Origin of the sequence: Mesorhizobium sp. BR1-1-4 (genome assembly GCF_020165375.1) — a bacterium.
GTDB classification, from domain to species: Bacteria; Pseudomonadota; Alphaproteobacteria; order Rhizobiales; family Rhizobiaceae; genus Mesorhizobium; species Mesorhizobium australicum.
On record NZ_JAIUIB010000015.1, the window covers coordinates 114,398 to 157,825 of the forward strand.

General features: G+C 63.5%; 38 protein-coding genes and 2 pseudogenes (1 of these 40 running past the window's edge). 20 read left to right on the plus strand and 20 right to left on the minus strand.

Annotated features, from left to right (window positions below; all coding sequences use genetic code 11):
- Nucleotides 1-332, minus strand: partial view of an aldehyde dehydrogenase family protein gene (locus LB571_RS27075; RefSeq protein ID WP_224599405.1) — the 5' portion only. The gene continues 1,180 nt to the left of window position 1, outside the view; 332 of the gene's 1,512 nt are visible here — the first part of the coding sequence; it begins with the start codon at nt 330-332; the stop codon falls past the left edge of the window.
- Between the two features lie 87 nt (nt 333-419).
- On the opposite strand from LB571_RS27075, the gene LB571_RS27080 reads away from it, so the two are divergent.
- From LB571_RS27080 to LB571_RS27095, 5 genes are all read left to right on the plus strand, one after another.
- Nucleotides 420-1,418 carry a 4-hydroxythreonine-4-phosphate dehydrogenase PdxA gene (locus LB571_RS27080; RefSeq protein WP_224599407.1) on the plus strand — a complete coding sequence of 333 codons (999 nt, stop codon included), beginning with the start codon at nt 420-422 and terminating at the stop codon, nt 1,416-1,418.
- Between the two features lie 36 nt (nt 1,419-1,454).
- Nucleotides 1,455-2,456 (plus strand): LacI family DNA-binding transcriptional regulator, encoded by a 1,002-nt coding sequence (locus tag LB571_RS27085; RefSeq protein ID WP_224599417.1) that lies wholly within the window; start codon nt 1,455-1,457, stop codon nt 2,454-2,456.
- Between the two features lie 76 nt (nt 2,457-2,532).
- Nucleotides 2,533-3,300: an SDR family NAD(P)-dependent oxidoreductase gene (locus LB571_RS27090; protein WP_224599419.1), complete on the plus strand. Its 768-nt coding sequence runs from the start codon at nt 2,533-2,535 to the stop codon at nt 3,298-3,300.
- Nucleotides 3,301-3,487: 187 nt separating this feature from the next.
- A complete protein-coding gene (locus LB571_RS28845) occupies nt 3,488-3,682 on the plus strand; it encodes an SDR family NAD(P)-dependent oxidoreductase (RefSeq protein WP_263484802.1) in 195 nt (64 codons plus the stop codon).
- A gap of 22 nt (nt 3,683-3,704) precedes the next feature.
- On the plus strand, nt 3,705-4,196 hold the full coding sequence (locus LB571_RS27095; protein WP_263484800.1) for an SDR family NAD(P)-dependent oxidoreductase: 492 nt from the start codon (nt 3,705-3,707) through the stop codon (nt 4,194-4,196).
- A gap of 102 nt (nt 4,197-4,298) precedes the next feature.
- Here LB571_RS27095 and LB571_RS27100 read toward each other — a convergent pair whose 3' ends face one another.
- Genes LB571_RS27100 through LB571_RS27125 form a run of 6 tightly spaced genes read right to left on the minus strand, consistent with a single transcriptional unit; the run spans nt 4,299 to nt 10,526 of the window.
- Nucleotides 4,299-5,072, minus strand: coding sequence for an SDR family NAD(P)-dependent oxidoreductase (locus LB571_RS27100; RefSeq protein ID WP_224599420.1), 774 nt, complete (start codon nt 5,070-5,072; stop codon nt 4,299-4,301).
- A gap of 5 nt (nt 5,073-5,077) precedes the next feature.
- On the minus strand, nt 5,078-6,412 hold the full coding sequence (locus LB571_RS27105) for a dihydroorotase (protein WP_224599421.1): 1,335 nt from the start codon (nt 6,410-6,412) through the stop codon (nt 5,078-5,080).
- A 21-nt stretch (nt 6,413-6,433) separates the two neighbouring features.
- Nucleotides 6,434-7,369, minus strand: coding sequence for a polysaccharide deacetylase family protein (locus LB571_RS27110; RefSeq protein WP_224599422.1), 936 nt, complete (start codon nt 7,367-7,369; stop codon nt 6,434-6,436).
- Between the two features lie 12 nt (nt 7,370-7,381).
- Nucleotides 7,382-8,407: an NAD-dependent epimerase/dehydratase family protein gene (locus LB571_RS27115; protein ID WP_224599423.1), complete on the minus strand. Its 1,026-nt coding sequence runs from the start codon at nt 8,405-8,407 to the stop codon at nt 7,382-7,384.
- A gap of 30 nt (nt 8,408-8,437) precedes the next feature.
- Nucleotides 8,438-9,187, minus strand: a complete 750-nt coding sequence (locus LB571_RS27120) for an SDR family NAD(P)-dependent oxidoreductase (protein ID WP_224599424.1) — start codon at nt 9,185-9,187, stop codon at nt 8,438-8,440.
- A gap of 10 nt (nt 9,188-9,197) precedes the next feature.
- Nucleotides 9,198-10,526 carry an MFS transporter gene (locus tag LB571_RS27125; protein WP_318011586.1) on the minus strand — a complete coding sequence of 443 codons (1,329 nt, stop codon included), beginning with the start codon at nt 10,524-10,526 and terminating at the stop codon, nt 9,198-9,200.
- Nucleotides 10,527-10,756: 230 nt separating this feature from the next.
- Between LB571_RS27125 and LB571_RS27130 the strand changes: the two genes are divergently transcribed.
- Genes LB571_RS27130 through LB571_RS27160 form a run of 7 tightly spaced genes read left to right on the plus strand, consistent with a single transcriptional unit; the run spans nt 10,757 to nt 17,898 of the window.
- Nucleotides 10,757-11,107, plus strand: coding sequence for a RidA family protein (locus LB571_RS27130; protein WP_107652398.1), 351 nt, complete (start codon nt 10,757-10,759; stop codon nt 11,105-11,107).
- Between the two features lie 24 nt (nt 11,108-11,131).
- Nucleotides 11,132-12,562, plus strand: a complete 1,431-nt coding sequence (gene hydA, locus LB571_RS27135; RefSeq protein WP_224599425.1) for a dihydropyrimidinase — start codon at nt 11,132-11,134, stop codon at nt 12,560-12,562.
- Entirely contained in the window at nt 12,547-13,461 is a 915-nt protein-coding gene (locus LB571_RS27140; RefSeq protein WP_224599426.1) for a nitrilase-related carbon-nitrogen hydrolase, read from the plus strand. The genes hydA and LB571_RS27140 overlap by 16 nt, the downstream gene beginning before the upstream one ends.
- 1 nt (nt 13,462) lies before the next feature.
- Nucleotides 13,463-14,776 carry a Coenzyme F420 hydrogenase/dehydrogenase, beta subunit C-terminal domain gene (locus LB571_RS27145; RefSeq protein ID WP_224599428.1) on the plus strand — a complete coding sequence of 438 codons (1,314 nt, stop codon included), beginning with the start codon at nt 13,463-13,465 and terminating at the stop codon, nt 14,774-14,776.
- A gap of 13 nt (nt 14,777-14,789) precedes the next feature.
- A complete protein-coding gene (locus LB571_RS27150) occupies nt 14,790-15,956 on the plus strand; it encodes an NAD(P)/FAD-dependent oxidoreductase (RefSeq protein WP_224599430.1) in 1,167 nt (388 codons plus the stop codon).
- On the plus strand, nt 15,953-17,236 hold the full coding sequence (locus tag LB571_RS27155; protein WP_224599433.1) for a Zn-dependent hydrolase: 1,284 nt from the start codon (nt 15,953-15,955) through the stop codon (nt 17,234-17,236). The genes LB571_RS27150 and LB571_RS27155 overlap by 4 nt, the downstream gene beginning before the upstream one ends.
- Complete coding sequence (locus tag LB571_RS27160; RefSeq protein WP_224599435.1) at nt 17,233-17,898, plus strand: cysteine hydrolase family protein; 666 nt, start codon at nt 17,233-17,235, stop codon at nt 17,896-17,898. The genes LB571_RS27155 and LB571_RS27160 overlap by 4 nt, the downstream gene beginning before the upstream one ends.
- Here LB571_RS27160 and LB571_RS27165 read toward each other — a convergent pair.
- Genes LB571_RS27165 through LB571_RS27205 form a run of 9 tightly spaced genes read right to left on the minus strand, consistent with a single transcriptional unit; the run spans nt 17,883 to nt 29,209 of the window.
- Nucleotides 17,883-19,373: an N-acyl-D-amino-acid deacylase family protein gene (locus LB571_RS27165; RefSeq protein WP_224599437.1), complete on the minus strand. Its 1,491-nt coding sequence runs from the start codon at nt 19,371-19,373 to the stop codon at nt 17,883-17,885. The two genes, LB571_RS27160 and LB571_RS27165, sit on opposite strands and share 16 nt — an antisense overlap.
- A gap of 8 nt (nt 19,374-19,381) precedes the next feature.
- Nucleotides 19,382-20,923, minus strand: a complete 1,542-nt coding sequence (locus LB571_RS27170; RefSeq protein WP_224599439.1) for a trimethylamine methyltransferase family protein — start codon at nt 20,921-20,923, stop codon at nt 19,382-19,384.
- 19 nt (nt 20,924-20,942) lie between these two features.
- Nucleotides 20,943-21,914, minus strand: coding sequence for a D-2-hydroxyacid dehydrogenase (locus LB571_RS27175; protein ID WP_224599441.1), 972 nt, complete (start codon nt 21,912-21,914; stop codon nt 20,943-20,945).
- An 8-nt stretch (nt 21,915-21,922) separates the two neighbouring features.
- The gene (locus LB571_RS27180) at nt 21,923-22,831 is read right to left on the minus strand and encodes a dihydrodipicolinate synthase family protein (RefSeq protein ID WP_224599442.1); all 909 of its coding nucleotides are present in this window, start codon (nt 22,829-22,831) and stop codon (nt 21,923-21,925) included.
- Nucleotides 22,828-23,415, minus strand: coding sequence for a hypothetical protein (locus tag LB571_RS27185; protein ID WP_224599444.1), 588 nt, complete (start codon nt 23,413-23,415; stop codon nt 22,828-22,830). Before LB571_RS27185 ends, LB571_RS27180 begins: the two co-directional genes overlap by 4 nt.
- A gap of 3 nt (nt 23,416-23,418) precedes the next feature.
- Nucleotides 23,419-26,277, minus strand: coding sequence for a 2Fe-2S iron-sulfur cluster-binding protein (locus LB571_RS27190; protein WP_224599456.1), 2,859 nt, complete (start codon nt 26,275-26,277; stop codon nt 23,419-23,421).
- Complete coding sequence (locus LB571_RS27195) at nt 26,274-26,540, minus strand: sarcosine oxidase subunit delta (RefSeq protein WP_224599457.1); 267 nt, start codon at nt 26,538-26,540, stop codon at nt 26,274-26,276. The genes LB571_RS27190 and LB571_RS27195 overlap by 4 nt, the downstream gene beginning before the upstream one ends.
- 2 nt (nt 26,541-26,542) lie before the next feature.
- Nucleotides 26,543-27,784 (minus strand): FAD-dependent oxidoreductase, encoded by a 1,242-nt coding sequence (locus LB571_RS27200; protein WP_224599460.1) that lies wholly within the window; start codon nt 27,782-27,784, stop codon nt 26,543-26,545.
- Between the two features lie 6 nt (nt 27,785-27,790).
- Complete coding sequence (locus LB571_RS27205) at nt 27,791-29,209, minus strand: MmgE/PrpD family protein (protein ID WP_224599462.1); 1,419 nt, start codon at nt 29,207-29,209, stop codon at nt 27,791-27,793.
- A gap of 168 nt (nt 29,210-29,377) precedes the next feature.
- On the opposite strand from LB571_RS27205, the gene LB571_RS27210 reads away from it, so the two are divergent.
- The 4 genes from LB571_RS27210 (at nt 29,378) to LB571_RS27225 (ending at nt 35,674) form a co-directional block, all read left to right on the plus strand.
- Nucleotides 29,378-30,265, plus strand: a complete 888-nt coding sequence (locus tag LB571_RS27210; RefSeq protein ID WP_224599463.1) for a LysR substrate-binding domain-containing protein — start codon at nt 29,378-29,380, stop codon at nt 30,263-30,265.
- Between the two features lie 194 nt (nt 30,266-30,459).
- Nucleotides 30,460-32,115: an ABC transporter substrate-binding protein gene (locus LB571_RS27215; protein ID WP_224599464.1), complete on the plus strand. Its 1,656-nt coding sequence runs from the start codon at nt 30,460-30,462 to the stop codon at nt 32,113-32,115.
- Between the two features lie 124 nt (nt 32,116-32,239).
- On the plus strand, nt 32,240-34,660 hold the full coding sequence (locus LB571_RS27220) for an FAD-dependent oxidoreductase (RefSeq protein ID WP_224599465.1): 2,421 nt from the start codon (nt 32,240-32,242) through the stop codon (nt 34,658-34,660).
- 111 nt (nt 34,661-34,771) lie between these two features.
- Nucleotides 34,772-35,674, plus strand: a complete 903-nt coding sequence (locus tag LB571_RS27225; RefSeq protein WP_224599466.1) for an SMP-30/gluconolactonase/LRE family protein — start codon at nt 34,772-34,774, stop codon at nt 35,672-35,674.
- A 54-nt stretch (nt 35,675-35,728) separates the two neighbouring features.
- Here the strand turns inward: LB571_RS27225 and LB571_RS27230 are convergent, their stop codons facing one another.
- From LB571_RS27230 to LB571_RS27240, 3 genes are all read right to left on the minus strand, one after another.
- The gene (locus tag LB571_RS27230) at nt 35,729-36,634 is read right to left on the minus strand and encodes an allantoinase PuuE (RefSeq protein ID WP_224599467.1); all 906 of its coding nucleotides are present in this window, start codon (nt 36,632-36,634) and stop codon (nt 35,729-35,731) included.
- 47 nt (nt 36,635-36,681) lie between these two features.
- Nucleotides 36,682-37,716, minus strand: a complete 1,035-nt coding sequence (locus LB571_RS27235) for a pyridoxal phosphate-dependent aminotransferase (RefSeq protein WP_224599468.1) — start codon at nt 37,714-37,716, stop codon at nt 36,682-36,684.
- A gap of 418 nt (nt 37,717-38,134) precedes the next feature.
- A complete protein-coding gene (locus LB571_RS27240; RefSeq protein ID WP_224599469.1) occupies nt 38,135-38,491 on the minus strand; it encodes a cytochrome c3 family protein in 357 nt (118 codons plus the stop codon).
- Between the two features lie 1,007 nt (nt 38,492-39,498).
- Here LB571_RS27240 and LB571_RS27245 point away from each other — a divergent pair.
- The 4 genes and pseudogenes from LB571_RS27245 (at nt 39,499) to LB571_RS27260 (ending at nt 42,381) form a co-directional block, all read left to right on the plus strand.
- Nucleotides 39,499-39,660 carry a hypothetical protein gene (locus tag LB571_RS27245; protein ID WP_224599470.1) on the plus strand — a complete coding sequence of 54 codons (162 nt, stop codon included), beginning with the start codon at nt 39,499-39,501 and terminating at the stop codon, nt 39,658-39,660.
- A 464-nt stretch (nt 39,661-40,124) separates the two neighbouring features.
- Nucleotides 40,125-40,373: a DUF982 domain-containing protein gene (locus LB571_RS27250; protein ID WP_224599472.1), complete on the plus strand. Its 249-nt coding sequence runs from the start codon at nt 40,125-40,127 to the stop codon at nt 40,371-40,373.
- 282 nt (nt 40,374-40,655) lie between these two features.
- Nucleotides 40,656-41,231 (plus strand): annotated as a pseudogene (locus LB571_RS27255) (amino acid ABC transporter substrate-binding protein); the annotation flags it as partial.
- A gap of 280 nt (nt 41,232-41,511) precedes the next feature.
- Entirely contained in the window at nt 41,512-42,381 is an 870-nt protein-coding gene (locus tag LB571_RS27260; protein WP_224599474.1) for a glucose 1-dehydrogenase, read from the plus strand.
- 726 nt (nt 42,382-43,107) lie between these two features.
- Here the strand turns inward: LB571_RS27260 and LB571_RS27265 are convergent.
- A pseudogene (locus tag LB571_RS27265) lies at nt 43,108-43,428 on the minus strand (hypothetical protein); the annotation flags it as partial.

Here is a 43,428-nt window from a genome sequence, read left to right on the forward strand (position 1 = left end):
TCCAGGGACGACAGCCGTGCGATGTCTTCGCGGAAACCGTCGAGATGGTCGGCAGCCCGAATGAGCAGGGCGCCGCGCTCTCTCGCCGGCAGGGCCGACCACGACCGGAATGCCAAAGAGGCCGCATTGACTGCGGCATCGACATCCTCGGTACCGCAGCGGGGCGCGTACCCAATGACCTCTTCGGTCGCCGGGTTCTCGACATCGAACTGCGCATGCGTGAGCGCCTTCCTCAATCGACCGCCATAAACGATCTGGCCCGAAAGGCGGCTCGCTTCGGCCGATTGTGCGGCGATGCGCGTTTCAAGTGAGTCTGTTGCCGAGGCGTTCATGCGAAGTGGCTTCTGTCGGTTTTGGATTGAGCATACGTATGCACTCTGTTAGACATTTGAAACGAGTTTGTCAAACAGGAGTGAGAAATGACCGTGACAACAATCGGCCTCGTCGCTGGCGACCCATCCGGTGTCGGTCCCGAGCTTTGTGCCAAACTGGTCGATGCAAAGGGGCGTCTGAGTGACCTTCGCGTTGCCGTCTTTTGTGGGGAAGGGAGCTTTCGCGACGGAATGCGCATCGCCGGTCTCGATGCTGAAATCCCAGTCGTCGATAGCGTTTCATCGATTCCTGAGCATGGCGGCGTGGCGCTGATTTCAGGTCTGGATCGAGGCGGCTACAAACCCGGCGTGGCGAGCGCGGAGGGCGGCGCTGCCACGCTCGCTGCGCTGGAGAATGCAGCAGACGCGGCCGGGGCAGGGCAGCTAGATGCGATTGTCTATGGTCCGCTCAACAAGCAGGCGATGTGGCTGGCCGGTCATAAGGCGATCGACGAACTGCATTTTTTCTCGAGCCGCCTCGGTGTTACCGGCTTCTGCTGTGAAATGAATAACCAGGGGGCTCTTTGGACCGCCCGCGTAACCTCGCATATCCCGCTCCGCGCAGTGGCCGACAACATCTCCGTGGAGTCAATCATTGCGGCCACGGTGGCCGGCGCCAAGGCTGTCGAATCATCAAGCGGCAAACGTGCGAGAATAGCCGTTGCCGGCCTTAACCCGCATCTGGGAGAAGGCGGCGCAATGGGCACTGAGGAGATCGAGATTATCCTCCCCGCTATCGAAAGGCTAAAGGAGCTTGGATACGATGTCGCCGGCCTTTATCCGGCCGATACCGTCTTTCTACGCGTGGGGCCGGAAAAGCTCGACCTGATCGTCACCATGTTCCACGATCAGGGCCAGATCGCGCTGAAGACGCTCGGTTTCGCCAACACCTCGACCGTTCTTGGCGGATTGCCGCTGCCAATCGTTACCGCCTCACAAGGAACAGCCTACGACATTGTCGGCCAAAATCGCGCCGACCCCGCCGGCCTGACAGCAGCGTTTGATCTCGCGCATCGTCTTGCTATTGCTGCGCGCAAGGCAGCATAACAGGCGCAAAAGCTGATTTGCGCAAGGATCCAATGCATGAGACGGTCAACTTCGGTGGATGTCGCACGGGAGGCTGGCGTATCGCAATCGACTGTTTCTCGCGCGCTGGCCGGTGATGGGAGAATCTCGGAGGAGACGAAGAAGAAAATCCGCAAGACCGCAGAGCGCTTAGGCTACACGCCAAATGGGATCGCGCGCAGCCTGCAGACGAAGAAGACAAATATGGTTGGCCTGATCATGGCCGACATCCTCAATCCGTTCTACCCGGCCGTCCTGGAAATCTACACCCAGAAGCTCAACGCCATGGGCAAGCAGCTCCTGCTGCTTTCCGTGCCCAAGGGTTTTGAAGTCGATGACGTGCTGCCATCGATGCTCCAATACGAGATCGACGGTTTGATCGTGACGTCGGCTGTGTTGTCGTCGCGAATGCGCGACATTCTGCACAACAGGAACACCCGGGTGGTTTTATTCAATCGCTCCGTCGACGACTTTTCGATCAATTCGGTGTGTTGTGAGAACAGGTCGGCTTCCATGGAAGTTGCCGCCCTTCTTGTTGCTGCGGGCCATAGACGCATAGCCCTTATTGGGGGCCGCCCTGATACGTCGACTCATCGCGAACGTTGTGCTGGCTTTCAGGATGAATTGCGCCGCCATGGACTCGAAATCATCGGCGAGAAATTCGGCGAGAACACCTATGACGGGGGCTACCGGGCCGCAATCGACCTTCTTTCCGGTCCGACGCCGCCGGACGCCATCTTCTGCATCGCCGATGTGATGGCGCTTGGCGCGCTGGACGCCGCGCGCTTCGGTCTTGGGCTCAAAGTTCCGCGCGATGTGTCCATCGTTGGCTTCGATGACATTCCCTCGGCCGCCTGGCCGGCATACGACCTCACCACCTTCCGCCAGCCGATCGAGGCGATGGTGGGGCGGTCGCTCTCCCTGCTGTTTGATCCGGCAGACTTTCCACCAGCGGCTATTCGCATACCCGGCGAACTGATCATTCGCGGCTCTACCAACATCGGTGCGGCAACCGCCTGAACTATCAACGCCACATACTAAATTAGCAAAGGCGTGCGCATACGTATTCCCAATTCAAAGAAATGGAGAGAGATTTATGGAGGAAAATCAGGTTGCGCCAAGTTTCAGGCTGGACGGAAAACGAGCGCTCATTACGGGAGCCGGACGGGGTTTGGGACTGGCTGCCGCACACGCGCTCGCCCACTATGGGGCCGAGGTGTTTCTGGCCGCTCGCACATTGAGCGAGGTGGAGGCTGCCGCAGCCAATATCATTCGCTCGGGCGGACGAGCCGAAGCCATCGCGCTCGATATCCGGGACGTTGAGGCAGTGAGTGAAGCTGTCTCACACAGGTCAGCTTTTCATGTGCTGGTCAACAATGCCGGGATGAACCGCACCAACCCGTTTCTCGATGTAACGCAGGTCGATTTTGACGATATTATCGGCCTCAATCTGCGTGCTTCCTTCTTTGTCGCGCAGATCGTCGCGCGACGCATGGTGGAGCAGGGCGTGAGTGGCAGCATCATAAACATGTCGTCGCAGATGGGCCATGTCGGTGCCGCGACGCGCAGCGTCTACTGCGCCTCGAAATGGGCGATGGAGGGCATGACCAAGGCCGTGGCAATCGACCTTGCGCCACACAAGATCCGTGTCAACAGCGTCTGCCCGACGTTTGTCGAAACGCCGCTCGCTCAGAATTTTCTCAAGAATGAGGCCTTCAGGGCGGAGGTGCTGCACAAAATAAAGCTTGGCCGCATCGGTCATGTCGACGACATAACCGGCGCGGTTGTCTTCCTTGCGTCCGACGCATCCTCGCTCATGACGGGATCGTCCATGGTCATCGACGGCGGTTGGACCGCGGACTAAGAACGTGCTGGAGGGTCGCATGATATAGACGGGACAAGCGCACTAAGGAATGAAAGCACGATTTCACGAACGGCGCTCGAAAGCGTCATTCAGCTGTTTTGCATGCTTGTCAGGAATGATCCTTGCGGCTGGCGAACAGCGCCAGGATTGATAGGATCGGGGCCGTATCTGTCGGGAAGGAATGCATATGGACCTCGGGCTTGAAGGCAAGATTGTATTGGTGTCGGGAGGGTCCAAAGGCATAGGGCTCGCTTGCGCCAAGTTGCTCGCGGTGGAAGGTGCAAGGATCGTCATCTGCTCACGGTCGCGTTCCAACATCGATGCCGCTCTTTCCGTTCTTCCCGGTGCGGTGGGCGCCGTGGATTTAAGATCGGGGCGATGACGCGACAGAGGCTGTGGAGAGGATGTGGCGGGAGGTCGGTCCCTTCGACATCCTCGTTTACAGCGCCGGCGCCGCAAAGCGCACGCCGGTGCAGGACCTCAGCCCGCAAGCCTGGCGGGCCGCGATGGATGACAAGTATTTCCCCTACATCAACGTCATCGATCCGGTGGTCAAGAAGATGGCTGACCGCGGCTCGGGCGTGATCGTCAACATCATCGGAAACGGCGGCAAAGTCGCCTCGCCGACCCATCTGGCTGGCGGCGCCGCTAACGCGGCGCTGATGCTGGCGACGGTCGGCTTCGCGAACGCCTATGCCGGTCGCGGCGTGCGCATCGTTGGGCTCAATCCCGGTCTCACGCAAACGGGCCGGGTGAGTGAAGGAATGAAAGCGGTGGCGGCAAGCCAGGGTATCAGTGATCAGGAAGCGCTGAGGCTTAAGATCATCGACCGCATCAACACCGGGACCGGTCGGAACCTCGATAGGCTGATCATCCTTCACGGTTCGCAACGTTAAAGCGGCTTAGCGCTGTGGTTGAATGGGCGCTGTGGCGGAAGTTCCCTTATCGTGCTTCGATGCCAACCGCTCTGTGGCGCGGTCGGGCTTAAGCCTCCTTGGTCAGCCCGCCATCCAGCCGCCGTCCACCATCAGGTTGATGCCGGTGACGTAGCTTGCCATGTCGCTGGCAAGGAAGAGTGCGGCTCCTGCCACGTCATTCGGGTGCCCAAGCCGCGGCCAAGGCGTGCGCCGGTGTGAATAGTCGAGCGCATGAGGGTCGTTGGCCACACCCGGCTTGCCGGTGATGATCTTGCCGGGCGCTATGGCGTTGCAGACGATCAGATCGTCGGCGTGGTCGACGGCAATCTGCCGCGTCATCTGCACGATGCCGCCCTTGCTCACCGAGTAGGGGAAGTCGCCGGGGCAGGCGACCATGCCGTGCTGCGAGGAAATGTTGATGATGCGGCCGCGCACGTCGTTGACCGGCCCCTGGCCGAGCATCTGCATCACCGCCCGTTTCGAGCAGTAGAAGAAGCCGGTCAGGTTGACGCCGATGACCCGCCGCCATTGTTCCGGCGTGGTATCGACCAGATTGGTGCTGGTGTAGATCGCAGCGTTGTTGACCATCACATCGAGCCGTCCGAACTGCGTGCTCGTCGCGCCGACCAGCGCATCGACGGCGCTCCAGTCGGAGATGTCGGTCCGGATGTAAACAGCATGTCCGCCGGCCGAACGGATCAACTGCACGGTGCTCTCGCCGCCTTCGATCGGCTGCTCGACCGTGTCGGCGATGACGACGCCCGCGCCCTCGGCCGCGAATTTCAGCGCGATCGCGCGACCGATGCCGGAACTGCCTCCGGTGACGATGGCGGTCTTGTTTGTGAGCAGGGGCATGGTCCTCAGCTCTCCCGGGTGACGATGTGTCCGATTTTCGGGCCGATCAATTTTCCCTCGCGCACGATTTCGCGACCACGCAGGAAGACATTTGTCAGCCGCGCCTGGACGGTCCACCCATCGAATGGCGTATAGCCCGCTCGCGACACCTGATCGGCATTGGCGATCGTGCTGGACTGGCGCGGATCGAGGATGAGGATATCGGCATCGTAGCCGGCGGCGATCCTCCCCTTGCGCCGGCCGAGGCCAAAGCGCTCGGCCGGATTGAGGGCGCACAGGCGCACCAGGTAGGGCAATCTGATCAGCCCGTTGTCAACCAGCTTCAACATCGCCTGCAGCAGCGTTTGCAACCCCGGCATGCCGCCCGGAATGTCGGCGAAAGCCGCGTAGGGTGCCGCCTTTTCGGCCGGCGCGTGTGGGGCATGATCGGTGGCGACGATGTCGATCAGTCCCGCGCTCAGCGCGGCGCGCAGCGCATCCACGTCATGCGGCGTGCGCAACGGCGGCGAAGCCTTCAGACTGGCGCCTCGCGCCTCGTAATCCGCGGCGGTGAAGAACAGGTTCTGCGGCGTGGTTTCGACGCTGGCGTCGGCCATGCCGCGTAGCCAGCTCCAGGTCTCGACGCCGAGTTCGGAATTGATCTGGCGCACATGAATTCTGGTCTCGGCCGAGGCGGCGGCGATTAGCGCCCGGGCGATGCCGTTGGCTTCGGCCAGCGGCGGCCGGCTGGCCTGAAAGGCCGCGATGGTGCCGGAGCGGTCACGCCCGGTACTGCCAGTCAGGATCGATTGATCGCCGGGCGAGATGCCGATCAAAGTGTCGGCGCCGGCGAAAGCCTTCAACGCCTCGGCCACGGCGTCGGGCGTCGCGAAGAGGAAGTCATCAGGCACATCGGCGGTGAACAGCTCGAACGAGACCGGCGCGAGATCGAGCAGGCCCGGGATCAGCGACAGGTCGCGGCTGATCACGGTCTGCAAGCCGACATCGACATGGATGCGGGCCTCCGTCATCGCCATCTTGTCGGCAAGCTGTTCGGCCGTGGCCGTCCATGGCTCGTCGGTCGGCATGTCGAGAACCGTCGTCACGCCGCCAAGGGCCGCGGCATGCGTGCCGGAGGAAAAGTCCTCCTTGTCCGTCAGTCCAGGCTCGCGCAGATGCGCGTGCGCGTCGACCAAGCCGGGCAGCAAATAGGCACCGGAAGCATCGAAAACGGTTCTCGCCGTGGCCGTCTCGCCGGGCGCGATCATTGCCGCGATACGGCCGTCGGTGATGCCCACGTCGCAGCGCTCGAACCCTTCGGCGTTGACGATGGTGGCTCCCCGGATCAGCGTTTCAAACATGTCGCGGTTCTCGTTGCTCTGTCAGCCGCGCCGCTCGAAGCTGGCGTGGTTGGCTAGCCAGAACCGGGCAATATCCTCGCGCCGCATGAAGGCCGCGGCTGGCCTTTTCTTCACATGTTCGATCACCTCGCGCAGCCCGGACGCCCGGTTGGGCTGGCCCATCCAGCGTGCATGGATGCCGATCGTCAGCATGCGGCCGCCGGTCTCGTCGGCCTCGTCGAGCATGTAATCGATCGCCGAGCGGCAATCCTCGGCGAAGTCGCGCGGATTGCTGTAGCCCGGCGCCACCAGATAGCGACTGTCGTTGAGCGTCTTGGAATAGGGCACGACCAGGATCTCGGTGCCCCGATGGTCGAGGAAATAAGGCAGGTCGTCGTTGCAGGGATCGGAGTGATAGAGGAAGCCGCCTTCCTCGACCAAAAGGTCGCGCGTGTTGACGCTCGGCAGCGAGCGGCAGTTCCAGCCGAGCGGGCGCTTGCCCAGCAGTTTCTCGTAAAGCGCGATTGCTTCATGCAGATCGCGCTTTTCCTCGCTGCGTTCCATGGTCGTGTAGTCGATCCAGCGCAGTCCGTGGCCGAGCAGATCGTGCCGTCGCGTCTTCATCCAATCGACGAAGGGCGGGTTGCGCTCCAGTGCCACCGCGCAAGCGGAGATGGTGATCGGGATGTCGTAACGGTCGAACAGCCGTGCCAGCCGCCAGACACCGGCGCGGCTGCCATATTCGAAATGCGTCTCGGTGCCGAGGTCGCGCACCGGTGGGCTGGAGGTGAGATTGTACTCGCCCCAATTGTCGTTGCGGCCGTCTTCGAGCCAGGAATATTCCGAGCCTTCTTCGTAGTTGAGCACGAGGTTGATGGCGAGCTTGACGCCGCCGGGCCAGATCATGAAGGGTGGATGCGGACCATAGCCGACGAAGTCCCTCGGCTGGGGCGGTTGCGAGGCAGCGCTCGGCGTCATGGCAAGTTCCTCTCAGCTCGTTTCGTTGGCTTCTATCCAGTCCATGTAAGCGTGGAAGGCCTCCTTGCCGGGACGCGGCCGCCATGTGGTGTCGCGCAGGATGCGGGCGATGTCATAGGCGCCCCACATGCCGCCTTTCAGTCTCACATCCTGGACGATATTGGCGTCGTCTCCCGATGTCACCTCGACTTTCAGTCCGGGCACGCGTTCGGCCGCCCAGCCGATGATCTCGCCGATGGTCTGGCTGGAGCCGGAGCCGATATTGTAGTGGCGGTAATTGAGGCGGGGCGCATCGATCAACGCCAGGATCGCGGCGGCAACGTCGGTCGAGGCGGTGTAGTCGCCGACCGGCTCCAGGCTGTTCGGCCTGATCGTCTCGCCGGCCAGAGCCATATGCGCGACGCGGTTGGGAACATGGCGAAAGTTGCGACTCTCGGTGGCGCGGTCCATCGGGCCGTAGACCGAAGCAAGCCGCACCGAGACCGCCGACAGGCCGAACAGGTCAGCATAGCGGTTGGTGACCATCTCGGAGGCGAATTTCGAGATGCCATAGAGCGTCAGCGGCGCGACATAGCCGTCTTCCGGCAGCGGCTCGCCGCCCCAGTCAGGCCCGTTGTGGCGGTAGACGGAACCGGAGCTGACATAGACGAAGCGCTTCACGTCCGGCCTCGTGCGCGCCCAGTCCAGCATCCGCACGGTGCCCATGAGATTGACGTCGACGATGCGGGCCGGGTCTTCAGCCTCCGGCTGGCGTTTTGCCTCCGAGGCGCTGCCGCGCGAGATCGGCGTGATCGTCGCGCCGTGCACGATTGCCGTGATGCCTTGCTTGTCGAGCGTCGCGGACCACGTCTTCGGGTCGAGGACATCGGCGGCGATCACCGTGAGCCGGTCGCGCACCGGGGCGAAATGCTTTTCGGCCGCCGCGTCGAGGCCGGACCGGTCGAGGATGACGGCGCGGGCTTGCGGATCGCGATCCAGCCATGCGCCTGCGACCACGCTCATGACAAAGCCGGTGCCTCCAGTGACGAGCAGTGTCATGCGAACTCCTTTGAAGTTGGACGAACAGGGTCAGCGCGTCGCATAGCCGCCGTCCACGAGCATGTCGGATCCGGTGACGAAGGATGCGTCGGACGACAAAAGGAAAGCCGCCGCCGCGGCGATCTCCTCCGGCTCTGCTATGCGGCCGAGCAGATGGGCGGGCCCAAGGCCTGCATTGGCGGCCTCGAAGTCGGGAAATCTGCGCAGCAGGCGCGTCGTCGCCACCGCGCCCGGCGACAGGCTGTTGACGCGCACCTTGTCCGGCGCATGGTCGACCGCCATCGCCTTGGCGAGATGGATCAGCCCCGCCTTGGCGGCGCAATAGGCGACGGCCCTGGTGGTCGCGACCCGTCCGAACTGCGAGCCGATGAACACCACCGAACCGCCGCCACCCGCCGCGATCAACGGCACCGCGAACTTGCTCATCAGGAACGCACCGGTCGGGCCGACGTCGAGCTCGCGGCGCCAGGACTGTTCGTCGAGATCGACGACGGTGGCGTTGGTCGATGGTGCGGCGGCGTTATGCACCAGTCCGTCCAGCCGGCCGAATTTTTGTCTCGCGAATTCGACGGCGTCCCGGGCGGAACCGATGTCGGTCACGTCACATTGGCAGGCGGCAGCCGAAGAACCAAGTGTATCGGCAAGCTGTGTCGCCGGCAGAAGATCATGGTCGGCGCAGACCACGCTGGCGCCTTCCGCAACGCAGCGCCGGGCAATGGCGGCGCCAATGCCGCTTGCGGCGCCCGCGATCAGGACAACGCTGCCGTGCAATCGGTTCATCGCCGCGACCTCAAACCCTTTCCTCGACACTTTGCATGACCGGCGCCGTGACCGGCCGTCGCAAAAGATTGTAGCAGGCCGCGAGCGTGACCAGGGCGGCGCCGCCGCCGAGCAGCAGGAACATGGCGGGAGGCCCAAGATGCGCCATCAACCCCGCGGCGACACCCGGCGTCGCCACATTGCCGATCGAGTAGAGCAGGAGCAGCGTGCCGGAGGCGGCAACCATGTGCCGGCTGTGGAGCTGCGATGCGCCGAAGGCCATCGCCACCGGATAGATCGTCAGCGCCGTGGCGCCATAGAGGAAGAATAGCACGAACAGCAGCGGCACCGACAGGGTGCCGACCCATGCGATGGCGGCGCAGGCCGTCACCGATACCAGGCCTTGCGCCAGCAGCATCAGGCGGCGGTCGAACCGGTCCGACAGCCAGCCGACCGGGGTCTGCGCGAGCATGCCGGCAATGCTGATCGTGGTCACCAGCCAGACCGTGGCCGCCGCCGACAGTCCGATCTGCGTCCCGTAGAGCGGTGTCAGCACGAAGATGTTCATGTTGGTGATGCCGGCCTGGAAAATGGCGACGACCGTCACCGGCGCCAGCCTGAAAAGAGCCAGCGGTACGAGCCGCCTGTCTGCCTTCGCTCCGGGGGCAGGCGCCGGATCGGCCGGCACCGAAGGCAGCGTCGGCCAGCGCAGCCCCGCGAACTTGGGCGCAAAGGCCAGAAGCACCGTCGCCGTCGCGACCAAAAACAGATGCGGAGATTGCGGACCGACAAGCGCCACCAGGATCTGGCCGAGCAGCACGGCAATCGCCGTCGTCAGCATGTAGATCGAAAACATCGCGCCGCGATTGTGCTGTTCGGCATAGAGATTGATCCAACTCTCGCAGACGACGAAGATCGAGGCCATCGACATGCCGCCGAGGAGCCGGAAGCAGAACCAGGCCGGCATGAAGTCGGTGAAGACGAAGCCCAGGGCCGACAGCAGCGCTGTTGTCAGGATCAGCAGGTATGTCCGCTCATGGCCGTAGCGGGCAACCAATGGACGCGTCATCAAGCAGCCGATCAGGAAGCCGACCGGATAGGCGGTCAGCACGATCTGCACGACATTGGGGTCGACGCCAGGTTTGCCCAGATGGAACGACACCGCGGTCGTCAGCATGGCGCTGCCGATGCAGGCGAGACAGACGCTGGCCATGATCGGCAGCGTGGCGCGGGAGCGCTCGGCGTTCCGCCAGAAGCGCATCGTGGATTGAGCGATCGACCCCATGAATGCCGCTGTCGACCGGCTAGGATAGGCGCCGGAGATCGCAAGCACGATCAATGACCGACGCTGAACTCTCATGCATGGCGGCGGCTCCCCTTGGCAGTCACTGTGACCAGCGGCTGCTCTCCCAGACAGAAGCTACACCTCGTCATGCATGCTACAAGCGAAGATTGACACGGCTATGGCGTCATTTTTTTTGGCCATTCCGGTGGCGGAAAACGGCGTTGCGCCGCGCGACAGGCTTTACAGTCCTTTTGCACGCTCCCTACGATAGGTCCGCCTGCAGAACATCGAGAGGAGACCAGCAAATGACGATCGAACGTCTTGAGAATGGCCAACGCTTCTGCCGGGTGCTGCGCTACAACGGCACCGTCTATGTCTCGGGCCTGACGGCGGACGATCTTTCTGGCGACACCACCGCGCAGACGAAGCAGATCTTCGCCAAGATCGATGCCCTTCTGGCCAAGGCCGGCAGCGACAAGTCGAAGCTTTTGAGCGCCCAGATCTGGCTGCGCGACATCGCCGACTTCGACATGATGAATACGGCCTGGGACGCCTGGATCGATCGCAGCGCCATGCCGGTGCGCGCGACGGTGGAGGCGCGGCTTGCCGGCGACCAGTACCGCGTCGAGATCATGGTTACGGCGGCGGTCGGCTGACGCCGATTGGGGTGGGCAAACCGAATGCATGAGCTGGTGATCAAAGGCGGACGGGTTGCGCTCGACGATGGTTGGGCCGAATGCGACATCGCCATCGACGACGGCCGCATCGCCGCCATCGGGACAGGCCTGGCCGGCAGATCTTTGATCGGCGCCGGCGATCGTTGGGTCATGCCCGGCGGCATCGATGCCCATTGCCATCTCGACCAGCCGGTCTGGGGCGGGGCCGGCAATGCGGACGATTTCGAATCCGGCACCATCTCGGCGGCCTTCGGTGGCACGACATGCATCGTCCCGTTCGGCATGCCGGGTCCGGACATGACGACGATTGGCGCCGTGGACCGCGCTCTCGATCGTGCCACAGGGCGCGCGGTGATCGACTACGGGCTGCACGCGGTGGTGACCATGGGCACCGGCCCGGATGTCGAGCAACAGCTTTCGCGGCTCGCCGGACGCGGCATCGCCTCGGTCAAGCTGTTCATGACCTATCAGGGTTTTGCCGTCGACGACGATCTCTTCTTCAGGGTGCTCGATACTGCCCACAGGCTTGGCTGGATCGTCATGGTCCATGCCGAGAACGACGCTGCCATAAGGCGCACGCGGCAGCGGCTGATCGATCTCGGCCGCACCGATATCCGCTACCATGTCGTTGCCCACAGCGAGACGATGGAGCGCGAGGCAACGCATCGTGCGCTGGCCTTCGCCGAAATGACTGGCGCGCGAATGACCATCGTCCACGTCTCCTCCTGGCAGTCGGCCGAGGAGGTGGCGCGGGCGCGCGGGCGAGGGGTGGATGCGATTGCCGAGACCTGCCCGCAGTATCTGTTCATCGGCGCCGCCGACCTCGACCGACCGGCCCTCGATGCGGCGCGTTTCGTGTTTTCGCCGCCGCCGCGCTCGCCGCGCAGCCACAACCATCTGTGGCAGGCGCTGATCGATGGTGGCATCGATCTCTGGTCCTCAGACCATTCGCCCTATTTCTTCGCCGACAAGATCGCGCGGTCGCAGACACCCGGCTTCACCACCACGCTGAGCGGCATTCCCGGCATCGAAACGCGCCTGCCGCTGCTCTTCTCGGAAGGGCTGCTGACCGGCCGGCTGACGCTGGACCGCTATCTCGATCTCACCTCGCGCAATGCCGCCGCGATCTATGGTCTGGCCCATGCCAAGGGGCGGATAGCGGTCGGCCTCGATGCCGATTTGGCGCTGTGGGATCCCCAGGCGACCTGGACGCTCGGCCATGCCGCCCTGCATTCGCGCGTCGACTTCACGCCCTACGACGGCAGGAGCGTGACCGGCAAGCCGACCACCGTTCTGGTGCGCGGCGTGCCGGTGGTCGCCGACGGCGTGCTGCAGGTGCAGCCGGGGTTCGGACAATTCGTGGAGCGCACGGCGGCCGATCCGGCCCGCTCGGGAAAACCAGTCGAGGAGACGACGCCATGGCTCGATGCCTGACTATCGCGGTCGCCCAGACCGGCCCCATCCAGCGCAGCGCCTCGCGTGCCGAAACAGTCGATCGCCTCGTCCACCTGCTGGAGCAGTCCGCTGCCGCAGGTGCCGAAATTGTGGCGTTACCCGAGATGGCGCTGACCACTTTCTTCCCGCGCTGGCGCATTGATGATCAGGCGGAGATCGACGCCTTCTTCGAAAGCGCAATGCCGGGGCTGGAAACGCAGCGCCTCTACGATGCCGCCGCGCGCCTCAAGGTCGGCTTCGCGCTCGGCTATTGCGAGATCGCAAGGGAAGACGGCCGGACGCGCCATTTTAACACCATGGACCTTGTCGGCCCGGACGGGCGTTTCATCGGCCGCTACCGCAAGATGCACGTGCCGGGGTCGAGCGAGCCGGAGGAAGGCACCACCACGCATCTCGAACGCCGCTACTTCGAACCCGGCAATCTCGGCTTTCCCGTCTTCGACTATCGTGGTGTACGCGTCGGCATGGCGATTTGCAACGACCGCCGCTGGCCCGAGACCTACCGCATGCTGTGCCTAAACGGTGCCGAAGTGGTTCTGCTTGGCTACAACACACCGTTGCTGCTCGACGAGGCGCCGGCGCTGGCGCATCTCAGAATGTTCCACAACCATCTGCCGATGCAAGCCGGCGCCTACCAGAACACGCTGTGGGTGGCGGCCGCCGCCAAGGCGGGGTTGGAAGACGGCCAAGCGCTGATCGGCGGCTCCTGCATCATCTCGCCGACGGGCGAGATCGCGGCGCAGGCGATGTCGCTCGACGACGAGATCATCGTCCATCGCGCCGATCTCGACCTGATCGAGACCTGCCGGAAGGTGAATTTCAACTTCGCGCTCTATCGCCGCCCCGACCAGTACCGGCGCATTTCGGAACCGGTCTGAGATGATGGGCCTCATCGAAGCCAATCAGGACACGATGCCGCGCGCGGCCGATCCGCTGTCGCTCAGTGAGATCGTCGAGAACGGGCTTTGCATCGGTTGCGGCCTCTGCCGTTCGATCGGCACGCCCGATGCCATCGAAATGGTGATGACGCCGGAGGGCCGCGAGCGGCCGGTGGCGAGGCAGGCATTGGGCAGGCTGACGCTGATGCGGATCAACGCCGTCTGTCCGGGAACCCGGATCGCCGGTCCGCCACCGGCACAATCAAGCGAAGCCGCTTTGACGGACACCGTCTGGGGGCCTGCCGAACGGCTCGTGCTTGGCCGCGCGAAAGACCCGACCGTGCGGTTTATCGGTTCCGGCGGCGGCGTGCTGACGGCGCTCGGCCAGTTCCTGCTGAGCTCCGGGCGCGTCAAATTCGTGCTGCATGTCGCGGCATCGCATTCCCAGCCGATGCGCAGCGAAAGGCGGCTGAGCTTCGATGGCGTGTCGATGCTTGAGGGCGCGGGCTCGCGCTATGGCCCGGCGGCGACCCTGGTGGATTTCGGCGAAATCCTCGATCGCGGCGAGCCCTTCGCGCTGATCGCCAAGCCTTGCGACATCACCGCCGTGCACAACCTGGCGCGGCTCGATCCCCGCGTCGACCAGTATATGCGCTACGCCTTGGCCTTCGTGTGCGGTGGCGCGTCGGATTTGTCGAAATCGGAACAGGTGCTGCAGCGTTTCGGCCTCGCCGAGGACGAGCTCACGCTGTTCCGCTATCGCGGTTACGGCAATCCCGGCCTCAACCGGATCGAAACCAGCGACGGCCGCGCCTTCGAACTCACCTATCGGCAGCTGTGGGAGGATGAGGACAAATGGATGATCCAGCCGCGCTGCAAGATCTGTCCCGACGCGATCGGCCAAGTGGCGGACATCGCTGTATCGGATGCCTGGCTGAACGGTGGCCCAAGGGTGGAGGACGAGGCACTCAACGGCATCCTCGTGCGCACCCGGCGTGGCCTCGAGCTGTTCGACGCAGCCGTCGAAGCCGGCGCGCTGGCGATCAAGCGCGAGACCGGCTTTGCCGAAATCAGTGAGTTGCAGTCGCACCAGGTGCGCAAGCGGCGTGCAGTTTGGGCGCGGCTGAAGGGCATCGAGATCGCCGGGAAGCCGGTGCCTGTGGTGAGCGATCTGGCTCTGGAGGATTGTGCCCGGCAGAATGCACTGGCCAACAATCTCGCCGAGGGCCGCGGCGCGCGCGACCGGGCCCGGCGCGGACGCCTGGGTGAGCCGCCTGCCGTGCAGCGCGAAAGCAAGGCTGTGCGATCGTGTTGAAGGATGGGCTGATATGAGTGCCGCCGAGCAAACCGAAATCATCATCATTGGCGGCGGCATGGCCGGCGCCGGCGCCGCCTTCGAGATGTCCCGCTCCGCCAAGGTGGTGCTGATCGAGCGGGAAAGCCATTGCGGCTACCACACCACCGGTCGCTCCGCGGCGAGCTTTACCGAAAATTACGGCAACGGCATCATCCGTCGCATCGTGCTGGCGAGCCGGTCTTTCCTGACCGAACCGCCGGCCGGCTTCTCTGATTATCCGCTGCTTAGCAAACGCGGCATGATCACCGTGGCGCGCGCCGACCAGCTCGAACTCCTGCGGGAGGACCTGGAGGCCGCGCAGGCCCTGGTTCCCTCGATCGTCGCCATGACACCGGCCGAGGCGATCGCGCGCGTGCCGGTGCTGCGTGCGGATTATCTCGCGGGCGCCTATATCGAACCGCATTCGATGGATATCGACGTCAATGGCCTGCACCAAGGCTATCTGCGCGGCGCCCGCGCGCGTGGCGCGCGCATCGTCAACAATGCCGGCGTTAACGCCATCGGTCGGCAAGGCAGCCAATGGCGGGTCGAAACCCCGGTGGGAACGTTTCTTGCGCCAACGCTCGTCAATGCCGCCGGTGCCTGGGGCGACGAGATCGCTTTGATGGCGGGCGTGCGCCCGGTCGGATTGCAACCGAAGCGCCGCACCGCCTTCAACATTCCAGCACCCGCCGGTATCGACATCACGGAGTGGCCGCTGGTCAACGATGTCGGCGCCGAGTTCTATTTCAAGCCGGATGCTGGGCAGCTGTTCGTCTCGCCGGCCGATGCGACGCCGTCAGTCCCGATGGACGCTTATGCCGAGGACATCGATGTCGCCATCGGTGCAGAGCGTCTCGAACGGGCGACGACGATCGAGGTGCAGCGCGTGTCGCGCTCATGGGCGGGCTTGCGGACCTTCGTCGCCGACGGCTCGCCGGTCGTCGGACCGGATGACGAGGTCCCGGATTTCGTCTGGCTGGTCGGGCAGGGCGGTTACGGCATCAAGACCTCGCCGGCGCTGTCGCGCGTCTGCGCCAGCCTGATCGCGGGCAAGGGCTTTCCAGACGATGTCGCCAGGCAGGGCGTGTCGATGGACGATCTCACGCCGCACCGGCTGCGCAACGTCGAGTCTCAAGCCAGGCAGGTTGCTTCATGAGCAGTGCCGCACTCACGGCCGGCGGCAGGCTGGCCGGGCATTTACTGGAAAGGCTTGCGCACGCCACCATCGATGCGCCCGGGATCACGCGCGTCGCCTACGGACCCGGTGAGCGCTTCGCCCATGATCTCGTGCGCGACGAAGCGGAAAAGCTCGGTGCCACGGCGCATGTCGATGCGGCCGGCAACCTCTATCTGACGCTGAAAGGCCGCTATGCGGGCCTGCCAGCGATCGTCATTGGCTCGCATCTCGACAGCGTGCCGCATGGCGGCAATTTCGACGGCGCCGCTGGTGTCGTGGCCGGGCTGGCGGTGATGGCCGAACTGGTCGGGCAGGCAATCCAATTGCCGCGCGATCTGATCGTACTGGCGACCCGCGCCGAAGAGGCTGTCTGGTTTCCGCTGTCCTATCCCGGCAGCCAGGCCGCACTTGGCCTGCTGCAGCCGGCGGCGCTCGAAGCGAAGCGGTCGGACAGCGGACGCACGCTGGCCGAGCACATGCGTGAGGAAGGCTTTGACCCCGATGCCGTGCGGCGCGGCGTGCCGGGCATCGATGCCGGCCGGATCGCGGCTTTCATCGAAGTGCATATCGAGCAGGGACCGCGCCTTGGCGCGTCCGGCGCGCCGGTCGGCATCGTCACCGGCATTGCCGGCGGGTTTCGCTATGTCGACGCGAAATGCTTTGGCGCCTACGCCCATTCCGGTGCCGAGCCGCGCTTTGCCCGCCATGACAGCGTGCTCGGCTTTGCCGATCTGGTCGCCGGCCTTGAAGCGGAATGGGACGCGCTCGAGCGCGAAGGCCATGAAGCCACCATCACCTTCGGTCGGGTGGAATCCGATCCGAGCCAGCACGGCGGCAGCCGCGTCCTGGGCGAGCTTCGCTTCACGCTCGATGTGCGCAGCGCCGAGGCCGCTGTGCTGGAACGCATCGAGGCGCGCCTTCATGCGATCTTCGCCGAGGTCGCCACGAAACGGGGCGTCAGCTTCGAGGCCGGGCCGCGCTTCACCTGGGAGCCGGCGACCATGTCGCCGGCTCTGATTGCGAGGCTCGACCGCGCCGCCAGCGAGCTGCAAATGCGGGCGTCGCATGTGCCGAGCGGCGCGGGGCATGACGCGGCCACCTTTGCCGGCGCCGACATTCCAACCGCCATGATCTTCGTGCGCAACGAGAACGGCAGCCACAACCCGCATGAAGCGATGGAAATCGCCGATCTCGATCAGGCCATCCGTCTGCTTTTGCGTTTCGTCACCGACTTCGACAATCCCCTGGGACAGCCATGAACCTTGCTGCGACCGCCTTGCTCGTCATCGACCTGCAGAACGAATACCGCCCCGGTGCCGCCTGGCCGGTTATCGGCTACGACGCGGTGCTCGCCAATGCCGCCGCGCTGATCGCAGCCGGCCGCGCGGCAGACGTGCCGGTCATCCATGCGCAGGCCTGGGTGAAGCCGGAGGAAGGCGACGGCTATGCAAGGCAGGAAGAAATCCTGACCGAGGAATTCCGCTCCGCCGTTGCCGGCAGCGAAGGTGCAGCGATCTGCGCCGAGGTGGCGGCGCTGCCCGGCGACATCGTCATCCACAAGCACTGGCCGAGCGCCTTTCGCTGCACCGATCTTTCAAAACGGCTTGCCGAGCTCAAGGTCGAGACCCTGATCGTGACCGGCGTGCTGACCGACAGCTGCGTGACCGAGAGCGTGTTCGATGCGGTCTATCAGGGGTTTCGCGTCTGGCTGGTCAAGGACGCCTGCGGCAGCATGAGCGAGGCCATGCACCGCACCGGCATGCTCGACATGGCCAACCGGCTCTATGGCGGCGGCATATTGCGCCTGCCCGAGGCGCTGAAGGCGCTCGCCGGCCAGCCTTTCGACGGCTGGCACTGCACGCGGCCGGTGGAATTTGTCTACACGCTGGAAACCGTCGACCGGATTTACGAGGCGCTGTGATCGGCGCCGCAGCCGCAGGCGCCTCTGACGACCGGTTTTGAACCCGAGGGCTTGAGCACCGAGCCAGGCAATGCCCCGGTCGCCCTGCCGCCGCGCCAGACGGATATGCCGTTGACGAAGACGTGCTCGATGCCGGCGGCGGGTCGGCGCGGCTCCTCGAAGGTTGCGGTGTCGATGATTGTCGCGGGATCGAAGATGACGAGGTCGGCGAAATTGCCTTCCGCCAGCAGCCCGCGTTGCTGGATACCGAATTCACGCGCGGGCAGGCCGGTCATGCGAAACACCGCCTCCTCCAGGCTGAACAGGCCGACATCCCTGGCATAGTGCCCGAGCACGCGCGGAAACGTGCCCCACAGGCGCGGATGCGGGTGAATATCGTGCGGCAGGCCGTCCGAGCCGATCATGGTGCGCGGATGCGCGATGATGTTGCGCACATCCGTCTCGTCGAGCTGGAAATAGACGGCACCTGCCGGCAGCAGGCGCTCGCCGGCATCGCGCTCGCTGCAATTCCATTCCCGCGCAATGTCGGCGATCTCGCGCCTGGCCATCTCGGGATGCGGATCGGACCATGTGATGAGGATTTTGAGCTCTGTGTCGCAGCGCTCCAGGCGAAGCACGGTCGAACTCGCGGCATAGGGATAGACATCCATGCCGATGTCCATCGTCTCGCGCGCTTGGTCGATCCGCTGCAGCGAGGGCAGGCTCTTGCCGAAATTGGCGCGGCCGGTGCACTGGTGGTGCGAGATGAACAGCTTGCCGCCGGCATGATCGGCAATGTCGATGGCTTCCTCGATAGCCTCGTCCATCGTTTCGAAATAGTTGCGTGTGTGGGTGACATAGGGGCCGCCGAGGCTGGCCGCCGTCGCGGCCAGTGCCTTAACCTCTTCGGTCGAGGACTTCACGGCCGGCGGATAGTCGAGCCCGGTGCTGAGGCCGAACGCGCCTTCGGTCATCGCCTTGGCGACCGCCTCCTGCATCGCCGCTGTCTCCGTTTCGTTGGCCGGACGGTCGGTCACCGGCATGCAGCGCTGGCGCAAAGTGGTGTGGCCGACCAACAAGGCCGCGTTGGTCGCGATGCCGCGCCGTTTGAGCTCGGCGACATAGTCGGCAAAACGGTCGAAGCGGAAGTTCTCCTGGCCGCCGACCAGCGTGAAGGGCGGCGGTGGTGTCCTGTCGAGAAGCAGGGGCGCGAGGCTGACGCCGCAATTGCCGGCGATCACCGTCGTCACGCCCTGGCTGATCTTCGGGTCCATGCCGCGCGGCGCCAAAAGCGCGCCGTCGTCATGGGTGTGCACGTCGATGAAGCCGGGCGCGACCACCTTGCCCCTGGCATCGGTTTCCTCGCTGCCCTGCGCGTCGTCCAGCCTACCGATGGCGGCGATCCTGTCGCCGGTGACGGCGATGTCGGCCTCGAAGGGGTTCGAGCCGTCGCCGGCGATCAGCGTCGCGTGACGGATGACGAGATCATAGGGCATCCGAGGTCCTAACCATCCGGGTTGGCGGCGATCTCCTCGCGGCGCCGCGCGACATAGGCGTCGAGCTCCTCGCGGATCGCGGGGTCCATCACCGGCTCCTCGTAGTCGTGCAGGGCCTGCTGCCACAGCTCCGTCGCGCGCTCGAGCGCATCCTTGCCGCCGGCTTCCTCCCAGGCGCCGTGGTTCTGCCAGTTGGACAGCATCGGCTGGTAGAAGGCAGTGGTGTAGCGCGACATGGTGTGTTCGGCGCCGAAGAAATGGCCACCGGCCGGCACCGACTTGATCGCCTCGAAACCGAGATCGTCCTCCTGGAACGGCAGCGGGCGCAGGAACTCCATCATATTCTGCAGGATCTCGACATCGAGCACGAGTTTTTCATAGGACGCGGTCAGCCCGCCCTCCAGCCAGCCGGCCGCATGGTAGATCAAATTGGCGCCACCCAGCACCGCACCCCACGTCGCCATTTCCGTCTCGTAAGCGGCCTGCAGGTCGACCACGTTGGAGGCATTCGCGTTGGACGTACGGTAGGGCAGATTGTAGCGTCGCGCCAATTGCCCGGCGATGATGTTGGCCTTGGCGTTCTCCGGCGTGCCGAAGGCCGGCGCGCCCGATTTCATGTCGACATTGGAGGTGAAGGCGCCATACATCACCGGCGTACCCGGGTTGACAAGCTGGGTCAGCACCACGCCGAACAGCGCCTCGGCATTCTGCTGGCAAAGCGCTGCGGCAAGCGTCACCGGCGTCATAGCGCCCATCAAGGTGAAAGGCGTGACGGTCACCGGTTGGCCATGTTCAGCCATCGCGATCAGGCCTTCGGCCATGGCGTCGTCGAACAGGCGCGGTGAGTTGATCGAGATGATCGTCGTCACGCCGGGCGAGGCGCGCATCTCCTCGACGGAGACGCCGCGCGCGATCGCCATCATGTTGATCCCGTCCATCGCCCTCGCGCGGCCGATCGCCGTACAGTGGAAGGAGAGATCGCTAAGCGTCAGGTTCGCGTAGTAGGTATCGAGATGGCGGGAATTGGCCGGCAGCTCCATCGGCGCCACCACCTGGTTGCCGATGATGTGGATGGCGTTGAAGTGGTGCGCCAGCCGGATGAAATTCTGGTAATCGGGCAGGTTTCCCTGGCGGCGGCCGTTGATGCGGTCATGCACATTGGGCGGCCCGGCGACCAGGCCGAAGACCAGCGAATTGCCGCCGAGATGCACCTGCTTTTCCGGATTGCGGCTGGTCAGCGTGAAGGAGGACGGCACCGCCCGCAGCGCCTCGCGCACCAGGCTTTCATCGATCCTGATGGTCTTTTCGTCGCGATCGACGATGGCGCCCGCGGAAGCGAACAGATCCATCACCCGCTCGCTCATGACACGGATACCGAGTTCCGACAGGATGCGCATCGACGTGTCGTGCAGCCGCTCCATCCGCTCTTCATCGAGCAGCTGCATCGGCGGGTAGGGGTTCTCCACATGTTGCCAGGGCAGTTGCGCTATACCGCCGCCGCTGCGTCCCAGCTTCGATCTGCGGCCGCCGCCGCGCCTGTCCTGTGACATCAAACTCTTCCCTCTCGGCTCAATAGCCGCGCTCTGGGTTCACGACGTTCTGCAGCGGCACGCCGCCGCGGTAGCGCTTCAGATTGTCGGCGAACATGCCCACCGACTTGACGTCCCAGCCCTCATAGACCGCCGCGCAATGCGGGGTGACGGCGACGTTGTCGTAGCTCCACAGCGGATGGTCCGCCGGCAGCGGCTCGGTCGCAAAGACATCCAGCGCCACGCCCTTGATCCGTTTGGCGTCGAGCGCTTCCAGAAGGGCTGCTTCCTCGACGACGCCGCCGCGCGAGATATCGATGAGCACAGCGGACGGCTTCATCGCGGCGAAGGCCGCTTTGCCAATCAAGCCGCGCGTACTGGGCAGCAACGGCACGCAGCAGACGATGAAATCGGCACGGCCGAGCAGCGCAAGCAAAGCATCCGGCCCATGCACCTCGTCAAGGCTGGGCATCAGCTTGGGGCGCGCGCGGATGCCCAGCGTGCGCATACCCATCGCCTGCGCTCGCTTGGCGACGGCCTCGCCGGTCTTGCCAAGGCCGATGATCAATACAGTCTTGCCTTCGATCGGCTCGACGCGGCCACCGCCACCCCACAGACGCGCCTGCTGGCGGCGTTCGAAGCCGCGCAGGTCGAGCGAGAAGGACAGCATGGCGCCGAGCGCATATTCCGCCAGCATGCCGGCGGCGACGCCCGCGGAATTGGTCACCGTGACGCGGGTCGGATCCCAGCGTCCCAGATGATCCGTGCCCGAACCGCCGATGGACACCCATTTCACCGTCGGGCTTTCGACCAGGGCCTGGCGCGGATAGCGCGGCGTGCCGTCGAAGCGCACGGAATAAACCACTTCCGCCGCCACGCGCCCGATCAACTCGGGCAGGGCGGCATAACTGTCGCAAGTATGGACGGCGAGATCCGGATGCGTCTCCATGAGCACGGCCAGCGCCGCGGCTGGCCGGTCTGTGTGCAGGATGACGGACGGTTCAGCCGACATAGTGCCGCTCAACTCCGGCCAACGTGATCTGCCGAAGAGCCGAGCGCGGCTAGCAGCTTCTCGCCGCCTTCGAGCGTTGCATTCTCGTGTGGCGCGCGCAGGTTCAACCAGCGCTGGTCGCCCGAGCGCACCGCCAGCACGGCCTTCATCGCCGGTATCAGGCCGGCATCCTGGATGATCTTGCGGAACGCCTTGATCGCCGCATCCGCCTCGGCAACGTCCTTTCCTGCGATCGTTGCGTCGTAAAGGGCCCGGATGGCCGCGGCGTTGAGGTTGACGGTGGCCGAGATGCAGCCTGCCGCGCCGCTGGCAAGGCCCTTGGTCAGTTGCGCCTCGGAGCTCGGGAAGACCGCAACCTTGGGCGCCGCGGCAATCACCGCTGCCGTGTTGTTCCAGTCGCCGGCACTGTCCTTGTAGGCGACGACGGTTTCGGGAAAGGCCGCGCTCAGCCGCGCGGACAAAGCGGGGCTCACCGGCACGCCGGAGTTCTGCGGGATGTGGTAGAGGATCATCCGCATTGCCGGGTTCGCAACCCGCTCGATCAGTTCGCTGTAGTAGCGGGCCTGCCCGCTGTCGCCGGCGGCGGTGTAGAAGAACGACGGCAGCACCATCACCCCGGCGCAGCCGTGCCCGACCGCGTGCGCCGACAGTTCGACGGTTTCGGGCAGCGCGGTGACGCCGGTGCCGGGCATCAGCCGGCTCGGTGAGATGCCGGCCTCGATCAGCCATTCCAGCGCCTGCATGCGCTCTCGCAGCGACAGCGACAACGCCTCGCCGGTGGTGCCGAACGGCGACAGGAAATGCGCGCCCTGGCCCAGCACCCATTTGGCATGCGATATCCAGAGATCGCGCGCGATGCGGCCATCGTTTTCGAACGGCGTCAGGATCGGTGCGATGGTTCCTTGCGGGCGGGTCATGTGTGTCCTTCCGTATCGATCAACAAATCCATGCAGTGTCTGGCCGCCGCCGCTGTCGTCCTGGCGAAGTAGGCCGACGCGGTGACGTCGAACAGTACATCGAAACCTGCTTGCGAGCGGAATGTGACGGCCTCGATGTGACCGACGCGTGTTTGCGCAATGTCGTCGACACCGAATTCATCGGCTCTGAGATCAAGCGCGCATACCCGGCTCATTGCTTGCGGCGCGTGCGGGCCAGAGAGGCGCAGCCATGCCCAGCCTTCCTCGCGCCATGATGAATAGCCTTTCGGCCCGGTATCGTTCGCCCAGGCGGCTTTGAGTTCGGCAAGCGCCTCGCCGGCACCTTCGGCAAGCAGCAGGATGTCCTCGTTGCCGAGACGCAGGATCCGCATGCCGTGATACGCGCCGATGCGATTGACTGCGGGCAAGGAGATGCCGTGCGCGGTGAGCCAGGCGGCGCTGCCGCCGCCCTTCAAGCCAAAACGCGGACTGGCCGTCAGGTCGCTCAGCGTCACCGCGCCAATGGGCAGCTTCGTGCCGTGCGCCGCGCCGCCGGCCATGAAGGGATACACCGCGCTTGCCATCATCTACATCTCCTGCCGTGCATTGGCGGGATCGAAGAATGCGTGAGCAACCACAGGCCCGTCGACCAGATTGCCGTTCCGGCACTTCACCGTCACCAGGCTCCCTTGCATGGAGTCGTCGACATGGACGTAGGCGAGCGCGATGGTACAGCCGAGCGTCGGCGAGAAGCCGATCGAGGTGATCTGTCCAACGGGAGCATTGCCGCGCAGCACGAGGCAGCTTTCGCCGGGTATATCCCTGGCATCGGCCGGAAATCGCAGGCCGACGAGCTTGCGCGACTGGCCCAGCCTGGCGCGCATCTCGATCGACCGTTTGCCGACGAAGAACGGCTTCTTCTTCGACACCGCCCAGCCGAAGCCGAGTTCGTCCGGCGTGGTGATCGCGTCGGTGTCCTGGCCAATCAGAATGTGCCCCTTCTCCAGGCGAAGGATGCGCGAAGCTTCGAGACCGTAAGGCTTCAAACCGTGTGGTTTGCCGGCAGTCATCACCGCGTCCCAAAGGGCGGGTGCGAGGCTGGATGGACAATGCAGTTCGTAGCTCAGCTCGCCGGTGAAACCGATCCGCATGACGCGCACCGGCACGCCGGCGACGACGCCTTCGCGGCCGCTGAGATAGGGAAATGCTTCGCGCCCGAAATCGATGTCGCTCTCGAGGGCCTCCAGCACCGCCCGGGCCTTCGGCCCGGTGACATTCAGACCGCAGAACGCGCCGGTGAGGTTGAGGACATCGACCCGCAAACGCCATTGCGCGTTCCAGAACAACATGTCGGCATAGACGCGCGCCACCGCGCCCGTGGTGGCGGTCACATAGAACCGGTCGTCCGCCATGCGGTAGGCGACGCCGTCGTCGACCACCGAGCCCATCTCGTTGAGCATCAGGCAATAGCGCACACGCCCGACAGGCTGGTTGGCATGCGCCATTGTGTAGAGGCGGTCGAGGAACTCGCCTGCATCCGGCCCGCGCAGTTCCAGCTTGCCGAGCGTCGACACGTCGAGCAGGCCGACGCCTTGCCGCACCGCCGTGATCTCGTCCCGGATCGTCTTTTCGGCCGCGCCGGCATCGCCGTAGAAATACGGCCGCCACCATGCGCCTACCGGCTTCATCACGGCGTTGCGCGCCAGGTGCCTGGCATGCAGTGCGGTGCGCCGCTCGAGCGGTTCGTGGTGGCCGGCAAGCACGCCAAGCGTCTCCGGTCCAACCGGTGGGCGGGCAGTGGTGATGCCGACTTCGGCGACCGCGCGGTTGGTCGCCTCGGCAACGATCCTCGCTGTTGCCAGCGCGGAATGGCGCCCCTGGCTCGGGCCCATGCCGACGGTGCTGAAGCGTTTGACCAGCTCGATCTCGCGATAACCCTCCTTGACCGCGTGTTGCAGATCCTTGACCTGCAGATCTTCGTCGAAATCGACGAAGTCGCGGCCCTTCGGATGGGCGACGATCGGCAGCACATGGACCGGGCTGGTTGCCGTCGGCCTGGTGGATACTTTGTCCTCTGCAACAGCATGGCCGAGCCCCAAAAGTGCGGCCACGGCCGCGCGGCGGCCGCCGGCAATCGCGTCCTGCAGATCGCTGTCTCCGGCGACAGATCCGGCAAGGTGGACCGGCGCTTTCGGCAGGCTGAGCGTCATCGATCCGACAGCGGCATCATAGCCGACCTTTGCTCCGGCCTGGCAAGGCAACTGCCAGGCGGGCACCTTACCGGCCGAGACAGCCAGCAGGTCGCACTCGATCCAGCGCCCGCCGACACGAACCCGCGCAAGGTGACGATTTCCCGCGATGCCCTCGGCGGCTTCGATCGTCGCGGCCTTGCGGATGGCCACGCCCTTGCCGTGCAACTCGGCTTCGAAGGTGCCTGTCTCGCCGCTGGATCTCGGATCGGCGACCAGCATGACCGAGACGCCGGCCTCGACCAGATCGAGCGCGACGCAATAGCCCTCATCGCTGGTGGCCAGCACCACGGCCTTTTGTCCGGGGCGCACGCCGTAATGGCGGATCAGGCGCTGAGCGGCGCCGCCGAGCATGATCCCCGGCAGGTCGTTGTTGCGGAAGATGGCGGGCTGTTCGATCGAGCCGGTTGCCAGGATCGCGGTGCGGGCGCGCGTGCGATAGAGCCGGTCGCCCTGGATCAGCGGCAGCCAGTTGTCCTCATACCATCCGTTGCAGACGGTCCCGGTCAGCAGGCGCAGATTGGGCAATGCCAGCAGCCTTGAGGACAGGTCGGCAAGGATGGCCGGGTCATGCCGGCCATAGGTCAGCGATCCGCCGATCTCCGGATTCTCGTCGCACAGCACCACATCCGCGCCCGCCTCGGCGGCAGCGATTGCCGCGCTGAGCCCAGCCGGACCGGCGCCGACCACCAGAATATCGCAGTGCAGGTGCGTCTTGTCGAAATGCCGGTGCGGGGCCTTGATGTCGACCACGCCCAGTCCGGCCTTGCGGCGGATCATCGGCTCCCAGAATTTCAGCCAGCTGTCGCGGCGCGGCCCCATGAAGGTGCGGTAGTAGAAGCCGACCGGCAGAAATCGCCCCAGCCTGTCGATGATCGCGTCGCGGTCGCGTTCGAGTGTGCCGTTGACGTTCTGCGCGCTGATCCGCAGCCCTTCGCTGACCGGCGTGCGGTCGGCGGCGACATTCGGCTCGAACGGCAGTTGCACCAGCGTGTTGGCGTCAGCACCGGTCATTGAGAGGGTGCCGCGCGGTCGATGATATTTGAAGGAACGCGACAGCACCCATTGTCCGGAGGCTGCGAGCGCGCTGGCGATGCTGTCGCCGGCATAGCCCTCGAAGTCCTTGCCTTCGAAGCTGAAGCGTAGGGGACGGCTTCGATCGATCCGGCTTCCCCAGGGCGCAGGCAGCCGGTTCATGATTGGCCCCGGCGTTCGGGCGGATCGAATGTCCGGATGACCTCATTGGTGACGAGATCGCGCTCGGCCAGAAAAAAATAATTGCTCGGCACGTGGCGCCACCACTCGACCACGATGCCCCTGCGGTTCTCGGCGCGGAACAGATGCCGCGACCAGTCGGCATCGGCGGTCCGGTCCGGATCCGGTTCGGCGCGGACGGGCCCGAACGATTGGAACTCGTCTATGTTGCGCGGACCGTTCATCGGGCAAATCAGCAGTTTCATGGTCAGTGGCTCGCCGCCGTCGCGCCCATTTCGTTGAGCAGCTGGAAGGTTTCGAACCGCTCGAGCGCGAAGGGCTTCAGGATGTCGGGCACGCGCCCCCTGGCGATCGTCTCCGCCATGCGTTTGCCGGCGACGGGCGTCGCCTTGAACCCCCATGTCCCCCATCCGCAGTCGAGCCACAGATTGGCGAGTGGGCTGGCACCCATGATCGGGCTGTAGTCCGGCGTCATGTCGGTGATCCCGGCCCATTGCCTCAGCAGCCGCACGCCCTGCAGGAACGGGAAGAGGTGCACGGCGCCCTCGGCGAGGTGTTCCTTCATGTCCAGCGTCGAGCGCGTCGAGTAGAGCTGGTAGGGATCGGACCCGCCGCCGATGACGACCTCGCCGCGCGAGGACTGCACTAGATAGGTGTGCAGCGAGACCGAGGAGACCAGCGTATGCAGCCACGGCTTCAGCGGCTGCGTTACCATGGCCTGCAGCGGGTAGCAGCGGATGGGAAGCTCGACGCCGGCCATCAGCGCCACATCGTAGTTCATCCCCCCGGTCGCGATCAGCACCTGACCGCAGGCGATACGGCCCCTGTTCGTCCTGACGGCCTGCACCCGGTCGCCGACGACTTCGAAGCCTTCCACTTCGGTCCGCTGGTGGATCTCGACGCCGCGCCGCGACGCCTGCGCGGCATAGCCCCAAGCAACGGCATCATGCCGCGCGGTGCCGCCATCGGCATGCCAGAGCCCGCCGAGGATTTCGAGCGAACCGCCATAGTCCATGTTCAAGGTTGGGACGAGTTCCTCGACGGCCTTCTGGTCGACAACTTCGGTGCGCGTGCCCAGATGCTTGCCCATCTCGGCGCGCGCGTGAAAGCTGCGCAGGGTCGCCTCCGTGTGCGCCAGCGTCAGCTGGCCGCGCTGCGAGAACATGACGTTGAAGTCGAGTTCCTGCGACAGGGTCTCGAACAGTTCGACACCTTCCTTGTAGAAGGCGATGCCCTCCGGGGTGATGTAGTTCGACCGGATGGTGGTGGTGTTGCGCGCCGTGTTGCCGCCGGCAAGGTAACCTTTCTCGATGACCGCGACACTGCTTATGCCATGGTATTTCGCAAGGTGATGGGCGCACGACAGTCCGTGGCCGCCGCCGCCGACGATGACCACGTCGTACGAGGGCTTGAGTTCCGGCGTCGCGGGAATGTCGCCGCTGACCGGATAGTCCCTGCTGAGACCGTATTTCAGAAGCCTGAGCGGCATCTCAGGCTACCACGCTGGCCGTTGGAGGATCATGCTGACGACGGGGGGATCGTAGAGCAACACCGAAAGGTCGGAGAACCGGCTGTCATGATCGGCAAGCGAAAGGACAGCGTCGCGGATCGCCGTGGCGCGGCCCTGTCCGAGCACCGGTGTTGCGAACTCCAGATATTTCGCCTCGATCTCGGCCGGCGTCAGCGGCGCCTCCGGTCCGCCGCGCGCATGGACGTCGCCGGAAGCAAGCACGCGCCCATCTGATGTCGTGATCGTCACGTCGGCCCAGCGGCCTGCCGGGAAGCGCGCGCTGTGGCGCTCCGATTCCCGGACCGTGATGCGGCGCAGCATATCCGCCACGGCAGCATCCTCCAGCCCGCTGCCGGAAATGTGCTCCAGTCCGATACGACCATGCATGATGAAGGTCGCAACGGCGAAGCGCAGGCTGTATTGCGCTTTCGACGTTGTGTCCGGCATGCCGTCGAACAGCGTGGCGGCGTAGTGGAAACTGTTGACCGCTACATGGCTGATCTCTGACGGCGCCAGGTGATGCGCCAGGACGAGCCCACGCGTCGCATCGATGGCCGCATGCGCCCAGCGGCAGATCGGGTACGGCTTCACATATTGATGCAGCACCTGCCAGAAGGCGCCGAGATCCTGCCAATGATCAGCGACTTCGGGCTCCTCGACCGTGATCGCCGGCGCGCCGGTGAAACCGCGCTCAGCCAGCACGGCGGCGGACAGGCCAATCAGCGCGCCGATGCCCGAGCCGTCGTGCAGCATCGTCGGCGTAGCGATCTCGCGCATCATCTGACTGCGCGGGCCATGATACTCGGCAATGCCGAGCGCCTCCCGGAATTGCTCATCGCTGAGCCGCCGCAGCCTTGCCGCAACCGCGGCCACGCCCAGAGCATTCCATGCGCCTGACGTATGGTAATCCGACACCGTCGCATGCAGTGCGATGCCGGCCCGGCCGGCGACTTCGTAGCCGACGACCAGGGAGGCCAGCGCTTCCGGGCCGCTGAGGTCGGGGAGCGCCTCGGCAAGCGCTGCCAGCGCCGGCACGACGGCGACGCCGATATGGCCCTTCGTCGGGCTGTAGCCGTCATGGCCGTCGAGATTGTCGATCTGCGTTGCGGCCGCATAAGCGGCTCCGGCGATGCTGGCGCGGCGGCCGTCGAAAAACATGCGCGCCGAATGCAGCGGATCGGCCGAGCCGTAGAGAAGGGTGGCGGTGTCGCGGGCGATCCGGCCGGCTTCCATAGGGCCGGCGGCAATGGCGATTCCAAGCGTGTCGAGCAGGAGATATCGCGCCTGTTCCAGAACAGGGACAGGGAATACGGCTGCCGGCCGCCGCAACACGAAATCGGCCAGGCGAACGGCAACGCTGGTACTCGCGTCAGGCCCTTCACGCCGATGCGACGGCACAGCCACTGGCATCACTCCCCTATACGTCACGACATCATTAATTTGGGTTCATCGCGCATTCACGCAATTAGTTTGGCGGCTTTGACCAAAAATATCTATGTCTTGTCGCTTGCCCGCAATTGAACGCCGCCGCTTCCATGGTCTACCTATCCTTGCACAGCGCAGGAGCCGGAGATGAAGCCACCACCCCCTTTGAACTATATCAGGTCGTTCGAGAGTTCGGCACGGCACCTCTCCTTCACCATGGCCGCCAAGGAGCTTGGATACACGCAGGCAGCCGTCAGCACGCATGTCCGCGCGCTTGAACATTACATCGGCCGGCAATTGTTCATCCGCTATCCGCGCAGCCTCAAGCTCACCGAAATGGGTGAGGCATTCCTGCCCACCTTGCGCCAGGCGCTCGATCAGATCGACCAGGCGACGGAGGCGATCGTGACCTCTTCGCGCAACCGCACCGTGGTCGTCTCCTGCCCGATGAGCCTGGCGGAGAACTGGCTGGCGGGCTGCATGGCCGCCTTTCGCAAGAGACATCCCGAGATCGAGATCGTGCTGCACGGCACGATCTGGGAGGACATCAGCGAACAGATCGCCGACATCATGATTTCGACGCGGCGTTTCGACGACCGCCCGCCCGCAGGCATCCCGCTTTGGAACGACGAGCTGTTGTTGCTCTGCGCCCCGGCGCTGCTGGATGGCGAACACGCGCTGAAGACGCCGCGCGATATCCTCAAGGTGGATTGGATCTTTGTGCACGGCCGTCAGGAATACTGGCAGGTCGTCACCACGGCGCTGGGTCTCGACATGGATGACCATGACAAGGGGCTGTCGACGAACGCCTCCAACATCGCGCTCGAACTCGCTGCCATGGGGGCCGGACTTGTCGCCACCCAGCGGTCGCTTGCCCACGCCTATCTGCGACGCGGGCTGCTGATCGAACCCTTTCCAGTCCGGCCGCCGAGCCCCTGGAATTACTACCTCACCGAGAGCCAGCTCTCGAAAGGCAACATCGCGCGCATCGTGCGGGAATGGATTCTTGCACGAGCGCGCGAGGACGGCGCCTGATAGCGATCCGCGAGCGGGCAGCAGGCCCGCGCTCAAAAAATTGACACGCCAATGGCATCGTTTTTTTAGGCCTTTAGGCCGGGTTTTTGGCGGTTCTTCAAGGTTTGAGCCCTTCCGGGATTTTTGCATCGCCCCTAACATGGATATCGCAAGGGGAATGTAACGGGCGGAAAGCCCTGAACCGGAGAACAACGATGACAATGTTCAAGAGCAACGGTGATCGCGTCCCGGCGGTTATCGAAAGCTACGCAGCCGAAGTCAAAAGCGGCAGGATGGATCGCCGCGAATTCCTGGCCATGGCAAGCGCGATGGGCGCTTCCACGGCATTCGCCTATTCGATGGCCGGCATCGCCCCGGCCAAGGCCGCGGCGATCGTGCCCGGCAAGAAGGGCGGCATCCTCAAGATGCAGATGATCATCAAGGACATGAAGGATCCGCGCTCCTGGGACTGGTCCGAGATCGCCAACGTCATGCGCCAGTGCAACGACTACATGATCCGCTACACCACCGACTTCACCTTCGAGGGCCATCTGGTAGAGAGCTGGGAGGTGAGCGACGACGCCACGGAATACACGCTGCATCTGCGCAAGGGCGTGAAGTGGTCGAACGGCGACGACTTCAACGCCGACGACATTGTCCACAACATCGAGCGCTGGTGCGACAAGGCGGCCGAAGGCAATTCGATGGCCGGTCGCATGGGCTCCCTGATCGATCCCGCCACCAAGAAAGCCGCCGCCGGCGCCATCAACAAGGTCGACGACCACACGGTGAAGCTGAAATGCCATCAGTCCGACGTCACCATCATTCCAGGCTTTTCCGATTATCCGGCGGTCATCGTCCATCGCGACTTCGACAAGAACGGCGCGGACATGCTCAAGACGCCAGGCACCGGTCCCTATGAACTGATCTCGTACAAGGTCGGCGAGTCGGCCTCGGTGCGGCGGCGCAAGGACTTCACCTGGTTCGGCGGCGAACCTTATCTCGACGGCGTCGATTGGACCGACTACGGATCGGACGCATCCAACCCCGCCATCGGCAGCGCCTTCGAGGCCGGCGAGATCGACTGCAACTACCAGACCGTCGGCGGCACCGTCGATCTTTACGACAGCATGGGCCTGGTCAAGGAGCAGGTCGTCACCGCCGGCACCATCGTGCTGCGCACCAACGCGACCAACAAGCCCTATGACGACAAGCGCGTGCGCAACGCCATCCAGCTCGCGGTCGACAATGAGACGGTGCTGAAGCTCGGCTATAGCGGCCTCGGACAGGTCGCGGAAAACCACCATGTCTGCCCGATCCATCCGGAATACTATGCATTGCCGAAAGTGCCGCGCGACATTGCCAAGGCCAAGGCGCTGATGACCGAGGCCGGTCAGATGGATCATGAATTCGAGCTCATTTCCTACGATTCGGACTATGTCAAAGACCCTGCCGACGTCGTCGCCGCGCAGATGCGCGAGGCCGGCTTCAAGGTCAAGCGCACCGTCATTCCGGGGGCCTCTTTCTGGAACGACTGGACGAAGTATCCGTGGTCGACCACCGACTGGGGCATGCGGCCGCTCGGCGTCCAGGTGCTGGCGATCGCCTATCGCAGCGGTGAGGCCTGGAACGAGTCGGGCTACGCCAATCCGGACTTCGACAAGAAGCTCAATGCGGCGCTCGCCGTGGCGGACGTCGACAAGCGCAAGGAACTGATGAAGGACGTCGAGTTCATTCTGCAGGATTCCGGCATCCTCATCCAGGCGTTCTGGCGTTCGCTCTACCGGCACCATGCGACCTATGTGAAGAACCTCGGCATGCATCAGACATTCGAACTGCAGCTGGACAAGGTCTGGCTAGACAAGGCCTAAGCCGGGCCGGTCACAGCAAAAATCTCAGGGCGCATGTTGCGCCCCTGACCTCGCCGGGCGACTGCGATTGACCCATCAGCTAAATCAAACGCCAAGATAAAGTCGCCGAACAAAGGGAAGAAACATGCGTACTCATGCACAAGCCGTCGTCATCGGCGGTGGTCTGATCGGCTGCTCGATCCTCTATCACCTTGCCAAGTTCGGTTGGACGGATGTCGTCCTTCTGGAGCGCAGCGAACTGACCTCCGGCTCCACCTGGCACGCGGCGGCCAACATTCACGGCCTGCATGATTCCACCAACATCAGCCGCCTCCAGCACTACACCATGGCGCTTTACAAGGAACTGGAAGCCGAGACCGGCCAGGGCTGCGGCATCTTCCAGCCGGGCTCGCTCTATCTCGCACAGACGCAGGCGCGCGAGCATCAGCTCAGGCTCCAGGAGGCCAAGGCGCGGCGCTACAAGATGAATTTCTACGAAGTCGCGCGTGACGAGGCGGAGCGGCTGCACCCGCTGGTCGACTTCGACGGCATACGCTGCATCATGTATGAGCCGGAAGGCGGCAATGTCGATCCGTCCGGCGTCACCGCCGCCTACGCCGCCGGCGCGCGCCAGCGCGGCGCCGAGATCCATCGCTTCACGCCGGTCACCGCCACCGAGGCGCAACCCGATGACAGCTGGATCGTACGCACGCCGAAGGGCGACATCCACACGCAATGGGTGATCAATGCCGCCGGCCTGTGGGGCCGTGAGGTCGCCGCGATGGCCGGCCTGCAACTGCCGCTGATCCCGACCGAGCACCAGTATTTCGTCACCGAGACCATCCCGGAAATCGCCGCCATGGGCCGCCGCTTGCCTTCGGTCGCCGATCGCGACGGTGAGTACTATCTGCGCCAGGAAGGCCTCGGGCTGCTGATCGGCGCCTATGAGCGCAAGATGAAATTCTGGGCCGAGGACGGCACGCCGCTGGATTTCGGCCACGAACTGTTTCCCGACGATCTCGACCGTATCGAAGAGAACATGCTGCGCGCGATCGCACGCGTCCCGGCCGTCGGCACCGCCGGCGTCAAAAAGGTGATCAACGGGCCGATGATCTGGTCGCCGGACAGCGCGGTGCTGTTCGGACCGGTGCCCGAACTCAGCAACTATTTCTGCTGCAACGGCATCATTCCCGGCTTCTCGCAGTCGGGTGGCATGGGCAAGCTGGCGGCCGAGTGGATGATCGAGGGCGAGCCTTCGCTCGACATGTTTGCCTGGGACATGGCGCGCTTCGGCCACTGGGCCGGCAAGGCCTTCACCAAGGCCCGCGTCCAGGACCAGTACAGCCACCGCTTCAAGATCCACTTCCCCAACGAGGAGCGCGCCGCCGGGCGACCGGTGCGGACCCGGCCCGCCTATGCCAGGCAAAAGGCGATGAACGCCGTCTTCGGCCTCAATTTCGGCTGGGAGCACCCGCTGTGGTTCGCCGCCGAGGGCGAGCCGCGCGAGGAAACGATTGGCTTCACGCGGCAGAACTGGTGGGAACCGGTGGGCCGCGAGGCGCGCATGCTGCGCGAGCGCGCCGGCATCATCGACATCTCCAATTTCGCCAAATACGAAGTCAAGGGCACTGGTGCCGAGGCCTGGCTCAACGCGCTTTTCGCCAACCGCATGCCGACGAAGATCGGCCGCTCCTGCCTCACGCCGCTGATCGGCAAGCGTGGCGGCATTGCCGGCGACTTCACCGTGACCAGGCTCGCGGACGACGAATTCATGGTCATCGGCTCCGGCATGGCCGAGCGCTTCCATCAAAGGTTCTTCAAGGCCGTCCCCTTGCCCGAAGGCACGACCTTCCGCTCGCGCACCGAGGATCTCTGCGGCTTCAACGTGGCGGGACCGAGTTCGCGCGAACTGTTGCAGCGCCTGACCAATGAGGATCTGTCGAACGAGGCATTCCCCTTCATGCAGTCGCGCCGGATCACCGTCGCCGGCATCGATGTGGTGGCGCTCAGGGTGTCCTTCACCGGTGACCTTGGCTGGGAACTGCATTGCAAGGCCGCCGACCAGGTCGAGCTTTACGATGCGCTGCTCAAGGCCGGCAATGAAGTCGGCGCCGGACCGGTCGGATCGCGCGCGCTGATGTCGCTGCGTGTCGAAAAGGGTTACGGCAGCTGGAGCCGCGAATACTCGCCCGAATATTGGCCGCAGGAGGTCAAGTTCGATAGCCTTGTCAAACTGGACAAGGGCGCGTTCCTCAATCGCGACGCTTACGCCGCCATCGCCGGCAAGCCGGCACGCGACGAGCTCATCATGCTGTCGATCGACGCCAGGGATGCCGACGCGACCGGCGGCGAGCCGATCTTCCTCACCGACGGCACGCCGATCGGCCAGGTATCCTCAGGCGCCTACGGTTACTTCGTCGAGCAGTCGCTGGCGCTTGGCTATGTCAAAGCGGGCTCCGCCAGGCCTGGGGACAAGGTCTCGGTCGCCATATTGGGAAGGCCGCATGACGCGATCCTGCTGCCGCATCCGCCATTCGACCCCGAGGGCAAGCGGCTGCGCTCGTAGACGCTCGGCCATCCGTCCATCCGGTGAACCAACCGACGAAAACCGTAGCCGGCCGGAGACGCCGGCGAAATTGGACGAGATTTCGACCACTAGAAAACAAAGGGGAATCGCATGATCAAAAAGCATCTGCTGGGCACCCTGTTTGCCCTGGCCCTCACATCTTCCGCGTACGCGGGTGACGTCAAGGTCATCAACGAAGACGCGTGGTTCGCCGAAGGTCCGATCTGGTATCAGGACAAGCTCTTCTACGTCGAATATGGCCGCGGCACAGTGACGGTGTGGGACGGCAAGAAGAACGAAATCTTCTGGAAGATGGATGGTTGTGGCCCTTCAGCGGTGTTGCCGACGACCACTGGCGAGTTTCTTGTCACCTGCTACGACAGCAACTCGATCGGCCGCATTTCCGCCGACGGCAAGACGCTGCCGGCCTATGACAAGGACACGGACGGCAATCCGTTCAGCGGACCGAATGACTTTGCGCCCGACAAGGATGGTGGCATCTATTTCACCGGGTCCGGCAAGGGCGGACCGCTGATCGATGCCTCGGCCTATTACATCGGCAAGGACGGCAGCGTGAGGAAGGTGGCCGGCGACTTGCACAATGCCAACGGCCTCGTCATGTCGAACGACGAAAAAATCCTGTACCTGGTCGAGACCGAGGATAACAGGATCATCGAGTTCGACGTCCAGGCCGACCACAGCCTGAGCAACCGCCGCGTCTTCCTGCGCCTCAACGATCTGTTCCCGAACCAGCTGCATATCTGGCCTGACGGTATCAAGATGGACAAGGCCGGCGAGATGTATATCGGCCAGAGCCCGCGCTCGCTCGATGCGCCGGGCAAGATCATCGTCGTCGACAAGGATGCGAAGCTGCTGCGCACGCTTTCGGTGCCGTCGCCATCCATGCCGAACTTCGCGTTTGGACCGGATGAGAAGGTGCTCTACGTCATGGCGCTCGACCAAATCGATGCCGCGCCCTGGCACGGCAAGGTCTACGAGGTTCCAAACAAATAGAGCGCTCACTGGCGGACGGGTGAAGACTTCGCCCGTCCGGTCCAGATGATGACGTTAGCCGCCAAACCGATCCAGCCAATGTTGGGCAAGGTCCGAGCGGCGGCAGATCCAGACGTCTGGATTGGCCTTGATTTTGTCGAGGAAACGGGCGAGCCCGAGCATGCGGCCGGGTCTGGCCGCAAGCCGACAATGCAGTGACACCGTCATCATGCGTGGCGTCCGCTCCCCTTCGGCCAGAAGCCAATCCACCCCATCGCTTACATATTCGAAGAACTGGCTACCGGTCTCCAGGCCGGAGCCACGCGAGAACCGGCTGTCATTGTTGTCGAAACTGTGTGGCACAACCAGATGCCGCTTTGGACCAGCCTCGACGAAGTAAGGCAGGTCGTCATTGTAGTCGTCGCAATCAAACAGGAAGCCGCCGTGCTCCACCACGAGCCGGCGCGTGTTGAGGCTGGGCCGGCCGGTGTACCAGCCGAGGGGGCGAATGCCGGTCAGCCGCTGGACTGTGTCAAAGGTCATCGCGATGTGCTGGCGTTCCTCGTCCTCGCTTAGTGGTGCGTAGTCGATCCAGCGCCAGCCATGGCAGACGATATCGCTGCCAAGCGCCGCGATCGCCTTGCCGGCGGCCGGATTGAGCTCCAGTGCGCGTCCCACGACGTAGAAGGTCGGAATGATCTCCTTGTCCCGGAACAGTGACAACAGCCGCCAGACGCCGACGCGTGAGCCGTATTCGTAGAGCGATTCCATATTGCGGTTGCGCACGCCCGGCACCGCTGGCGACACTGCAAGGTCCGACAGGATCGCCTCGGAGACGCCATCGCCTTCACCGATGCTATATTCGGCGCCTTCCTCATAGTTGACGACGATGTTGAGTGCCAGCTTCGCGCCGCCCGGCCACTCAGCGGCCGGAGGCTTGTCGCCATAGCCGATGAAATCACGAACGGGCAGGTAGGGCATTCTCGAATCTCCTCAGTATGCAGTCGCAAAACATTCGGCCGCCGGATCTATTCGCTACGCATGTCCATCAGTATGCGCAGTGCTCGGTCCATCATCTCTTGTGAACCGACCGTCGCGCGCAAACATTCCGTGAGGCCGTAACCGCCTAAGCTGCGGACGATGATGTCGGCGCCGCGCAGGGTTCTCTCGGCTGCCTCCGCGGCGGCTGTGCTGGAGAAGCCAATCAGCACGAAATTCGTTCGGCTCTCGGGAACATGGTAGCCGGCAGACCGCAAATCATGCGCAAACCGATTGCGAATGCCGGCCGTTCGGGCCACCGTTTCGCGCATATAGCCTTGGTCCTGCATAGCCGCGACGGCCATTGCGAGGCTTGCCGCCGTGACCTGGTTCGAATTCTGCATTTTGCGCACCTCGGCCGCGACCGAAGGCGGAAACAATCCCCAGCCGACGCGCGCGCCGGCTAGACCATAGGCCTTGGAAAGCGTGCGCAACACGACGGTATCGCCACGCGCGACAAGCGCAAAGACAGGTTGTGGATCCTGATCGTCGAATTCGCCATATGCTTGGTCGATAACCAGCAGCACATCCCCTGGCAAGCCGGCACGTAAGCGCAGCAGTTCGGAGTTCCGGATGACAGTGCCGGTCGGATTCCCAGGATTGCAGACGAAGACGATCCGCGTTGCCGGCGTGACGTTCGCGAGAATGTTGTCAACCGAAACGGCGAAATCCCGTTCAGGGGCCTTAACATAGATCGCATTGACGCGCGCAACGGCTGATGCCACGAAATTATAAGCGTAAGAGGTGCCCAGAATCTCGTCACCCGATCGCGAAAAGGCTGCGATGGTGCAGCTTATTAGATCCATCGACCCGGCGCCGCACAAGGTCAAATTTGGCTCGACACCATAGGCTTGCGCAATCGCTTCGCGGAGTTCCGTCCAGTCCGGATCAGGATAGAGATGGCTGCGGGTCATCGCCTCTTTGCCGGCAGCAATCGCTCTAGGGCTAGGCGGAAAAGCGCTCTCGTTCTGTGCAAGGGTGATCCGATCGTAGCCGCCGAAAATCGCGAGTGCGAACGCAGACATGGCCTCCACGTGGGGCGCTGCTTTCAGAGGCATGATTGGTCTTTGGGAAACATGCCAGCGGTCACTCGCGAGCTACCCTACCGAACGACATAGGGGCAAGCTACAATTCGCATGCTCATGCACAAGCAAAAACTAACTGCGCAATGGCTTCGAAAATCTGGCCCTCATTAGGCAAGCTGTCACCAAACTTGCCCGGCGACTTGCCGTCTCGATCGGCACGCCGCGCAGCACCTTCCAGGCTTTGGAGGACGCAGATTATCTTTGGGGTTGCGACGACATCCCAAGCACCATTCCATGTCGAGGGGCTCGCTCTCGCGCATCAGCGGCATTTCCTCGACATGCCCATGACAGGTCACGCAGGCGAAGCCCTTGTTGACGTGTATCGAATGGTTGAAGAAGACGAAATCGGCCGCCCGGTTCACCCGGTGCCAACGGAGCGGATTTCCGGTTGCCAAGCTCTGCCGAACGAGGGCCAGCATGTCGGCATTTGTCCACAGCTCGAGTGGCAGGTCATACACACTTCCGTTGCCGGAAGCCCGGCTGACGACGAGACCTCCACGCTGTTGTGGCAATAGCGGCAGCCGATTCCGAGCTGGCCGACGTGATGCTTATGGCTGAATGGAACGGGCTGCGCATTGGCGCGTGCAACAAACGTCGACCAATTGACACGCGGGGCAACCCAGGCGAGCACAACCAGCGCCACCAGGCCCGCCAGTCCACCCCAAAGGACAAACCGTGCAACCCCGTTTGCGCCAGGCCGGAAAATCTGTGGCATTCGCTACGCTGACATTTTAGGCGTGAAAACGAATAACACCTGGATCTCCGGAATGTTCCATGGCCGGAGGCTCCGTGACTACCGCATCCTAGCCCGAGACAAAAATCCTACGAAGCATTTTCATGGCGCGCGGTTTGGGTTTGGCGGGAAGGGCTGTGCTCGCTTCCTGAGCGAGACGCGCCTCCTTCAACCGCGCTGTTTTTGCGCCGCGCCTGGCCCGTTCCTCGTCGACAATGAGGGCCGCCGCCGCTGTGGCCTGGTCGTTGCGCCCATCATCACTGGTCCACGGCATCTCAGCGCCTCGCGTTGGGTCGCAGGTTTGGGCATTCCATTTTGAATCTGTATTGCATCGGCCCGAACTTCGGTGTCCCGGATGTGTTCCCCAACAAAATTCGGGCAAACCCCACAAGGGCGCCAAAGTGTCCCTGCGCTCTCGCTCGGATGTTTACGAGTTCACCGGGTGCGAGCGCGTCGAAGCTGCCCCATGGGATTGGATCGTTAGGAAGCAGGCGTCAGCCACCCCCGAACAAATGATATGGAGCAGGCTCGGCGACTGAGGGGGGCTAACCGCCGGCCTGACTGTCGGCATCTCCCGAAGCAGCGACGAACGGTACCTTTGTTTCAAATCCGGGAACTCCAGGCGGGCAAAGAAACTGCCTGTTTTGGCCAGTTCGAGTCGGCTTTATCGGCAACGGGCTTTTGGGGCCTGAGTCACGAAAAGCTCCCAATTTTGAGCGCGGCGTAATTCCGCTTTCGACGCGCATAGCGGAGCGCCCGACGCGGCTTCATCGGCGTGGGCAGCAAAGCGGCCCGGCATCTTGGCGGGGACCAGGGACGTGCCGCGCCTGACCGGCGCGGCTCGGGGGACGGGCCGCCGGCTGGCTGATAATATAAATGCTCATTGCTAATGGACAAAACGTGCGAATAAAAAGTCAGCCGTTCCGCAGCTTCAGGCCAGGAGCCTACGGCGAAGCTGCCATCCTTTTGCTGGAAATGCGCATGTCGGCTTGTCAAACAGCGGCGTTATTCGCTTTGGCCGCACCTACTTCGCTTCCAGCCACGGCGAGAGCGTCACCAAGCCGCTCACCCGATGGTCAGTCACCCGCCTGCGCACGATGGCGGTGATGGCGACCTCATCGCCAACCTTGATGCTGGCCTACGGACTGTGAGGACATGGATCAAGAAGAATGACAGCTCTGCCATCCAAAGGTGTAGGTTGCCAATCTATATTAGATAGAGCTAAATGGAGGTTCGAACCGGGTGGACTGGTCCCCTCCAAGTCCCCCGCGAAGATGGAGGTCGATTGGGCTCCTGGCCTAGTCGGCCTTCTTCGCTGGTCAGTCGCGTAGGGGGCCTTGCCACAATTTTGATTACTTTCAGAACGAGTCGCCGGCTCAGGTGAAGGGCCGCGGATATTGTGTGACAAATCCGACATCAACTATCGTGAGAATGCCAACAGGCCGACGACTGTAGCTGCGTCTGTCATGCATCAGATTAGCTCAAAGGCATTGAAGCACTACACGGCGACCTTGCCCATCTTCCGCGTTGACGAAACCCTCCCGAATAGGGTCAAAGAACTCCTTGAACGGCTGGACCATGCAGAAGAAGCCAGCCTCTACGAGGAACCTCCTTGATGGCACTCAGATGGTTTAGCCCTGCAGTCCCTGTGACAACGGGTGAGGTGGGCTCCACGTATCACTGCTCCAACGTTGAGGGCGCCGCTGCGGAATTACTGAAATGGAACAAACGCGGCCCCCACTGGGAGAAAGCAGTCCGCGCCTGCATGGCCTGTCTTGCCGATCAAGCGACGCCGCAAGAGGCCCGGCGGCTGTTCCGTCTCGCAGCCAAGGAGGCGGGTGCGCTTTGGGAGAATCTCCACTGAGACGGCTAGGGAAATTGCGGCAGACCGTGGTAGCGATGTCGCAAGTCCTTTATCTTACCAGCACATTTCGCAATGCGGATTGAGAGTGCTGTGATCTCGCAAACGGCGATTGGTTTGTAGGTGGACAATCCCAAGCGCCTGGCCCTCTGGTCGTTGACCACCTTTGCGGTATGCTGGATGCTGAGCACCTAATCGGCGAATGTATCCAGTAGCTGTGGATCGTTCTGTTGCGCGTTCTGGCCTAAGATCATTGTGAATTTCATTGAGCTCGTCTTGCACTACCTCAAACCAAGCAGCGCCGCCGTCTGCGTGCAGAGCGGCACGACCACCGAGCTCAACCTCGCCGACTACTTCAAGGCGAACAAGATGGAGTACAATCCGGTCGTCTTCGAGAAGCTCGAAGAGGTCAATGCCGCTTATGATGCCGGCCGCTGCGACGTCTACACCACCGACCAGTCGGGCCTTTACGGCATTCGCTTGACGCTCGGCTCGCCGGCCGATCACGTCGTACTGCCCGAGATCATCTCGAAAGAGCAGCTCGGACCCGCCGTTCGCCAGGGCGACGACCAGTGGTACCACATCGTCAAGTGGACCTATTTCGCTCTGCTCGACGCCGAGGAGCTCGGCATCACCAAGGCCAATGTCGACGAGATGAAAAACTCCGCCAGCCCGGAGATCAAGCGTGTGCTTGGCCAGGAAGCAGACACCAAGATCGGCACCGACCTCGGCGTCTCCAACGACTGCGTCGTCAACATCGTCAAGGCCACCGGCAATTACGGCGAAATGTTCGACCGCAATGTCGGCTCCGGCAGCCCGCTCAAGATTGCGCGTGGCATCAATGCGGCGCGTCCGTCATGAGTCACGCTGGCGAAAGCAGCGCTCACTACGGTCGCGGCATCTGTGAGTTGATCCTATTGATGTTCTTCCTGGGGTTGGAGTTTCATCTCCAGATAGCCACCTCCTCCTCGTGCCGGGGTTCGGGCAACTCGCGGTGATCCTGCCAGTCGCCAAGGCAATCGTTGCGAGGTGCTCGACGAGGGGGCAGCCGACCAACCGGCGCCGAGTCGACGTGTATGAAGTGTGGGGAACATCCTCACGTCAGCGTCGTTCGGGACTGGTTTCACAGGAGAAAATGCACATGACCTCTGGCGTGGACACCCAGGACCTGGAAGAGAAGCTGCCGAAGCAGCAGCAGGACATTCCGGGCGAAACGAACGAAATGTCTCCGCGACCCGATCACGGAGAGTATAGTTACAAGGGGAGTGGCAAGCTCGAAGGGCGAACGGCGATCATCACTGGTGGAGACTCCGGTATCGGTCGCGCCGTGGCGGTCGCTTTTGCCAGAGAAGGTGCCGATATTGTTCTGGCGTATTTGAACGAACACGATGATGCGCGCGAGACGGCTGGTTGGGTCGAGCGCGCGGCACGACGTGCAATCCTCGTTCCCGGCGACGTAGGGGACGAAAGCCATGACATTGAGATAATCGAGACGGCCATGCGCCAGTTTGGGCGAGTTGACATTTTGGTCAACAACGCTGCCCACCAGACCACCGTCGATGATATTGCCGATCTCACAGCAGAAGAACTGGACCGGACATTCCGGACGAACATCTACAGTCAGTTCTTTTTGTCGAAAGCCGCATTACAACACATGGGGGAAGGTGCCAGCATAATCAACACGGCATCCATCCAGGCAGCTGACCCATCTCCACAGTTGCTGGCTTACGCGGCCACCAAGGGCGCCATCGTGAACCTGACCAAAGGGCTAGCCAAGATGGTCGCCAAGCGCGGCGTCCGCGTCAACGCCGTTGCTCCCGGACCCGTCTGGACACCGCTTATCCCTTCGACCATGCCGCCGGAGAAAGTTGCCGAGTTTGGCCGAAACACGCCTATCGGCCGGCCCGCTCATCCGGCGGAGTTGGCAGCGGCCTATGTTCTGCTTGCCTCGGCAGATGCAAGTTACATCACTGGCGCGGTCATAGCCGTCACCGGCGGCCGCGCCATGTAGCGGTCTGATGAAGCTCCTCCGCCAAACTGCCATTGTCCGAAGCGGGGGCGCCGAGTCATTGTTCGGTGAAGAAGGACCCCAATCCGCAATGTCATCTTCCGGCGCCGCCGCAAACGTCAGCGGTAAGGTCAGGGTCAATGTCGATCCCTGGTTCGCGCGTATGGTGCTGACGCCGAATCGTGGCGGCTATCGTTGCTGTCGCTTGACTTGATCGCCAGCAACCACGGCGAGGAGACGGTAGCGGGTGTCCACGTAGCGGTGCGCTTCGGCCTGGCCGACGGCGCATCGCTCGTCGCGCGCAAGATACTGGAGACAAGGGCGCGGAGGGCAGACGCTGACCACGGATGACCGCTTTCTCGGGAGATCAGCTTGGAAGCTGACCGGCAGCCAGCGGCCTCAATCCCGGCCTTACTGGTAATCGGGACCTTCCAAGCGCGTGACCTATCATCGGCGCGTCACATCAGGTTTTAAGCCCAGCACGACGTTGTAATAAATGGCTGACCTTGGCTCAAAAGTTACGCCGAGAAGGGGAGTTCGAGGACGTCACGTAGGAGTATACCCTACGCTGTCGCGCCTCTTCCGACCAACCTAACCGTACATTCAACAGACTCAAGGTTTGCTCCGGTAGCCTTGTCGGGCGCCCATTTGGTGCGTTGCAGCCGCCGCAGGCGAGACACTGACGCCACCGCACCACATCCAATCTCCCCTTGTGGGGGATCGTCCACGTCACTGCGTCAATGCCGTCTGCGAGGGCCGCTTGTTGAAGTCGCATTTGCCGGTCACGTTGTAGAAGAAGTCGGCATTGCTGACTGGGGCCGGGACCGAGTTGCCGCCGTCTTCCCAGGCCTGATAGGCTGTCGCGCCACAAGGCACGACGCTGAAGATATCGACAGGCTGACCGGTGGCCGTTTCGGTCAGGGTGGTCGCACTCAACCCGCTATAGAGCCGGTTGGACGTCGTCGGATCATTCGAGATCAGCTTTTTCGGGTTGCCCGACGGTACGTCCATCTGCAAATAGAGGCCGCCCATCGCGCTGACGTCGATCGC

What these genes read in the sequence shown, in the direction of transcription:
- LB571_RS27080 (WP_224599407.1), top strand. Translation starts at nt 420, where the DNA reads ATGACCGTGACAACAATCGGCCTCGTCGCTGGCGACCCATCCGGTGTC.
- LB571_RS27085 (WP_224599417.1), top strand. Translation starts at nt 1,455, where the DNA reads ATGAGACGGTCAACTTCGGTGGATGTCGCACGGGAGGCTGGCGTATCG.
- LB571_RS27090 (WP_224599419.1), top strand. Translation starts at nt 2,533, where the DNA reads ATGGAGGAAAATCAGGTTGCGCCAAGTTTCAGGCTGGACGGAAAACGA.
- LB571_RS28845 (WP_263484802.1), top strand. Translation starts at nt 3,488, where the DNA reads ATGGACCTCGGGCTTGAAGGCAAGATTGTATTGGTGTCGGGAGGGTCC.
- LB571_RS27095 (WP_263484800.1), top strand. Translation starts at nt 3,705, where the DNA reads ATGTGGCGGGAGGTCGGTCCCTTCGACATCCTCGTTTACAGCGCCGGC.
- LB571_RS27100 (WP_224599420.1), bottom strand. Translation starts at nt 5,072, where the DNA reads ATGCCCCTGCTCACAAACAAGACCGCCATCGTCACCGGAGGCAGTTCC.
- LB571_RS27105 (WP_224599421.1), bottom strand. Translation starts at nt 6,412, where the DNA reads ATGTTTGAAACGCTGATCCGGGGAGCCACCATCGTCAACGCCGAAGGG.
- LB571_RS27110 (WP_224599422.1), bottom strand. Translation starts at nt 7,369, where the DNA reads ATGACGCCGAGCGCTGCCTCGCAACCGCCCCAGCCGAGGGACTTCGTC.
- LB571_RS27115 (WP_224599423.1), bottom strand. Translation starts at nt 8,407, where the DNA reads ATGACACTGCTCGTCACTGGAGGCACCGGCTTTGTCATGAGCGTGGTC.
- LB571_RS27120 (WP_224599424.1), bottom strand. Translation starts at nt 9,187, where the DNA reads ATGAACCGATTGCACGGCAGCGTTGTCCTGATCGCGGGCGCCGCAAGC.
- LB571_RS27125 (WP_318011586.1), bottom strand. Translation starts at nt 10,526, where the DNA reads ATGAGAGTTCAGCGTCGGTCATTGATCGTGCTTGCGATCTCCGGCGCC.
- LB571_RS27130 (WP_107652398.1), top strand. Translation starts at nt 10,757, where the DNA reads ATGACGATCGAACGTCTTGAGAATGGCCAACGCTTCTGCCGGGTGCTG.
- hydA (WP_224599425.1), top strand. Translation starts at nt 11,132, where the DNA reads ATGCATGAGCTGGTGATCAAAGGCGGACGGGTTGCGCTCGACGATGGT.
- LB571_RS27140 (WP_224599426.1), top strand. Translation starts at nt 12,547, where the DNA reads ATGGCTCGATGCCTGACTATCGCGGTCGCCCAGACCGGCCCCATCCAG.
- LB571_RS27145 (WP_224599428.1), top strand. Translation starts at nt 13,463, where the DNA reads ATGATGGGCCTCATCGAAGCCAATCAGGACACGATGCCGCGCGCGGCC.
- LB571_RS27150 (WP_224599430.1), top strand. Translation starts at nt 14,790, where the DNA reads ATGAGTGCCGCCGAGCAAACCGAAATCATCATCATTGGCGGCGGCATG.
- LB571_RS27155 (WP_224599433.1), top strand. Translation starts at nt 15,953, where the DNA reads ATGAGCAGTGCCGCACTCACGGCCGGCGGCAGGCTGGCCGGGCATTTA.
- LB571_RS27160 (WP_224599435.1), top strand. Translation starts at nt 17,233, where the DNA reads ATGAACCTTGCTGCGACCGCCTTGCTCGTCATCGACCTGCAGAACGAA.
- LB571_RS27165 (WP_224599437.1), bottom strand. Translation starts at nt 19,373, where the DNA reads ATGCCCTATGATCTCGTCATCCGTCACGCGACGCTGATCGCCGGCGAC.
- LB571_RS27170 (WP_224599439.1), bottom strand. Translation starts at nt 20,923, where the DNA reads ATGTCACAGGACAGGCGCGGCGGCGGCCGCAGATCGAAGCTGGGACGC.
- LB571_RS27175 (WP_224599441.1), bottom strand. Translation starts at nt 21,914, where the DNA reads ATGTCGGCTGAACCGTCCGTCATCCTGCACACAGACCGGCCAGCCGCG.
- LB571_RS27180 (WP_224599442.1), bottom strand. Translation starts at nt 22,831, where the DNA reads ATGACCCGCCCGCAAGGAACCATCGCACCGATCCTGACGCCGTTCGAA.
- LB571_RS27185 (WP_224599444.1), bottom strand. Translation starts at nt 23,415, where the DNA reads ATGGCAAGCGCGGTGTATCCCTTCATGGCCGGCGGCGCGGCGCACGGC.
- LB571_RS27190 (WP_224599456.1), bottom strand. Translation starts at nt 26,277, where the DNA reads ATGAACCGGCTGCCTGCGCCCTGGGGAAGCCGGATCGATCGAAGCCGT.
- LB571_RS27195 (WP_224599457.1), bottom strand. Translation starts at nt 26,540, where the DNA reads ATGAAACTGCTGATTTGCCCGATGAACGGTCCGCGCAACATAGACGAG.
- LB571_RS27200 (WP_224599460.1), bottom strand. Translation starts at nt 27,784, where the DNA reads ATGCCGCTCAGGCTTCTGAAATACGGTCTCAGCAGGGACTATCCGGTC.
- LB571_RS27210 (WP_224599463.1), top strand. Translation starts at nt 29,378, where the DNA reads ATGAAGCCACCACCCCCTTTGAACTATATCAGGTCGTTCGAGAGTTCG.
- LB571_RS27215 (WP_224599464.1), top strand. Translation starts at nt 30,460, where the DNA reads ATGACAATGTTCAAGAGCAACGGTGATCGCGTCCCGGCGGTTATCGAA.
- LB571_RS27220 (WP_224599465.1), top strand. Translation starts at nt 32,240, where the DNA reads ATGCGTACTCATGCACAAGCCGTCGTCATCGGCGGTGGTCTGATCGGC.
- LB571_RS27225 (WP_224599466.1), top strand. Translation starts at nt 34,772, where the DNA reads ATGATCAAAAAGCATCTGCTGGGCACCCTGTTTGCCCTGGCCCTCACA.
- LB571_RS27230 (WP_224599467.1), bottom strand. Translation starts at nt 36,634, where the DNA reads ATGCCCTACCTGCCCGTTCGTGATTTCATCGGCTATGGCGACAAGCCT.
- LB571_RS27235 (WP_224599468.1), bottom strand. Translation starts at nt 37,716, where the DNA reads ATGTCTGCGTTCGCACTCGCGATTTTCGGCGGCTACGATCGGATCACC.
- LB571_RS27240 (WP_224599469.1), bottom strand. Translation starts at nt 38,491, where the DNA reads ATGCCACAGATTTTCCGGCCTGGCGCAAACGGGGTTGCACGGTTTGTC.
- LB571_RS27250 (WP_224599472.1), top strand. Translation starts at nt 40,125, where the DNA reads ATGGCACTCAGATGGTTTAGCCCTGCAGTCCCTGTGACAACGGGTGAG.
- LB571_RS27260 (WP_224599474.1), top strand. Translation starts at nt 41,512, where the DNA reads ATGACCTCTGGCGTGGACACCCAGGACCTGGAAGAGAAGCTGCCGAAG.